The organism is Aquitalea sp. FJL05 (assembly GCF_003852595.1).
In the GTDB taxonomy this organism is placed as follows: Bacteria; Pseudomonadota; Gammaproteobacteria; order Burkholderiales; family Chromobacteriaceae; genus Aquitalea; species Aquitalea aquatilis.
The window spans coordinates 79,058-136,306 of sequence record NZ_QAJS01000016.1 but is presented as its reverse complement, the minus strand read 5'-3'; the positions used below and the strand labels follow the sequence as shown (position 1 = coordinate 136,306).

Sequence of the window (57,249 nt, the reverse complement as noted above, 5' to 3'; positions counted from 1 at the left end):
CCTTGGCATACTCGCGACACAGTTCGCGGAATTTTGCCGCCGGAATCGCTTTGCCATGCAGCTTTTCCACCATCAGCTCGATGGGCAGGCCATGACAATCCCAGCCCGGCACATAGGGGGCATCAAAGCCGGCCAGCGTCTTGGAGCGGACGATAATATCCTTCAGCACCTTGTTGACGGCATGGCCGATATGGATGTCGCCGTTAGCATAGGGCGGGCCATCGTGCAGAATGAATTTGGGACGGCCAGCTGACAGTTTGCGTACCTTGTCGTAGCGCTTCTGTTCCTGCCAGCGCTTGACCCAGGCAGGTTCGCGCTTGGCCAGATCCCCTCGCATAGCGAACGGGGTATCCAGCAGGTTGACGGTTTTACGGTAATCGATGCTCATGCCTGCTCTCGCTGCAAACTGGTCAAATAGGTATGGGCACTGGCAGCATCGCGTTCGATCTGCGCCACCAATGCCGGCAAATTGTCATAGCGCTCTTCATCGCGCAGTTTCTTCAGGAAGCGCACCGTGACGCGCTGGCCATACAGATCGCCAGAGAAATCAAACAGATGTGCTTCCAGCTTGTAGTCGCTACTGGTGCTGACCGTGGGGTTCAGCCCCAGACTGGCCACACCACCCTTGCGACCAAGGGGAGTCTCTACTTCTACCACAAACACGCCCTGCAAGGCCGGCTTCAAATGTGGAAGATGGACATTGATGGTGGGAAAACCGATAGTTCTCCCCAGTTTCTTCCCATGCATCACCTTGCCGGATATCTGATAGCAACGTCCCAACAAGGCATTGGCTGCATCCAGGTCACCCAGTGCCAGCCGCTCCCGCACCAGCGTGCTGGAGGCGCGCTCTCCCTGGACCAGTACCGACGGCATGGCCTCGGTAACAAAATCCGGACAGGCAGATAGCAAGTCGAAATTACCCTTGCGGGCAGCACCAAACTGGAAATCATCACCGATCAGCAAATAGCGGGTTTTCAGATCGCGCACCAGCACATCACGGATGAAAGCGTCTGCGCTCATCCCGGAAAAACGCTGGTTGAAACGAAAGACAAACACATAATCCAGCAAGCCCAGTTCGCGCAGAAAGGCAAACTTGTCGCGCAAGGTGGACAGCCTGGCCGGCGGATTGCTACGGGTGAAAAACTCGCGCGGGTGTGGTTCGAACGTCAGTAGCGCAGTGGGCAAGGAACGGGCCTTGGCCTCTTCCTTGAGTCGCTGCAGCATGTGCTGGTGGCCCAGATGCACACCATCGAAATTACCGATGGTCAATGCGCAGCCAGCGAGCCCAAAGCGTCGCGGGTCTCCTAGAAATACCTGCATGTGCTGCCTAGTCCTGAAAACCTACGATTGTAGCCGTGGGCACCGCGCAGCGTCCAGCCAAGTGCAAAAGACGAGCAAAACAAAAAAGCCCCACGTCTGTGGGGCTTTTCAGGTCTACCGGAGCAGATTACTGCTGGGTGGTAACCTTAACAGCGTCGATGACTACGTCAACACGACGATCCGGCTCGATGCAGGCCTTGATTTCAGCATTTTGCTTCTTGTTCTTGGCATACTTCGGGAACTTGGACTTGCACTCGTCGCTCATCTTGGCATCAGCTTTGCCCTTGCCAACTGCAGCAACCTTCTCAGCCGGTACGCCGGCATTTACGAAGTATTCCTTAACAGCATCAGCACGCTTCTGGGACAGAGCGTTGTTGTACTTGTCGCTACCCATGAAGTCGGTGTAGCCGTCAATTTCAACACCGTTCAGAACGCCTTGACCAGCGTGAGCCTTCAGCTTGGCAACCAGCGGATCCAGTTCGTTCTTGGCATCAGCACGCAGGGTAGCCTTGTCGAAGTTGAACAGAACCTTGGCGGACAGGGTTACATGTTCCTTCACGGAAACCGGAGCAGCCTTCGGAGCTTGCGCTACCGGGGCAGCCGGCTTAGCAGCTTCGCGATCGCCACACTCAACCAGGCCATCCTTGGCCTTGTCGAAGTAGGTGGTGTGCCAGCATTCGCCGTAGTTGTTACGGGAAACGGCATCAGTGGTTTGATCTACGGTGTAGCCCGGCTTAGCTGCGAACGCGCTAGCAGAAACCAGCAGAGCAGCAACCAGGGCGCTCAGTTTCAGCTGTTTAGTCATATTATTCCCTCTTTTATCTATGAATCGGTATTGATGCGGTTGACGCAAACACCACGCGGACAATTCTACTGCAAACAACAGGGTAAGCGCCAAACTGTGTTTATGCAGTTAACGGGCACTATAGAAATGCGTCCACCCGGTGTCAACACAGCGCGACGGCTGTCACTGCCAAAATGTTGCAAAAAAGCATCAGAATTCAGGCCGAGCTCAGCACTTCTGTATCATTCACACGACACTATCACAACGATGTTACACGACGACGAAACAAGGGAACCGGTTCTCGATGGGTAGACTGGTAGCGTTCCGTGAAGGTGTCATATCCGGACAGTGCAGTATCAATCGCTTTGCCATCCTTGATTTCAAAGGCATTGAAGCCAACCTGCCAGAGATAGTGCAGCAAATCCACCCACACGTCGCCCAGAGCTCTTAACTCACCGGCATAGCTGTATCGTTCGCGCAACAGTCGTCCCAGACTGTATCCGCGACCATCGGTAAATGCCGGGAAATCCACCGCTACCAGCGGCAATGCAGCCAAGTCCGCAGCCAGCAGCTGCGGATCATCCGCCGGAGCCAGCCAGACAGCAGTTTTACCTGGACGAGCTTGCCAGACAGCCTTGTCAGCCAGCCATTGCGATAGTGGAACAATCACGTCGACGTCGGCTGCCACTGCCGGGTACTGCCCTTCGGCATCCGCTCGCAGGATTTGCCAGCCATCCTGAACAATCTGGCCGTCTTTAATGATGCTTTGCATAAACGCGTTCCTTGAAGGGGTCGAGGCCAATGCGGCGTACGGTTTCGATAAAGCGCTCGCCGACTGCGCGCTGCTCCAGATACACGGTCATGATTTTTTCGAAGGCCAAGGGCACATCCGCCTGGGCAAACGAAGGGCCAATCACCTTACCGATGGTGGTGTGACTACCCTGGCTGCCGCCGAGGGTGATCTGGTACCACTCCTCGCCGTTCTTGTCGACGCCCAGAATGCCGATATTGCCAATGTGATGATGACCACAGGCATTCATGCAACCGGAGAAGTTGCAGTCGATTTCACCCAGATCGAACAGGTAATCCAGGTCCTCGAAACGTGTCTGGATGGCTTCCGCGACGGGAATGGAGCGTGCATTGGCCAGGCTGCAGAAGTCACCACCGGGGCAGCAGATGATATCGGTAAGAAGGCCGATGTTCGGTGTGGCAAATCCCTGGCTCTTGGCCAGTTGCCAGACTTCGTACAGATCGCGCTCACGCACATCCGGCAGAATCAGGTTTTGTTCATGTGCCACGCGCAGTTCGCCATAAGCGAAGCGGTCTGCCCAGTCGGCGGCGGCGTCCATTTGCTCGGCACTGATATCACCCGGAGGCACGCCGGTTTTTTTCAGTGACAGTACCACCGAGCGATAACCGGCACGCTTGTGCAGGCGCGTATTGCGCTCAACCCAGCGGGCAAAGGCCGGCTCTGCGGCTAGCTTGCTGCTGAACTCGGGCGGATTGGCTTGCAGTTGCTCATAAGCAGGATCGATGAAAAAGCTGGCGTAGTGCGCAACATCACTGTCACGCAGGGTCGATGGGCCATCTTTGAGGTGGAGCCACTCATCTTCCACCTTGGCAGCAAAAGCTTCGACGGTCATGGCCTTGACCAGGATTTTGATGCGCGCCTTGTATTTGTTGTCGCGCCGGCCAAAGCGGTTGTACACGCGCAGCACGGCATCCAGATAGGTCAGCAAGTGGCGGGTGGGCAGGAAGGACTTGACCACTTCGCCGACTATCGGCGTACGCCCCAGACCACCGCCGACAATCACTTTGAAGCCGACTTCGCCAGCCTCGTTGCGCACGACATGCAGGCCGATATCGTGCACCTGGGTGGCCGCACGGTCTTCCTCGCTGCCAGAAACGGCAATCTTGAACTTGCGTGGCAGGAAAGCGAATTCCGGATGCAAGGTGCTCCACTGGCGGATGATTTCGCAATAGGCACGCGGATCGAGCAATTCGTCCTGAGCCACGCCGGCGAAGGCATCGGTGGTGGTATTGCGCACGCAGTTGCCGGAGGTCTGGATGGCATGCATTTCCACTTCGGCCAGTTCGGCCAGAATATCCGGTACCTGCGCCAGTTCCGGCCAGTTGAACTGGATGTTCTGCCGCGTGGTCAGGTGGGCATAGCTTTTGTCGTACTGGCGGGCAATGTGCGCCAGCTTGCGCAATTGGCGGCTCGCCAGATGTCCATAGGGAATGGCCACCCGCAGCATGGGGGCGTGGCGCTGTACATAAAGGCCATTCATCAGCCGCAGCGGGCGGAATTCATCTTCGGACAACTGACCCGCCAGAAAGCGCTGAGTCTGATCACGAAACTGCTCGACACGCTCGCGCACAATGCGGTGGTCGACTTCATCATAACGGTACATGGTTGGATGTCCTTGGGTAAGGTTGGCCTGTGCTGGCCGGCCAGCCTTATGCTGGGCGCTTGAGCGGGCTTGCCTTGATGTGCAGGCCACACTCCTTGGATTCCGGGTTTTCCCACCACCAGCGGCCAGCACGCACGTCCTCACCGACCGTGATCGAACGGGTACAGGGTGCACAGCCAATGGAGGGGTAACGCTGATCGTGCAGGGCGTTATAAGGAACATCGTTACTGCGGATGTATTCCCATACTTCGGCCTCGGTCCACTCGATCAGCGGATTGAATTTCATCAGGCCATTGTCGGCATCGAATTCCTGATTGCCCAGGTCCTGGCGCGTCGGCGACTGTTCGCGACGCAGGCCGGTAATCCAGGCTGACTTGCCCGCCAGCGCACGTTTCAGCGGCTCGATCTTGCGAATCTGGCAACAGGATTTACGCAGTTCCACACTCTGATAGAAACCATTGATGCCATGGGTATTGACGTAGGCTTCAGTCGCATCGGTCTGCGGGAAGTACACCTTGACCGGTACGGCGGGATAGTGCTCGGCGACCTGCTGCATCAGGGTATAGGTTTCCACCGGCAGGCGTCCGGTGTCCAGGCTGAACACCTGCAGCGGCAGGGCCAGGCGGGCGATCAGATCGGTCAGCACCATGTCTTCGGCGCCATAGCTGTTGGCCAGCACCGCATCCGGGTGCTTGGCGGCAATATCCGTCAGCAAGGCTTGGGTTGCGGCAAGTTTCACATCCAGGCTCATCGAGCGCTCCACATAGGTATAGTCTGGCTAGGGCATCATCCTACCCAAGCCCCATATAAACCTAAAAGAATATTGTGTTAGTATTTAATGCCTACAGGTTTTATGGAATATGCCCGTCTTATGAAACTGCAACAGCTGCGCTATCTGGTCGAAGTGGCCAAACAGGGCCTGAATGTCTCCGAAGCAGCGGAAAAGCTGCATACTTCTCAGCCCGGCATTTCCAAACAGATTCGCCTGCTGGAAGACGAGCTGGGCATTCAGGTATTCATCCGCAACGGCAAGCGCGTGGTGTCGGTTTCCGAGCCAGGCAAGGAAGTGCTGCGCATTTCCGAGCGCATTCTACGTGAAGCACAGAACCTGAAACGGGTAGGTGACGAATTTTCGCGTGAATCGGAAGGTGCGCTGACCATCGCCACCACCCATACCCAGGCCCGCTACGCCTTGCCGCCCACGATTGCGGCCTTTGTGCAACGCTATCCCAAGGTCAGGCTCTCCATCAAACAAGGCAGCCCGACCCAGATCTGCGAAATGGTGGTGTCCGGTGAGGCCGATCTGGCGGTAGCAACCGAAGGCATTGCGCTCTACAAAGAGCTCGCGATGCTACCCTGCTACGAATGGAACCGCTCGATTGTGGTGCCGCAGGATCACCCGCTATTGCAGCTGGAACGCCCCATTACGCTGGCCGATATCGCCAGTTATCCGATTGTCACTTACGACTTTGCCTTTGCTGGCCGCTCCAAAATCAACAAGGCATTTGCTGATCAGGGGCTGAGTCCGAATGTGGTGCTCACGGCTATCGATACCGATGTGATCAAGACCTATGTTTCGCTCGGTCTGGGTATCGGCATCATCGCCAGCATGGCCTTCGAGCCGAACCGCGATGCCGGTTTGCGCATCATCGATGCCGGTCACCTGTTCGAGCCGTCCACCACCAAGATCGGTATTCGCAAGGATGCCTATCTGCGTGGCTTTGCCTACACTTTTGTCGAACTGTTTGCTCCCCACCTGCACCGACGCGAAGTGGATGCGGCCTTGCTGGCCCACGACAGCGATCTGGACGACTGAGACAAGGCAGCAGACAGACAAACGCCCCGGCATGCCGGGGCGTTTGTACTGATGACAGACCGCAATTACAGCGTCAGGCCACCGGTCACTTCGATCGCCGCGCCATTGATGTAGCTGGCTTCGTCGGATGCCAGGAAGGCATAGACATTGGCGATTTCGGCCGGATCGGCCATGCGCTTCATCGGTACCTTGTCTTCCATGGCCTGGATCACTTTTTCCGGCATGGATTTCAGGATAGGCGTAGCCACAAAGCCCGGGCATACGGCGTTGGCACGGATACCCTTCTTGCCCAATTCCTTGGCCCAGGTCTTGACGAAGCCGATCACGCCGAACTTGGTGGCGGCGTAGTTGGTCTGACCAAAGTTGCCATACACACCGACTACCGAAGATGCGTTCAGGATGACGCCGCTACCCTGCTCCACCATGGTATCCACCACGGCACGGGCACAGTTGTATACGCCCTTCAGGTTGATGTCGATCACCTTGTCGAACTGATCGTCGGTCATCTTGATCAGCTGGGCGTCCATCACGATGCCCGCATTGTTCACCAGTACGTCGATGCGGCCAAAGCGTGCTTTCAGATCACCAACCATATCGGCGATCTGCGCCTTGTCCGTCACGTTGACCTGGTAGCCGACAGCCTCCCCGCCCAGAGCCTTCAGTTCTTCCACCACCGCATTGACAACGTCAAGGTTCAGGTCACAGACGGCAACGATAGCGCCTTCCTTGACGAACTTTTCCGCAGTAGCCTTGCCGATGCCGCTGGCACCGCCAGTGATGATGGAGACTTTCCCTTTCAATCGCATGGTTCTTCCTTCATTAACTTGAGGTTGCAGGCAACCCGATCACGGGTCGACTTTCGGGCTCCACCATCGACCCATTCGAGATCAGGTTCCTGTTCTTGTCTTGTAATTATTATGTGGGCACTACGTAAAAACGGGAGCATCGTGCGCTGTCGTTATTGCAGCGCAACACAATGTCGCACTGCAATATAGCGCACCTGCTCCCGTCGGTAAAGCAATCGCTCTAGCCGGTCTGCCCCGATGACAAAGGCAAGGCCGGCAGCGTGTCTTCCGGCTTACTCCAGGCCCTTGCTGGCCAGATAATCCTCGTAATTGCCGGTGTAGTAGTCATAGCCACCCTTGCCATCCAGTTCCAGCACATGAGTTGCCAGCGAGCTGACGAACTGACGGTCGTGCGACACGAAAATCAGTGTTCCCTTGTACTTTTCCAGCGCCATGTTCAGCGCCTCGATGGATTCCATATCCATGTGGTTGGTCGGTTCGTCCATGATCATCACGTTCGGCTTTTGCAGCAGCAGCTTGCCGTACAACATGCGACCCTTCTCACCACCGGACAGTACGCGCACCGGCTTGGTCACCTCGTCGCCACCAAACAACAGCCGCCCCAGCGTGCCACGGATAACCTGCTCGTCATCGCCTTCCTGGCCCCACTCGCGCATCCATTCGGTCAGCGTCATGTCGCTGTCGAACTCGGCTTCGTGGTCCTGGGCAAAATAGCCAATCTGCGCCTTTTCCGCCCACTTGATATTGCCGTAGTCGGCAGTCAGGCCTTCGGCGAGACGTGCTTCAAAGGCGCCAGCGAGCAACTTGACCAGCGAGGTCTTACCGGCACCGTTCGGGCCGATCACCGCCAGGCGGGCACCAGCCTCCAGGATGAAACTCATATCCTTGAACAGCACTTTGTTGTCGTAGGCCTTGTTCAGGCTTTCCACTTCTACTGCCTGACGATGCAGCTTGAAGCGGTCGTCGGTTTCAAAGCGGATAAACGGGCTCTGGCGGCTGGAGGGCTTCACATCCACCATCTCGGACTTCAGCTTGTCCACCTGCTTCAGTCGGGAAGTAGCCTGCCGCGCCTTGGACTTGTTGGCCGAGAAACGCGCCACGAACTCCTGCAGCTCCTGGATACGTTCCTTGGCCTTGCTGTTGGACGACAACTGGCGTTCGCGCGCCTGGGTCGAGGCGATCATGTAATCGTCATAGTTACCCGGATAAATGCGAATGGTGTTGTAGTCCAGATCCGCCATGTGAGTACACACGGAGTTCAGGAAGTGACGGTCATGCGAAATGATGATCATGGTGGAATTGCGCTCGTTCAGCACATTTTCCAGCCAGCGAATGGTGTTGATGTCCAGGTTGTTGGTCGGTTCGTCCAGCAACAGGATGTCCGGGTTGGAGAACAGCGCCTGTGCCAGCAAAACACGCAGCTTCCAGCCCGGTGCCACTTCGCTCATCGGGCCAAAATGCTGTTCGACCGGAATGCCCACACCCATCAACAGCTCGCCAGCGCGAGCCTCGGCGGTATAGCCATCGTACTCGGCGAACTTGGCTTCCAGTTCAGCCGCGTGCATGTAGTCATCTTCAGTGGCTTCGAGATTGGCATAAATGGCGTCGCGTTCGCTCATTGCCGACCACATTTCAGTGTGGCCCATCAGCACGACATCAATGACGCGCTGCTCTTCGTAGCCAAACTGATCCTGACGCAGCTTACCCAGGCGCAGACCGTTTTCAATGGCTACTTCGCCACTGGTCTGCTCCAGGTCACCGCCCAGAATTTTCATGAATGTCGATTTGCCGGAACCGTTGGCACCAATCAGGCCATAACGGTTGCCTTCGCCAAACTTGACGGAAACCTTTTCAAACAAAGGCTTCACGCCAAACTGCATGGTAATGTTGCTAGTGGTAATCACGCTTGAGATCCTTCAGCCAGTCCAGCCGTAAGTATCGGAAAAACCGTGGATTCTATCACATCAGCTGGACAATCCGGCGCTCGACGCCAAATGCGATGACATGCTTTTGACCCGTAGGGGAATTCCGCTACAATCGAAGACTTTGAATCTTCATCCCTAGATATAGGCAGAACTATGCTTACCGGTAGCTTGGTTGCCCTGGTCACCCCGATGACCACAGATGGTCGGGTCGACTTCGAATCGCTCTCCCGCCTCGTTGATTTCCACATCGATAACGGAACCAGCGGCATTGTCGCTGTCGGCACCACTGGCGAATCCGCCACGCTGGCCGTTGCTGAACACATGCAGGTAGTCGAAGCCGTCATCAAACAAGCCAAGGGACGCGTCAAGGTGATCGCCGGCACCGGGGCGAACTCCACCGCCGAAGCCATCGAACTGGCCGCACATGCCAAACAGGCCGGCGCCGACATGACCCTGTCGGTTGTGCCCTACTACAATAAGCCGACCCAGGAAGGCATGTACCGCCACTTCCGCGCCATTGCAGAAAGTGTCGACATTCCGGTGATCCTGTATAACGTACCGGGACGTACCGTTGCCGACATGAATAACGACACGGTGCTGCGCCTGACCCAGGTGCCCGGCATCATCGGCCTCAAAGACGCGACTGGCGATATCGGCCGCGCTTGCGACCTGATCAGCCGCGTACCAGCCAACTTCGCGCTGTACTCCGGCGATGACGCCACCGGCATGGCTTTCATGCTGTGCGGCGGCAATGGTGTGATTTCGGTTACTTCTAATGTCGCACCGAAACTGATGAGCCAGATGTGTGCTGCCGCCATCGCCGGTAACGCTGCCCTGGCTCGCGAACTGAATGACAAGTTGCAGGGTCTGCACAAGCAGCTGTTTGCTGAACCCAATCCGATTCCGGCCAAATGGGTGCTGCAAGAGCTGGGCCTGATCCCTGACGGCATCCGCCTGCCCCTTCATGTGATGTCGGAAAGCCTGCGTCCGCAGCTGACCGCCGCCATGAAGCAGGCTGAACTCATCTAACCCCCTGACAACAAGGGAGTCCGCATGAAACGAAGCGCGCCCGCCGCGATTCTGCTGGCAACCGGCATCCTCGCCGGTTGCAGCACCTCCAATCCGCTGGAAAAGAAACTGGACTACAAGTCCGCTGAGCCGCCGAAACTGGGCAACTCGCTGGAAGTACCGCCAGACCTGACCGCACCGCAAATCCAGAACAAATACGTGATCCCGGCCACTGGTAGCGCATCGGCGCTGGCCAGTAGCAACAATGCAGCCGCGGCACAGCAAGCAGCCGCACAGCCCGTAACGACTGAAACGGTTGCCATCAAGAGTATCGACAACATCAGCATGGAGCGCGCTGGCACCCAGCGCTGGCTCGCCGTGAAGGGCAAGTCACCTGCGGAACTGTGGCCGGTACTGAAAGCCTTCTGGCAGGAAAACGGTTTTGTCATCAAGACTGAAGAGCCTGACCTCGGCATCATGGAAACCGACTGGGCCGAAAATCGCGCCAAGCTGCCAGCTGACGGCATTCGCAAGCTGATGGAAACCGTTGGACTGGGCGGCGCAATGTCGACTCCGGAACGCGACAAATTCCGCATCCGCCTGGAAAAAACTGCCAACGGTACCGAAATCTACTTCTCGCACCGCGGCATGTACGAAACCTTCATCAATGAAGGCAAATCGGACACCATGTGGCAACCCCGTCCGGTAGACCCGAACCTGGAAGCCGAATTGCTGGGTCGCTTCATGATCCGCATGGGCATTACCGAAGAGAAGGCCAAGGAAGCGCTCAAGCAAACGCAGACAGTCGCAGACAAGCCTAAAGAAACCATTGTGGATGGCAAGCTGAACATCAACGACAGCTTCGACCGCGCCTGGCGTCGCGTAGGCCTGGCTCTGGATCGTATCGGCCTGGTCGTCAACGACCGCGACCGCTCGCAAGGCATTTACTATGTGAAGCCTGCCAAGGGCGAACTGGACAAGAACGACAACACCTCCAGTGGTGGTGGTTTCTGGTCCAGCCTGGCCTTCTGGAAGAGCAAGGATGCCGAAGACAAGACCAGCCCCACCGGGCCGGAATACCGCATCCTGGTCAAGGATGTCGGCAATGGCCTGAGCACCCTTGCGGTACAGGACAAACAAGGCAAGCAGCTGTCCGACAGCTTTGCCAAATCCGTTCTGTCCAAGCTTCAGACCGAACTACAGTAAGGCCAGCACCTTCCTAGGCAAAAAGCCCGCACAAGCGGGCTTTTTTCTTGCCAGCACCGGAACAGATACAAGACTTCCGGAGCATGGACGTAAAAAAACCGGCCGAAGCCGGTTTTTGGTGCTTTCGCGCTGAATTACTGAGCAGCGGAAGCAGCCGGAGCGGAAGCAGCAGCAGCGGAAGCGTCAGCAGCCGGAGCGGAAGCGTCAGCAGCCGGAGCGGAAGCATCAGCAGCCGGAGCGGAAGCTTCAACAGCAGGAGCGGAAGCTTCAGCCGGAGCATCAGCTTTCTTACCGCAAGCGGACAGAGCAACGGCCAGCAGGGCAGCAACGAGGAGCGACTGTTTCATTTTTTCTTGACCTTTAAAGATAAGTTAACAAGACGTCAATTTAATCGCCCAAGCTGTTTTGGATATGACTGGGCGACTGAAAATCTTTCAGTGCGCAAATTGTATCACGAAAAAAATTGCTGTGTAGGGGGGCAAGCCAGCAAAAACGCCACCAACCCTACTGCAACCTCCCGCAATGCAGCATTCCCGGCAAAATAGGCGTTTGAACGCCAATCCATGCAGGGTAGCAGCCTTGCTATGTGTACATTTGAACATCTGATGTGGTTATTTTGCTACAGACTGCGGAAAATGCCAATAACCAGTTAGATATCCTTGGTACAGCTGATCCAATAACGACGGCCTGATGTCCGTAGCCGACAAGCGGCGCTGGTTGGCAAACTGTTGCCACACAGCAACATCATCCGGTTCGATTTCGAGAAGCTCACCATTGCAATAGAACATTTCATTGCGGAACAGGATAAGGCTCTTGCGATCCAGTTCAATGCCAGCCTTGGCCAATTCAGTGGCAAATTCCTCTTCGTCCAGTTCATCGTCAGGCGCATCGTAGAATACATGCGGCTTGGGCTCGGTAAGGTAATGACCGAGAAAGTCGCTGACAATCTGTTTGTCCCAGCTAATCTGGCTCAGCATCTGGCTGACCTTGTCCACCATCTCGTCGCTGATGCGCGCCGGATCCGGTTGGCGTTGCAATTCCGGGTCGGCGTAACGCCCTTCCAGGCAGATGCGATCCTGCATATATACCAGGAACTGGGTGGCCAGTTCCTGTGTCGGCGCTGCACGGAAGCCGATGGAATAAGTCATGCCCGGCTCCAGCGCCACGCCGTAGTGTGCGCACTTGGGCGGCAGATAGAGCATATCGCCATGCTCCAGCACGAACTCCTCTTCCACACGGAAATCCTGCAATACCCTGATGGGCGCATCCGGAATGAAATCATCATCGGCCTGCGAAGAAATCTGCCAGCGCTTGCGCCCTCCCACTTGCAGCAGGAAAACATCGTAGGAGTCGAAATGCGGACCAACCGTGCCACCCGGCGGGGCATAGCTGATCATCAGGTCGTCCAGCCTGGAGAAGGGGATGAAATCGAATTGCCACAGGATGTTGTCGATATGCGGCAAGTGGTGATTGACGTTCTGCACCAGAATGGTCCAGTCAGTTTCACCGAGCTTGCGGAAGCGGGCGGGACGGAAGGGGCCACGCTCCAGATGCCATTTACCGTTACGATTTTCGATCAGGCGGGATTCAACATCCTCCTGCATCGCCAGTTCGGACAGGCATTTGAAATCAACATGCGGCCCCACATCGGTCAGTGCACCGCGAATCAGCAAAGGTTTTTTTTGCCAGTAATCTTGAAGAAACTCTTCAGGGGTGAGTCCACCCAGCAATGTCATCGGTTTCATGGCAGTTTCACGGGCTTGCAGGCCCTTCTATGGTTTACAATACGTTCAAGCGGCTGTTCCGCACCATTCCTTGCAGGAGAATGGAAGACTCGCGCTCCCTGCCCTGTCAAGATTTTTCATTTCATCCCGGACAATTTCTGATGCAAATCGCCAAAGATACCGTCGTTACCCTCCACTACGAGATGTTCGACGCGGAGAATACTCTCCTCGACAAAACCGAAGAACCGATTGCCTACCTGCACGGTGGCTATGATGGCATCTTCCCGCTGGTGGAAGAGGCTCTGCACGGCAAGGCAGTTGGCGACTCCGTGGACGTCAAGCTGACCCCGGACGATGCCTTCGGCGACCCGGAAGAAGAGCTGGTCCGCGTCGAAGATCTGGACGTATTCCCGGCCGACGTTGAAGTTGGCATGATGTTCGAAGCCGACGATCCGGAAACCGGCGACGTGCTGCTGTTCCGTGTCACCGACATCGCTGACGGCAAGGCCATTGTTGATGCCAACCACCCGCTGGCTGGCCAGACCATCCGTTTTGTTGCCAAGGTAACCGAAGTACGCGCAGCCACCGCTGAAGAACTCAGCCACGGCCACGTACACGGTGCCCACGGCCACCACCACTAAGCCGTGACGACCGGCCTATGCCGGTCTGATCTGTGCTCGAAATAGGCGCAGTCTGAGTCCTCTTGCGGGACAAGGGCTACGCCTGTTTTCATTTCAGGCCTACGGCGACCATGGCAGCTTAAGCGGACATGTGTGCCCGGCACACCATCCCCGTCACTACACTCAGTCAAAGACCGCAACACACCCTGCTCTGCCCGCCTCACCATCAGCCTCCGGCATGATCAGCAGGCCAGACAATTCAGCGATCACCATCGGAATAATCCGCCAAGGATACGGCAGGTGCCAGCATGCCGTTGTAATCAAACCATCCCTTTGATGCAAGGCAAGCAAGTGCGATTGATTCGCCAGCGGGCAGCCGATCAGCCGCACGCGAGGGCAATGCAGCCTATAACAAGCAAGCCCCTGCTTATATGCCAGCCATCTGCCCTATGCTTACCCGGTCCAGCCCGGCAAGGTCGGGTAGCGTCGCCACATTCTGCAAGCCGGCAGACTGCAGCAACTGCCGCACGGCGTCTCCCTGATCGAAACCATGCTCCAGCATCAGCCAGCCTCCCGCCTTCAAACGCGCCGGTGCGCCCGCAATAATCTCGCGCAGGCAACTCAAACCGTCATCCTCGTCGGTCAGGGCCATGCGTGGCTCGAAGCGCACATCGCCTTCGGCCAGATGGTGGTCGTGCTGTTCGATATACGGCGGATTGGAAATAATCAGGTCAAAGCCAGCAGACTCGCCCAGCGGCTGATACCAGCTGCCCTGATGAAAACGGATGCTTGCTCCCAGCTGCTGCGCATTGCCCATGGCTACTTGCAAGGCAGCGGCCGACAGATCCACTGCCGACACCTGCCAGTTGGCCGCTTCCAGCGTCAGGGTAATGGCAATGGCACCGCTGCCACAGCCCAGATCAACCACTTGCGCCGGAGCCTGTCCCAGCCTCGCCAATGCAGCTTCGACCAGATGTTCGGTTTCCGGGCGCGGAATCAGCACCGCAGGGCTGACATTGAAATTGCGGCCATAGAATTCGCGCTCGCCCAGCAGATAAGCCATCGGCTCACCCTGTAGCCGGCGCAGGGCCAGTTGCTCGAACTGGCTGGCCTCCACCTCGCTCAGCGGCAGATCGGGATCGGCAATCAGCCGGGCATGGGTCAGGCCGGGACGCACATGCTGCAATAGCATGCGTGCTTCCAGCCGGGGCAAGGGATGACGCCGCAGCGCCTGTTGCAGTGTCAGCATGTCTAGAGCAGGAAAAGAGTGGCCAGGCCGAGAAAGATGAAGAAACCACCGGAGTCGGTACAAGCGGTGATCAGCACGCTGGAGCCCAGCGCCGGGTCGCGCCCCAGCTTTTGCATCAGCGAGGGAATCAGCACGCCCATGGTGGCTGCCAGCATCAGGTTGAGTGTCATGGCGGCCAGCATGACCAGTCCCAGCGATAGCCGTCCGTACAGGGCCCAGGCAACCAGGCCGATGGCACCACCCCATACCAGACCATTGATGATGCTGACCCCCAGCTCTTTGCGCCACAGCCGCCAAGCCTGACCGACCTGCATCTGCCCTATGGCCAGCGCTCGCACAATCATGGTGATGGTCTGATTGCCCGCGTTGCCGCCGATACCCGCCACAATCGGCATAAGCGCAGCCAGTGCCACCAACTGGTTGATGGAATGCTCGAAAGCACCAATCACCCGCGAGGCGACAAAAGCGGTACACAGATTGATGGCCAGCCATGCCCAGCGGTTCTTTACCGAATCAACCACCGGAGCGAACAGGTCTTCTTCTTCTTTCAAACCTGCCAGATTCAGCACTTCGCTGTCCGACTCCTCACGCATGACGTCGACCATCTCATCCACGGTGAGCCGGCCAATTAGCGCACCACGCTCGTCGACCACCGGTGCCGATACCAGATCGTAGCGCTCGAAAGCCAGCGCGGCATCGCGTGCCTCGTCTTCCGGCCGGAAGGACACGACCTCGGTCGCCATCACCTCGGACACCATTTGCTCCGGGTCCGCCACCAGCAGGCTACGCAAGGGCAGTACACCACACAGCACTTCTTCGGCATCCAATACGAAAATCTTGTCGGTCTGGTGTGGCAGCTCATCGAAGCGCCGCAAGTAGCGCAATACCACTTCGCAGCTGACATCGGCACGGATTTTCACCAGTTCGAAGTCCATCAGCGCACCGATAGAGCCTTCCGGGTAGGACAGCGCAGATTGCAATTGCTCGCGTTCGGCTTCGTCCAGTTCGCCCATCACTTCGTAGACAACCTGCCGTGGCAAGTCGCCAGCCAGTTCGGCCAGCTCGTCGGTATCCAATTGGCGCACAGCGGCAACCAGCTCGTCCGGCTCCATGGATTCGATCAGCGTTTCGCGCACCGCATCGGAAACTTCCAGCAGGATGTCGCCATCCTGCTGAGACTTGACGCGCTCCCACACCAGCAAGCGCTCGTCCAGCGGCAAAGCCTCCAGGATGTAGGCAATGTCCGCCGGGTGCAGGCTTTGCAGTCTTTGCTCCAGCTCTTGCAGGACATGGGGGGCCGGCAGGCGCTCATCGCGCTCGTGATGCAGCTCAATCAGCCTTTGCACCTCGGCAAGGCTTTCACTCAATCGTTCAGCAGTTTGTTTTTTTTCGACAACCGTCAAGCACAACTCCTTCCGCCGGGGCGACAGAAGCTGGACAGCACAGTCGGAACGGCGGGAATCAACTACGGGAAAGGGGGTAGCCAGCGGCTATGGGGTAACTGGGTAAGTCCATGTGCAATACCGCGCTTTACAGCGCGGCAGAACGGATAAACAAGGCGGGAATTGTAACACGAGCACTCCCCGGCCTTCCAGCCGGGGGATGTACGGTGCAATGGCTTAAGGCAGGTCGGCGTACTGCATGCGCCGCTGGATGATGCGGGTCTTGCGTGCCAGGCCGGGCGCACCACGATGCTCGTCGTAGTAGCGCGGATTAGGGACCATGGCCGCCAGCTTTGCGGCCTGGCCGGCAGACAGGCGCGCGGCACTGGTGTGGAAGTAATAACGGGCCGCTGCTTCGGCACCGAATACACCATTACCCCACTCGATCACATTCAGATAGATCTCGAAGATGCGCCGCTTGTCGAGCACGTTCTCCAGCATCACGGTGATCACGGCCTCTTCCAGCTTGCGCCACGGGGTTTTCTTGCTGGACAGGAACAGGTTCTTCGCCAATTGCTGGCTGATGGTGGAACCGCCCGCCACGATATGGCCCTGCTTCAGGTTTTTCTCGAAAGCCGCCTCGATGCCATCCCAGTCGAACCCTTCGTGATCGGCAAACTTGGCGTCCTCGGCAGCAATCAGCGCCCGTTTGAGATTGGCAGAAATCTGGCTGTAGGGCACCCACTTCTGCCGCAACTCGGCATTGGGGTCGTCTTCCTGCAGCTTGGCCAGTTGCTCGTTCATGAAGGCACTGGCTGCGGGATTATGGTTTCGCCAGTACACCACGTGCGCCAGAATCCACAGGTTGTACAACACAATGGCGGCCACCAGGACCGCCATGATTTTCAGAAAGAGACGCATCGGATCAGGCCAGCACTTCCCTCAGCATATTGGTGACCTTGCGGGTGTCCGGCTGCACACCGCGCCAGATATGGAAGGACTCGGCAGCCTGCTCTACCAGCATGCCCAGGCCATCGGCCAGCATGCCGGCGTTTTCGCTCTGGGCACGCTTGAGGAAGGGGGTCAGACCCTTGCTGTACACCATGTCGTATGCCAGGGTGCGGGCGGTAAAAATATTGGCCGGCAAGGGCGGAATCTCATTGTGCAGGCTGGTCGAGGTGCCATTGATGATGATGTCGAAGGTTTTGCCTTCCAGCGCCTCGTAGCCACTGGCCACCACCTCGCCCCAAGGGGAGAAATGATGGGCAATGGATTCGGCCTTGATCAGGGTACGATTGGCGATGGTCACCTTGGCCGGCTTCTGCTCCAGAATCGGTTCCAGCACACCGCGCACGGCACCGCCGGCACCCAGGATCAGGATGCTCTTGCCCGCCATGGGGAAATCCAGATTGTCCACGATGTCGCGCACCAGTCCAACGCCATCGGTATTGTCGCCAAACACCTTGCCATCACGGAAAGTCAGGGTATTCACCGCTTCGGCAGCGCGGGCGCGCTCGGTGACCTCCTGGGCAAAGCGGAAGGCATCCCCCTTGAACGGCAGGGTGACATTCAGCCCCAGGCCGCCGGCCCGGACAAATTCACTGACTACTTCGTTGAACTTGCCCAGCTCGGCAAACAGCTTTTCGTACTGGATGGACTCACCGGTGGCACTGGCGAATTCATTGTGGATAAACGGCGACTGGCTATGGGAAACGGGGTTACCGATGACGGCGTAACGGTTGATCATGATCAGCTTTCTTGGATTCCTGTGGTGCTTCCGCGTCGTGCGGTTCATCTGCTGAGGTAGCACTTTGCCGTGTAACGTCATAAACATCAACCGGTCAATACCCCTGTCCCAACAATAAGGTCGTGCTCAGCCCTGCACCCAGGGCAGGCCATGCGCCTTCCAGCCTGTCAGCAGGCCACGATGCTCATGCTCGTCCTTGTCACCCTCGAAACCCTCCAGCACGTTGTAAACCCGGGTATAACCAGCTGCACGGGCTTGCGTGGCGGCCTCGTGTGAGCGCACGCCGCTGCGGCACATCAGCAACAGCACAGCCTGCTTGTCGACTGCACCTTGCAGCTGCTCGACAAACTGCACATTGACTTGCATGCCGGGGAAGCTGCGCAGCTCGATACGCAAGGCACCGGGCACCACGCCGACAAACTGCCATTCGGCCGCACTGCGCACATCCACCAGTACCGCGCCGGGCAGATGCTGAGCCAGATAATGCGCTTCGGGTGGAGTGAGCGCGCCCTGATAGGGCAGTTGCTGGGCAGCTGCACGCTCGGCAGCCGTTTGCAGGATCAAATCGGTCTGGTCCATTGCTTTCCTCTCTTTGTAATAGGGGCATGCCACGATGCCGTCAGGGCATCTACCATCACCCGCCGGCGTTATGCACAGATATAGTGCACTCGCACCACGGAATGCATTATTTTGGTGCATTCATAAGCGCTAGCCGTGTACCAAGCCCTGTGACACAATGATTACATTAGTGTTCGTACCCTGGCACGCTTCATGCTTCCAGTGAGGCGTACCATCTTTATCAAGCAATATTGCTTTCGATGCACGTTGCCTTTAGGAGAACATTCATGGCGGTTGCAGACGTAGTCAAGCTGATTCAAGAAAACGACGTCAAGTTCGTAGACCTGCGCTTTACTGATACCCGTGGTAAAGAACAACACGTTACCATCCCGGCACACGTTCTGCTGGAAGATGCTGATGAATGGTTCGAGCACGGCCACGCCTTCGACGGCTCCTCCATCGCAGGCTGGAAAGGCATTCAGGCCTCCGACATGCTGCTGATGGCTGACCCGGCTACCGCCAAGATTGACCCCTTCTTCGACGAAGCGACCGTATTCATGTCGTGTGACGTGATCGACCCGGCCGACGGCAAGGGTTACGACCGCGATCCGCGCTCCATCGCCAAGCGCGCCGAAGCCTACCTGAAGGCATCCGGCATGGGCGACACCGCCTACTTTGGCCCGGAACCGGAATTCTTCGTCTTCGACAGCATCACCTGGGGCACCGACATGTCCGGCTGCTTCGTGAAGATCAAGTCCGAAGAAGCTGCCTGGGCCTCCGCTGAAGAATTCGAAGGTGGCAACACCGGTCACCGTCCGGGTGTCAAGGGTGGTTACTTCCCGGTTCCGCCGGTTGACTCCGCGCAAGACCTGCGTTCCGCCATGGTTCTGCTGCTGGAAGAACTGGGTGTGCCGGTTGAAGTGCATCACCACGAAGTGGCCACCGCCGGCCAGATGGAAATCGGTACCAAGTTCAGCACCCTGACCCAGCGTGCCGACTGGACCCAGATCCTGAAATACGTGGTACAGAACGTGGCACACAGCTACGGCAAGACCGCTACCTTCATGCCCAAGCCCATCGTTGGCGACAACGGTTCCGGCATGCACGTACACCAGTCCATCTGGAAAGACGGCAAGAACCTGTTTGCCGGTGACGGCTACGCTGGCCTGTCCGAAACCGCCCTGTACTATATCGGCGGTATCATCAAGCACGCCAAGGCACTGAACGCCATCACCAACCCGGGCACCAACTCCTACAAGCGTCTGGTACCGCATTACGAAGCCCCGGTAAAACTGGCTTACTCCGCCAAGAACCGTTCCGCTTCCATCCGTATCCCGCACGTAGCCAATCCGAAGGGCCGTCGTATCGAAGCCCGCTTCCCGGATCCGCTGGCTAACCCGTACCTGTGCTTCTCCGCTCTGCTGATGGCCGGTCTGGATGGTATCCAGAACAAGATCCACCCGGGCGATGCTGCTGACAAGAACCTGTACGACCTGCCGCCGGAAGAAGACAAGCTGATCCCGACCGTATGCGCCAGCCTGGACGAAGCCCTGGCCGCGCTGGACGCAGACCGCGACTTCCTGACCCGTGGCGGTGTGTTCTCCAACGAGTGGATCGACGCCTACATCGAACTGAAGATGCAGGAAGTGAACCTGACTCGCATGACGACCCACCCGGTCGAATTCGCGATGTACTACTCGCTGTAATGGCAAGCCGCCGCCGGAGCATTCCGGCGGCTATGGCAAAACCCGCATGGCTCATGGCCATGCGGGTTTTTTCATGTCATCCGGCCAAGCACAAGCCGAGCGAGGCCGACCGGCAGCCTTTCCTGATCATGTAGCACCAGACGGCAGAACAAGAAGGCAGGGGACCAACGCACCCTTGCCCCCAGCCAAACGACAGGCCGATGTGACGCGGGCCGGGCTTTTGCTTATCATATCGCCACTACCATCCTGTATTTCCTTGCTGATGCGGACTCCCATGAAAACGCTTGCCTTTTGTCTGCTGCTCAGTTGCAGCCTCGCCCAGGCCGAGGTGTACAAATACATAGACGCCAACGGCAATGTCACCTTCACCAATGTGCCGATCAAGGGTGCCAAGCCCATGCATCTGGCACCACTGTCCACCTATGGCAACAGCAGCAAGAGCAAGCCGGCGGCTAATGCAGGCAGCAAATCGGCCTCCACCCCGGATGGCTACCCCAATGTCGACAATGGCACCCAGAACAAGCGCGACCAAGGCCGACGCAAGATTCTGGAAAACGAGCTGGCCAATGAGCAGAAAGCGCTGGCTGACGCCCAGAAGGCTTACACCGACGGTGCCGCCACCCGTAATGGCGATGAAACCCGCAACTACCAGAAATACCTCGACCGGGTGCAGAAGCTGAAAGACGCGGTGACCGAGCGGCAGAAGAATGTTGATGCACTGCGCCGCGAATTGGGGCAGGCCACATCCTCTGCACAATAATGGTGCATAATTAACTCCGTAATCGTGCATTCGCTGTGCTCTGGCTTGGCGTGCTTATTGCTAACAGCACCAGGCACAGCCCTCTTCGATCCGGAGCACCATGAACTCTCCCAGCTTTGCCGGCCTGGAATTACTCGACACCCCGGTTCTGATCACCAGAGCCGACGGCGTACTGGAATTCGCCAATCCCGCGTGTGAAAACCTGTTGGCCATCGGCCGGCGCGAGCTGTTGCGCCACACCCTGTTCGAGCTGTTTCAGGACAGCCCGGCCCTGCGCCAGGCACTGAGCACCGCCCTGCAGCACAACGCTGGCTACATCGAGCACGATCTGGAGCTGCGCACCCCGCATGGCGAGCAGCCGCTGCATATCGCCCTGTCGGTGACGCCGGTGGATGCCGAAAGCCGGCTGGCGCTGGTGGAATTGCGGCCACTCGACCAGCAGCTGAAAATCGCCAACGAAGAGCGCCTGTTGCTGCAACAGCAGGCCAATCGCGAGCTAATCCGCAATCTGGCCCATGAAATCAAGAATCCGCTGGGCGGTATTCGCGGTGCGGCACAGCTGCTGGAACACGAGCTGTCCGACCGGCCGGAGCTGAAGGAATACACCGAAGTCATCCAGGAAGAAGCGCTGCGCCTGCAGTCGCTGGTTGACCGCCTGCTGGCCCCGCATCGCCGCCATGTCCGCAGCGAAATCAATATCCACGAAGTGCTGGAACGGGTGCGCAGCATTGCCCTGGCCGAGTATCCACAAGGCCTGTCCATCCGTCGCGACTACGACACCAGCCTGCCGCACATGGTGGCGGACAAGGAGCAGCTGATCCAGGTGGTGTTGAATATCGTCAAGAACGCCATCCAGGCCATGAAGGCCAGCGGCGAGGTGATTTTGCGCACCCGCGTGGCCCGTCAGGTGACGCTGGCGCGCAAGCGTCACGGGCTGGCATTAAAATTGCAGATTGTCGACAACGGCCCCGGCATTCCGGAGGAAATCAGGGATCACATTTTCTATCCGCTGGTGACCGGACGCGCCGAAGGCACCGGTCTGGGGCTGACACTGGCCCAGGCCTATGTGCACCAGCATGGCGGCAGCATCGAATTCGAATCCCGCCCCGGCCAGACCTGCTTTACCGTAATGCTGCCTTTCAGCAATACGGATTGAACCCAAATAACAGAAACGAGGGCTGCTATGAATAACCCGGTGTGGATCATCGATGACGACAAGGCCATCCGCTGGGTACTGGAAAAGGCACTCGGCCGCAGCGGCATCGGCTTTGACAGCTTTTCCAGTGCAGACGACGCACTCAATGCCCTGTATGACAACACCCCGCGCGTCATCATTTCCGATATCCGCATGCCCGGCACGGATGGTCTGAAGTTCCTGTCGCGGGTCAAGGCCGACCACCCGCAGCTGCCGGTCATCATCATGACCGCGCACTCCGACCTGGATTCGGCCGTGGCCGCCTTTCAGGGCGGGGCCTTCGAATACCTGCCCAAGCCCTTTGATGTCGACCAGGCAGTACAGCTGATCGAACGCGCGCTGGCTGAGAGCAATAGCCAGATCGAAGCCAGCGGCGGCGTGGAAGCCATGCCGGTGCTGCTAGGCCAGGCCCCGGCCATGCAAGACGTATTCCGCGCCATCGGCCGGCTGTCGCAATCACATGTCACCGTGCTGATTACCGGTGAATCCGGTACCGGCAAGGAAAGAGTGGCCGAGGCGCTGCACCGTCACTCGGTACGGGCGAGCAAGCCCTTCATCGCCCTGAACACCGCCGCCATCCCGAAAGACCTGCTGGAATCGGAGCTGTTCGGCCATGAGAAAGGCGCGTTTACCGGCGCACTGGCCACCCGTCGTGGCCGCTTCGAAGAAGCCGAAGGCGGCACACTGTTTCTGGATGAAATCGGCGACATGCCCACCGAGCTGCAAACCCGCCTGCTGCGCGTGCTGTCCGATGGTCATTTCTACCGCGTGGGCGGCCATGTGCCGATCAAGGCCAATGTGCGGGTGATTGCCGCCACCCATCAGCATCTGGAAGACCGGGTCAAGCGCGGCCTGTTTCGCGAAGACCTGTTCCACCGCCTGAACGTGATCCGTCTGCGTCTGCCACCGCTGCGCGAACGCCGCGAAGACATTCCGCTACTGACCCGCCATTTCCTGGCCAAGAGTGCCAGCAGCCTGGGCGTGGAGCCGAAACGGCTGACCGATGCCGCGATGGAGGTGATCAAGTTCCACAGTTTCACCGGCAATGTGCGCGAGCTGGAAAACCTGTGCCAATGGATCACTGTGATGGCACCGGGCCAGCAAGTAGAGGTGGGCGACCTGCCGGCTGAACTGCGCGAACCGGAAGCCGCCAGCCCGGTAACGGACGGCGAAGGCAGCCCGGTGGCCAGCAGCAGCGTGCATGTGGTCGACTGGACGCTGGGCCTGGCCGAAGAAGTGGCACGCCGCCTGCGTGCCGGCGAGGTGGGCATCATCGACGACCTGTGCCGGCGCTTTGAGGAAAGCTGCATCCGCACCGGCCTGGCCCACACTGGCGGACGCAAGGTGGAAGCCGCGCATCTGCTGGGCTGGGGCCGCAACACCCTCACCCGCAAGATTCAGGAACTGGGCATGGAAGCCCATGACGAGCAGGCCTGAAGCCCACAATCGTGCGTCAGCCCTCCAGCACGGTCAGCCCGGGGAGCGTGGCAAAGCTGCGCTCCCGCACCGTGCTGAGAAAATCCTGCATATAGGCTAGCCCGGCATCCTCGCTGCGTAAGGCAGCGTACAGCTCGCTGCTCAGCCCCTGCTCGCCAATCCGCCGCGCCACCACATAGCCGCGCTCCAGATAGGGCTTGACCGCCCAGAACGGCAGCGCCGCCACGCCGCGCCGGCTGGCCACCAGCTGGATAATGGCCACCGTCAGCTCGCTGGTACGGCGCAATGGGCTGACCCCGGCGGGCAGCAGCACCTTGCGCCATAAATCCAGCATCTCGTCCGGTACCGGATAGTGGATCAGCGTTTCATTGGCAAAGTCCTGCGCCTGCCACACCTTCTTTTCCGCCAGCGGATGATCACGCGCCACAATCCCCACCATCTCATAGGCAAACAAGGGCTGGTGGACGATGCCGGCCTGCGGCTCGGCTTCCGACACGATGGCCAAATCGGCGCGCCGAGTCAGCAACAGCCCCACCGGATCGGCATGAAAACCGGAAACAATGTCCAGCTCCACCGCCGGCCAGTGCTGGCGAAAGCTGTCCATCGCCGGCATCAGCCAGTCGAAACAGGTGTGGCACTCCACCGCCACCCGTAGCTCCCCCGCCTCGCCCTGGCGGATGCGCGCCACCTCACGCTCGGCAGATGCCACCTTGTCCAGTACCTCACGTGCCAGCGCCAGCAGGCGCTCGCCCGCCAGGGTAAAGCGCAGCGGCTGGCTTTTACGCTCGAACAGCGGCTGCTGGTAATAAGCCTCCAGCTGCTTGAGCTGATGCGACAGGGCCGACTGGGTGAGAAACACCCGCTCAGCCGCCAGCGACACACTGCCGGTTTCCTGCAGGGCAATCAGCGTGCGCAGATGACGTAGTTCCAGCATGGCATGGGCTTTCCGATAATCATGAATTAAATTAATTCAAAACAACAAAAAAATGAGTTTGAATCATACAGCAGATTCACCGATGCTGGGGACACTGACAGACAAGGACCCCACCATGACCACACTGCACCTGGCCGGCTTTCCCCGCATCGGCGCCAAACGCGAACTCAAACTCCTGCTGGAAAACTTCTGGCAAGGCCAGATTGACGAACAAGCCCTGCGCCAGGGCGCACGCTCACTGCGCCAGCGCCATTGGCTGCTACAAAAGGGCGCGGGCATCCAGCTGTCGCCCGTGGGCGATTTCTCACTGTACGACCACGTGCTGGACGCACAGATTCTGGTTGGCGCCATTCCGACCCGCTTCGGCTTTGACCCGGCCCGGCTGGACAGCGCGCAATACTTCCAGCTGGCACGCGGCAATAGCCGCCAGCCGGCACTGGAAATGACCAAATGGTTCGATACCAACTACCACTATCTGGTGCCGGAATGGCAGGCCGATACCAGCTTCAGCGCCAACCCGGCACCGCTGCTGGCCCAACTGGCCGAAGCACGCGCGCTGGGCATCCAGGCCAAACCGGTGCTGATCGGCCCCCTCACCCTGCTGTGGCTGGGCAAATGCAAGGGCGGCGAGTTTGACCGTCTGCAATTGCTGCCAGCCTTGCTGAACTGCTACCAGAGCCTGCTGCAGGCGCTACAACAGCAGGGCGTGTCCTGGGTACAGCTGGATGAACCCATTCTGGCGCTGGACCTGCCCGCCGACTGGCTGGCCGCCTTCGCCCCGGCCTATCAGCAACTGGCGGCCAGCAGCCCGCTCAAGCTATTGCTGGCCACTTACTTTGGTAGCGTTGCCCAGCATGCCCCGCTATTGCACAGCCTGCCGCTAGCCGGCCTGCATCTGGACCTGGTCCGCGCACCGGAACAGCTGGCCAGCTTCCTGCAGCACTGGCCGGATGACAGGGTGCTGTCTGCCGGGGTGGTGGATGGGCGCAATGTCTGGCGCAGCGATCTGAGCACCGTGCTGGCACAACTGGAGCCGGTGGCGGCACAACTGGGCGAGCGGCTGTGGCTGGCACCCAGCTGCTCGCTGCTGCACAGCCCCTTCGATGTGGCCGCCGAAACCGAAATGGACGCCGATATCCGCAGCTGGCTGGCCTTTGCCGTGCAAAGACTGAACGAACTGAAGCTGCTGCAGCGCGGGCTGGAGCAGGGCCGTGCCAGCATCAGCAACGAACTGCAGTCCAGCGACCATGTGCAGGCGCAGCGCCGCAGCAGCCCGCTGATTCACCGGCCTGCCGTGCAGCAGCGTCTGGCGGCACTGCCAGCAGGTGCCGATCAGCGCCCCCTACCCTTTGCCCAGCGCATTGCCCGGCAACAGGCCTGGCTCAAGCTGCCCCTGCTACCCACCACCACCATCGGCTCTTTCCCGCAAACCGCCAGCATCCGCAGCGCACGGGCAGCCTTCAAGCGCGGCGAACTGGATGCGGCCAGTTACGAGCAGGCCATGCAGGAAGAAATCGCGCTGGCCATACGCCGTCAGGAAGAACTGGGGCTGGATGTACTGGTACACGGCGAAGCCGAACGCAACGACATGGTGGAATACTTCGGCGAACAGCTGGATGGCTTTGCGTTTACCCGGCTGGGCTGGGTGCAGAGCTATGGCAGCCGCTGCGTCAAGCCGCCCATCATCGTCGGCGACGTGGCCCGGCCGCAGCCGATGACCGTGCGCTGGGCTGTCTATGCGCAAAGCCTGAGCAGCAAACCGGTGAAAGGCATGCTCACCGGCCCGGTCACCATGCTGCAGTGGAGCTTTGTCCGCAACGATCTGCCGCGCAGCACGGTCTGCCGGCAGATTGCCTTGGCACTGAACGAAGAAGTGCTGGATCTGGAAAACGCCGGCATCCGCATCATCCAGATCGACGAACCGGCCATCCGCGAAGGCCTGCCCCTGCAGCAGGCACAGCAACAGACTTACCTGCAGTGGGCCGGCGAGGCCTTCCGCCTGTGCAACTGGCGCATTGATGACAGCACCCAGATTCACACCCATATGTGCTATTCGGAATTTGGCGACATCCTGCCGCAGATCGCCGCGCTGGACGCCGATGTGATCACCATCGAAACCTCGCGCTCCGACATGGCCCTGCTGCAAGACTTTGCCCAGTTCCGCTACCCCAATGACATCGGCCCCGGCGTCTATGACATCCACAGCCCGCGCGTCCCCGCCGCCAGCGAGATGGCAGCCTTGCTGGACAAGGCCTTGCAGGTGATTCCGGCCGAGCGCTTGTGGGTCAACCCCGATTGCGGACTGAAAACCCGTAGCTGGCCGGAGGTAGAAGCCGCGCTGGGCAATATGGTGAGTGTGGCGAAAAGGCTGCGCCAGCAGCTGACGGCACGGCTTAGCTAACCGTCATTCATTGCATTTATTGAAAAGTATTTTTAATATTTATTTACCAAGACTCTCTCTCAGGGCCTTCGCGGCCCGCTTGGTACCCGCTGATCAAGGGCTCCTTCGGGAGCCCTCTTTTTTTGTCCTGGCAAGCACCTGCCGGCACTCGCCCGACAATCGGCAACAGCGAACGGCTACCGTCGAAACAGGCCAAAGCCTGCAGTAAACCACGCTGCAGAATACACACTGGCGGCGCTGTCGCGGGCATTCAAGGCACAGTGCGGGCTAAGCCCCCGAGAGTGGCGGCAGCTGCGCGAGCAGGATTCAGCCCGCTAAAGCCACCACGCCGGCCGGGCGGTGAGGCAGCACTGGCCATGCGATCAGACAGCAAAAAGCCCCTCGCAAGGGGCTAGCACTGACAGACACATCCCTGACACTCAAGGCTTGAGCATGCTGGGGGTCATCATCACTTTCAGGCGCACCTGTTCCAGATCGTGACGCACCCGGTGATTCAGCCACCACACCGAGCCTTTTTTCACGCTCCACAGCAGCGGCTGCTCGCCCAGCAACAGGGCCGACAGGCGGCCGATATACGGCTGATGGCCTACCAGCACGATGGTCTTGCCCGCTTCCGGCCAGTTGACTGCTTTCAATACCTGCTCGATGGATGCATCCGGATTCAGCTCCGGCAACACGGTAAAACGCTTGCTCAGCAGCGCAGCCGTCTGCTGCGAACGTTTGGCTTCCGATGCCAGCAGGAGAAAATCCTCCGGCAGGCGGTCGCGCAGCCACTGGGCCATCTGGCTGGCTTGTTGCTGGCCATTGCGGGTCAGCGCCCGCGCCAGATCATCAGAACCGTCTTCTGCTTCGGCATGACGCCACAGGATCAGATCCATTTTTCACCTCCGTTATTGTTGTTGGCGCTTGTTCGCGCAGCGGCGAGCGACAGGGTCACAAGCCATGGCGCGATCAAACGCAGTGTACTGCGCCTGCCGCCGCGTGCGGCACGCTTTTCGTGCGACACCCACCTGCGGCAAGACTAAGCGCGCAGCCTACACCAGGCTTGTGTCAGCCACATGTCGGACAAACACTTATACCGCCACCTTGGCGCTAATGCAGCAGCGGTGCCAGCAAGGGCACCAGAATGGCGGTGACCACGCCATTCAGCCCCATTGCCAGTCCGGCGAAAGCACCGGCAGTCTCGGACAACTGAAAGACCCGTGCTGTTCCGATACCGTGCGCCGAAATACCGGTGGCCGTGCCCAGCACCATGTCGTCGCCCATGCCCAGCAAGGAAAACAGCGGCTTGACGATGACCGCGCCGAAAATACCAGACAGGATGACGAACATGGCCGACAGCTCGGGAATACCACCCACGCCCTGCGATACGCTCATGGCAATGGGCGTGGTCACCGCGCGCGTGGTCAGCGACAGCAATACCTGCTGCGGCAATTGCAGCAGCCAGCCTATGCCCACCGCACTGATAATACCAAGCAGACCGCCAAATACGATGGTGATGGCCAAGGGGCCGGCCGCACGCTTCAGCCGCGACAGATTGCCGTACAGCGGCACCGCCAGCGCCACGGTAGCCGGGCCCAGCAGCATCTGCACCATCACCCCGCCCTTCATGTAATCACGGTAGCTGGTGCCGGTGGCCAGCAGCCAGCCCAGCAACAGCAACACGCCGATCAGCACCGGGTTGGACAGCGGATGTCCCTTGCAACGGCGGTTGAACAATACGGCCAGCTTGTAGGCCAGCAAGGTGACAAATACGCCGCTCAAGGGCGAAGTACGCATGACCTCCACGGCCGCCATGAGATTCATGCCTCCTCCTTGTGCCGGTGGCGCGCCAGCAGCAACTTCAGCAACAGGCCGGGCAGCAACAGCGTCAAGGTCGTGGAAGCAGCCAGCACCACCAGCAATTGCCAGCCGAAACCAGCCAGCAAATCACGATAGGCCAGCACGGCAGCACCGGCAGGAATGAACAGCAGCGACAGATGGGACAGAAAGCGCGGCACATTCAGCTTCATGCTGTCCGGCACCGATTTGCGCGCCGCCAGCGTGCAAAACAGCAGCAGCATGCCCAGCACCGGGCCGGGCAAGGGCAGGGAAAAGCTGCGGCTGATCAGCTCGCCAGCCAGCTGGTAACCCACCAGCCACAACAGGGTTTCTATCATGATCATCATTCCGCCTGTGGCAGCACGCCGCCACAAGCCAGGCCATCGGCCAAAATCGGGCTTTCATCATACCTGTGGCTGCTGCAGTGCGGTATAAACAGACAAGGCCATTGTCGTATTACTGTCAACAAACAGGACAAGCCTTAGCCGGCTTTGGCATAATGCGCGCCATGATTCAGGATACGCACTGGCTGCCGCAGCCCCCCGACCTTGCCCCCGCCCTGCTGGCTTGCGTCACCGAAGCCGGCTCGCTCACCGAGCGACTAATGGCCACCAGCCACCGCTTCGGTGTGCAGGTATTATCCCAAGGCGCAAGCAAGGCCCACCCGGACGAGATCGCCCTGCTTTCCCTGCCGGCAGACAGCATGCTGTATGCCCGCCATGTGCTGCTGACCCTGGACGACACCCCGGTGGTCTACGCCCGCAGCATCGCCCGGCTGGACTGCCCGGTATGGCAGCCCATCCTGGACCGTGGCAGCCGCTCGCTCGGACTCACCTTGTTTGGCGGCCTGCCGCAGCTGCAACGCGGCCCGCTGCACTATCAGCAACTGGATTCGGCCCACCCCTTGCACCAGGCCTGCCACAGCATGGCGGCCCACCTGCCGGCGCGCCGTTGCCGCTTTGCACTGGAACAGGCCCCGCTGGTGGTATGCGAGCTATTCCTGCCCGCCCTGGAGGATTTCATCCGATGAACACCGCCCTGCTCAAGGACCGCTACACCGTCTACAAGCAACTGATGCGCATGGACAAGCCCATCGGCACCCTGCTCTTGCTCTGGCCCACGCTGTGGGGGCTGTGGATTGCCGGTGACGGCAAGCCTGATCCCATGGTGGTGCTGATTTTCGTACTGGGTACTTTCCTGATGCGTTCGGCCGGCTGCGTCATCAACGACTATGCCGACCGCCACTACGACATGCACGTGGCACGCACCAGCCAACGCCCGTTTGCCCGTGGCGCGGTGACCGAGCGCGAAGCGCTGTGGCTGGCGCTGGCACTGGCCATCATCTCTTTCCTGCTGATCCTGCCGCTCAACAGCCTGACCTGGCTGATGAGTGTACCGGCAGTATTCGTGGCCGCCAGCTACCCCTTCACCAAACGCTTCTTCCCCATGCCGCAGGCCTATCTGGGCATCGCCTTCTCCTTCGGCATTCCCATGGCCTTTGCCGCGCTCACCAATCAGGTGCCGCTGCTGGCCTGGCTGCTGCTGCTGGCCAATGCCTTCTGGACCGTGGCCTACGACACCGCCTACGCAATGGCGGACAAGCCGGACGATCTGAAGATCGGCATCAAGACCTCGGCCATCACTTTTGGCGAGCACGACGTCACCGGCATCATGCTGTGCCACACGGTATTCGTGCTGATGATGGGCGGCATCGGCTGGCAGCTGGCACTGGGCTGGCCTTTCTTTGCCGCACTGGCCATCTGCCTGCTGCTGATCGGCAAACAGTACCGGGAAATCCGCACCCGCGACCGTGGCCTGTGTTTCAAGGCCTTTCTGGACAACAACCAAGTGGGTGCCGTGCTGATGGGCGGCATCGTGTTGAGTTATCTGTTGAAGTGATGGTGTAGCCGCCAGCCTACTTTTCCCGGCGCAGTGGCATCCGCTCCCGCGGATGATGGTTTGCATTGCCGCTTCCGTGCGGCGAACGGGAAAGAGGGCTTGCCTGGCCAAGCCCTCTTTCACCTCCAAGGCCACCCCACAAGCATGGCCTGCGGCTGCCCTCCGGGGCCTGACACTGCTGCGGCACGGCTGGAACTCGCGATTGGCTAACGTCCAATCGCTCAAACAGCCAGCCGCTTAAAACCGCAGCAGCGTCATCCGTCGGCATGCTTGACAGGGCCCATGGGTGGCGTCGGTGCTGTGGGAATATTTCGACAAAATGGAAGGCCGGATTTGCCATGAAAGGTGGTGGGGCTGAATTCACATCTGCTTGAGCGATAGCCCTAACAAATTCGGCGAGACCGAATCCCGTCAGCGCGAGCCGACGCAGACGTGCCGCACAGGGTGTTAAGCGGTCGGCTGTCCGCAGCGGCGCGACGTTAGCGCGCCGCAAGTTCCGGCCGCGCCCTGGGCGGGATGGCTGTGGCGGGATTTCGAAGCGCTGCGGGTCGCCTTTTCTTTGGGTCGGCGGTTTCAAACACCAAGTGCAACGGTGGTTGGAATCCTGATATCCAGATTGAAGCAACATTCCCAGAATGCTTCGCTTGGTTTCTTAAACCCGAGTGATTTGCGCGGCCGGTTATTCAGGCTCCAAGCGATCTGATCCAGTTCCTGTTGGGTAAACTGGCTTAAATCGGCTCCCTTGGGCAGGTACTCCCGCAACAGACCGTTGGTATTCTCATTGATCCCACGTTGCCAAGGACTGTGAGGATCGGCGAAGTAAATCTTCAATCCCGTCCGCTCTTCCAGCCTTTGGTGGTATGCCATCTCTTTACCCTGATCGTACGTCAGGGTCTTGCATAGCTCTTCATCGAATGGCGCGAAAGCGCGGGCAAAGCCCTCCAAGGCAGCCGCTGCAGTACAGCCCTCCATCTTCGCCAGTACAACCAGTAAGGTTTTGCGGCACACCAGGGTACCTACCGCGGAGCGGTTCCCAGCTCCCACCAGGAAATCACCTTCCCAGTGGCCAGGCAACAAGCGCTCATTAGCCTCCGGAGGTCGAACATGAATGCTGGCTACGTCCTGAAGCTGACCACGCCGATCTGTACCTCGCGTACGAGGCCGGCGAGCTCCTCGTCCCTGGCGCAAGAGCGCAACGAGTTCTCGACGCAAAGCCCCTTTGGGGGCAGCATAGATCGCGGATAAATGGTTTCGTGCGAGGCGTGCAAAGTCTGTTGTCCTGGGTAGTCCTGTTTTAGTCTGCCAGCGATTTGCTCGGGCGACCACCGATCCTCCAGCAGTGCACGAACCTTGGTCCATAACGGTCCCGCCGGATCCAGCTTTTTCACGCGTCGAACTTTGTATTTCAAGCGGCGAGCACGCTTTCCCGCTCGTAGTGCATCGTACCCGCCAGCTACGCGAGGGCGTCCGATTGGACCGATCTCATACGGTGGCTTATATCCATTACGACGCAGTTCTCGACAAATTGTGCTGGGTGCCCGGTGCAATGCCTTTGCAATAGCCCTGGCACTCTCTCCCTGCTGCTTCATTGCCATGATGAACCCGCGTTCTTCGGCACTTAGGTGCTCATAAGTTCTTTGCATGCAACAACTTAACCTTTAATCGGTTCGTGTTGCACTTAGCCCTTGAAACCGCCGTACTTTCTTTTTGGCGAAGCAAAAGAAAGTACCTCGCCAGCGGGGCGAGACCCGCGAAGTTGTTTTTTGTTTTGATCTTGGCAGCGATAACCCAGTGTGGGAATCCGCTCCCGCGGATGATGATTTGCATTGCCGCGTCCGTGCGACGTACGGGAAAGGGGCCTTTGTGTGGCCAAAGGCCCCTTTCATCCCCAAAGACCACCCCACAAGCATGGCCTGCGGCTGCCCGACAGGTCCCGACCGGTGCGAGGCACGCCTGAACTCGCGATTGTCTAACGTCCAATCGCTCAAACAGCCAGCCGCTTAAAACCGCAGCAGCGTCACCCGTCGGCATGCTTGACGGGGCCCATGGGTGGCCTTGGTTCGGTGGAGAAGAATGGATATTTGGCTGGGTCGTTGCGGTGGAAATTAATCGCCATCTGGTGCAGCCCATCACTGGGCACATATTCAGCAATTCATTTCCAGCATTGCTACCAAAACAGCCCCATCCACACACGGTCAACAAAAAAGGCCCCTTCCGGAGCCTTGTTGCGTTGACCAGCAACCGCGCTACTGCGTCTGGAAGGGCAGGCTGTAAGCCTTGTCACCCAGATGCAGGGTGGCCGTCCAGTGGCGGCTACCGGTGGCACAGACCGGCAGGGTGATGCGCGCCTGCCAGTCCGAGCCATCGGCCACAAAGCGATAGCGGTTGAAACCCATGTCCATGTCAGCCATGGCGAATTCCACCGCGGGCTGCTCTACCTGTACCCCTTCCAGCCGTAGCGTAAAGGGCTTGCCGTTTTCCGGCGGGCTGACAAAGTACAAGCTGCCGCCATCCGGCAGCGCGCAGCGCCCCTGGCCAATATTGCAGGCCAGCAGTTGCGGCACCACGGGCTGATTCTTGTGCTGCACATACCACCACACCAGCCCGCCCTTGATGGCAGCCAGCAGCAGCAGGGCGCTGCCGATCAGCAGCAGTTTTTTCTGTTGGGCGTTCATTTGCATTGCCAGGCTCCCCGCATCAGTGCCACTCCATGCGCACCATGCTGACGCGCGGTTTCAATCACCCCGGCCTGCAAGCCGCCCAGCGCATAGACCGGCAGCGGAATGCCACCAGCCAGTACGCTGGCAAAGCCGTCCCAGCCCAGCGGCGTGACGCCAGGGTGGCTGGCCGTCGGCTGAACATGCCCCAGCAGGGCGTAATCCAGCGCCAGTTCTCCGGCGCGGTGCAATTCGGCAGCCGTGTGCACCGAGGCACCCACCCAGGCGAAATCGGGCCGTTGTGTCAGATGAGCCAGCCGGCCGGCATTCAGGTGCACGCCGTCCACCGGCCAGCCCTGCAGCCAGTCCGGGTCGGCATTCACCACTACCTTGCCACCACGCTCATGCACGATGGCGGCCACTTCGCTGGCAAACGCCTGCAGTTGCTGGCGGTCCATGTCCGGCTCACGCACCTGTACCAGACCATGGGCCGGGCCGCTGGCCAGTGCTTGCAACTGGGCGGCCACACCCAGTTCATGGGCGCAAGTGATGGCATAGACGGCAGGCAGTTGCAGGGATTTGAGAATGGGGCCATTGGCCGGCAGCATGGGCGCTACGCTGGTCTGGCCCGGCTGCTGCCAGGCAAACTGCTGGCTCTCTTGCGGCTGTGGCTCGCCCTGCCAGTCCCATACGCGGAAAAAGCGCAAATGTACCGAGGCATGCTCGTAGTGATGCACCCGTGTCAGCCAGGGTGTGGCCTGGGTCACGGTGATGGCCATTTCCTCCTGCAGCTCGCGCACCAGCGCCTCTACCGCGTTTTCGCCCGGTTCTACCTTGCCGCCGGGGAACTCCCAGTAGCCGGCATAAGGCTTGCCCTGCGGCCGGCTGCCCAGCATGAAACTGCCATCCGGGCGCATCAGCACGCCGGCCACCACTTCGATGATCTTGTTATCAGAATGCATGATTTGTCTTGTCAGCCATTGTCCTAGTCGGCCTTTAGTGCTTCGCCCTGGCCACCACCACACCGCTGGCGATAATCAAGGCCCCGCCCAGCCAGGTGCTCATACCCGGCATTTCGGCAAAGAAAAAATACCCCAGCGCCGCCGCCCACAGCAGGATGCTGTACTCCAGCGGTGCCACCGCCGATAGCGGCACATCGCGCAGCGACAGGGCATTGACGAAGTTGGCCAGACCACCGCTCAAGCCCAGCAACAGCAGTACCAGCCAGTCGGCCAGCCCCGGCCACTGCCAGTCACCGCCCATACTCATGCCGCTGAACAACAGCATGATCAGCGTACCCAGCATGGCAATGGTGGCCGGGCTGTCGGTGGCCGACAGCTGACGGGTCAGCAGCGTAGCCAGGGCATAGGACAAAGCCGATGCCACCGCCAGCAGGCTGTAGGCATTGAACTGCAGGCCGGACAGGCCACACACCACCATCACCCCGATCAGCCCCAGGCCTACCGCCAGCCATTGCTGCCGCCCCACCTGCTCACCCAGCCAGAACAAGCCCAGCAGCAGCATGAATATCGGGTTGGCCAGGGTAATCACCGTCACCGTAGCCAGCGGCAAATGGCGCAAGGCCATGAAGAAAGTCACGATGGTCACCATCACCACCACCCCGCGCAGCAGGTGCCGCCACGGGTGGGCGGTAGCCAGCAGGCGCGCTGGCGCACTGCTGTGGCGCAGCCCCAGCACCAGCAAAATGGGCAGGGCAAACAACGAGCGGAAAAAGATGATCTCCCCCACCGGATAGCCATGGGTCAACCACTTGGCACTGGCATCCATTACCGCCAGCAGAAAAATGGCCAGGCTGTACAGCAGGATGCCGCGTGTCCGGTGCGGCGGCGTGGCCGCCACGCTGGCTACACTCACTTGCCCAGCTCCGCCTTGCGCTCGCGCGCGCTGCGGCCGGCCCAGTCATTGGCAAACTGCCAGGCCACCCGGCCAGAACGGCTGGCACGCAGCTGGCTCCATTGCAGGGCGGCACGTTCGGTCTCTTTATCCATGGGCAGGGCAAAGTGCTCCAGCCAGGTTTTGACGGCGGCGAGGTAAGCGTCCTGATCAAAGGGATAAAACGATAGCCACAGGCCGAAGCGGTCGGACAGCGACACCTTTTCCTCGATGGCTTCACCCGGATGGATTTCGCCATCGCTGACCCAGCCTTCGCGGTTTTCGCTGTGTTTTTCCGGCATCAGGTGGCGGCGGTTGGAGGTGGCATACACCAGCATGTTTTCCGCCCGGCGCGCCAGGCCGCCATCCAGCGCCGTTTTCAGTGCCTTGTAGGCATCATCACCATCCTCGAAGGACAGATCATCGCAAAACAGGATGTAGCGTTCCTTGCGCCCGGCCACCAGTGTCATGATCTGGGCCAGATCGGACAGATGATCCTTGTCCACCTCGATGATGCGCAGGCCCTTGTCGGCGAACTCCGGCAGCAAGGCCTTCACCAGCGAAGACTTGCCGGTGCCGCGCGCGCCGGTCAGCAGCACATTGTTGGCAGGACGGCCCTTGACGAACTGGCGGGTATTGCGCACCAGCAACTTGAGCTGATTGTCGATATGGGTCAGCCGGGCCAGCGGCAGGGTGTGCGGCTCGTTGACGCCCTCCAGCCAGCCGGCCATGCCCTGACGCCGCCAGCGATAGGCCGGCGCAGTCCAGTCCGGCTCGGGCCGGGCCGGCGGCAACAAGGGTTCGAGACGGGCCAGCAGGGCTTCGGCGCGGGCAAGAAAGGCTTCCAGTTGCTGCATGTCGTTCTCCGGGCAAAAAAACAGGCTGGCACTGCGGCCAACCTGTGCGGACGGGATGATGGCAGGCTCAGCCGCGCAGGCTGATCACCGGCCAGCCCTGCTCTTTGGCATGCTGGCGCAGGGTGTCGTCCGGGTCTACCGCCACCGGATTGCTGACGATGGACAACAGCGGCAGGTCGTTGTGCGAATCGCTGTAGAAAAAGCTGCGAGCAAAGCTGGCCATGGACAGGCCACGCTCGGCCAGCCACATTTCCAGCCGGGTGATCTTGCCAGCCTGAAAGCTGGGCACGCCGGTGTGCTTGCCGGTGTAGCGGCCATCGGCAGTCTGTTCCAGCTCAATGGCAATCAGGTGTTCCGCATCAACGCCCAGCTCGGCCGCGATGGGGCCGGTAATGAAACGGTTGGTGGCGGTGATGATCAGGACTTCATCGCCCTGTTGGCGGTGCAGGTTGAGCAGGTCGCGCGCCGCCTGCGGAATGATGGGGCGGATGTGCTCATCCATATAAGCGGCATGCAGGGCAGCCAGCTCGGTATTGTCGTAACGGGTCAGCGGTTCCAGCGCAAATTCCAGGTATTCGCCGATATTCAGCGTGCCGGACTTGTACTGTTCGTAAAAATGATTGTTGCGGTGGTCGTAGTAGGCCTGGTCGACAATGCCGCGCTTGATCAGGAAACGCGGCCATTCGAAATCGGAGTCGCCGATCAGCAGGGTATTGTCCAGATCAAACAGGGCCAGATTGCGTGCTTGGGTCATGTGTCGGAAGAACTCGCGGTTTGCAAAACGTTTTTCACCAGCGGCACGGTGATGGGGCGGCGCAGCGCCAGCGAATAGCGGTCCAGCATGTCCAGCATGCCGATCAGGCTGGACAGGTCGCGCCGCCAGTGGGTAAGCAGGTAACGGAAGACATCGTCGGCAATCGCCAGCTGGCGGTTGGCGGCATGGGTGCGCAGCGCGGCCAGCTTGTCGTCGTCGGACAGGGCTTTTACTTCCAGCACCAGTCCCCAGCCCAGCCGGGTACGCAGATCGTCGCGCACGGCAGCGGCCATCGGCGGCTTGCGCCCGGCCATCAGCAGCCGGCCCTCGCCACTTTCCTTCAGCGAGTTATAAAAGGAGAACAGGGTGATCTGGTCGTCCGGGGCCAGGTCGTCGACATGGTCCACCGCGATGAAGCTGGCTTCGCGGGCGAAATCGGGCAGATGCTCGTTCTGGCCATCCAGATAGATGGAGGCGCGCCCCAGCCGCTCGGCGTGGGCGATCCAGGCTTGCAACAGGTGGGTTTTGCCACTGCCGGGTTCGCCCCACAGATAGATGAAGCGCTCGCCATCCTCCGCCGTGAGGGCGGTAATCACCTCGCGGTTGCGCTGAGCCAGAAAATTGTCGAAGGCCGGCAGCGGAGTGGGGGTCAGGTCTAGTACTAGCTGGTCCAAGAGTAAGGTCGTGTGGGCCGATTGAAGTCAGAGCGTGATTTTACGCCGAGATGGCCTGTTGGCGAAACCGCTGCATGCCATTAGTTTGCCGATTCCAGGCGGATAAAAGCGTGTCACAGCAGCCCGGCACAGCATGGCAGGCCCTGCACCGGGGCAGGCCCGGGCAGCCGCCACGACGCTTTCTGCTGCGGCATTGCAAATTAAGCGCGGCTTTCTGACAGAAATTCAGTTAAAATACAGTGCTTTCGCATCAGCGAAAGCTTGACGTGAAAATACTTCAAGTTAGCAGAAAGCGAGTTTACCTTGAGCACCCAGTCCCTCAGTTACCGTGATGCAGGCGTGGATATCGACGCCGGCGACGCGCTCGTCGAAAACATCAAGCCCTATGCCAAGCGCACCATGCGCCCGGAAGTTCTCGGTGGTATCGGCGGTTTCGGCGCACTGGTGGAAATTTCCAAAAAGTACAAAGAGCCCGTCCTGGTATCCGGCACCGATGGCGTGGGCACCAAGCTGAAACTCGCCTTTGACTGGAATCGCCACGACACCGTCGGTATCGATCTGGTGGCCATGAGCGTGAACGACATCCTGGTTCAGGGTGCCGAGCCGCTGTTCTTTCTGGATTACTTCGCCTGCGGCAAGCTGGACGTACCGCAAGCCACCGACGTCATCAAGGGCATTGCCGCTGGCTGCGAACAAGCCGGTTGTGCACTGATCGGCGGCGAAACCGCCGAAATGCCGGGCATGTACCCGGTGGGCGAATATGATCTGGCCGGCTTTGCTGTCGGCGTGGTGGAAAAGAGCCAGGTGATCACCGGCCGTACCATCGTCCCGGGCGACGTGGTGCTGGGTCTGGGTTCCAACGGTGTGCATTCCAACGGTTACAGCCTAGTACGCAAGATCATCGACCGTGCCCAGCCGGACCTGGACGCCGCCTTTGATGGCGACAAGAGCCTGCGCGATGCGGTGATTGCCCCCACCCGCATCTACGTGAAGCCCCTGCTCAAGCTGATGCAGACCCTGCCGGTAAAAGGCATGGCCCACATCACCGGCGGCGGCATCACCGAAAACACCCCGCGCGTGCTGCCGGACAATGTCGTGGCCCAACTGGACGCAGGCAGCTGGGAGCTGCCCAAGCTGTTCCAGTGGCTGCAAAAAGAAGGCAATGTCGACAGCCAGGAAATGTACCGTACGTTTAACTGCGGCATCGGCATGGTGGTGATCGTGGCCGAAGAGCACGTCGCAGCTGCCACCGCCCTGCTGCAGCAGGAAGGCGAAACCGTACACCGCCTGGGCAGCGTACGCGCCCGCAACGGTGACGAACACCAGACCCAGATTTCCTGAGTCAGGCAGTGACACCGAACGGCGCCGCTAGCATTGCTGGCGGCGCTTGTTTTTTTACCGGCGACATCCCGCAGCCAATAGTGCAACCATGAAAAATATCGTCATCCTGATTTCCGGTCGTGGCTCCAATATGCAGGCCATTGTCGAGGCCAATATTCCGGCCGCGCGCATCGCCGCAGTGGTAGCGAACCGCCCCGACGCCGCCGGCCTCGCCTGGGCGGCAGCGCGTGGCATCGCCACCGCCGTGGTGGATCACAAGCAGTTTGCCAGCCGCGAAGCATTTGATGCACAGCTGGCGCAAGTGATAGACGGCTATCAGCCCGATCTGGTGGTGCTGGCCGGCTTCATGCGCATCCTGACGGCAGACTTCACCCGCCGCTACGAAGGCCGCATGTTGAATATCCACCCCTCGCTCCTGCCGGCCTTTCCCGGTTTACATACCCATGCACGGGCACTGGAAATGGGCTGCAAGGTGGCGGGCTGCACCGTACACTTCGTCACCGCCGAGCTGGACCACGGCCCCATCGTGGCGCAAGGCGTGGTGACACTGCAGGACAACGACACCCCGGACAGCGTGGCCGGCCGGGTATTGCAGCTGGAACACCAGCTCTACCCGGATGCCGTACGCCGCTTCGTGGCTGGCGAGCTGAAGATTGTCGATGGCAAGGTGGCATCACCTGCCCAGCCGGCCGCCAGCCTGCTGGCACCTGCGCCCTGAGTTGTCGGTCACGGCATGAAATCATCGCTGCGGATATTCATCCTGGCCCTGCTAGCTTCCCTGCTGCTGCATGTGGCCATGCTGGGTTCCGGCCTGCTGCCGGAAACAGCGATTGAATTGCCGCCCGATCAGGCCCTGCGCAAGATCGATGTAAAAATGCAGGCGCTACAACTGGAGCAAGCCGCGCCGCCGGCCACACCGACCGCCAGACTGCTGCCCAGCGGGCCGGCAACAGCGGCGGCAGCGCACAAGACAAAACGCAAACGTGATGCCTCGGCCGCCCACGCCAAAGCCAAGCAACACCCGCCAGCCGCGGCAGAGCAAGCGGCCGAGACGGAAGACGCCAGCCAGCCGGTGGCCGAACAGGCCAATCATCACCAGCCAGTGGCTGCCAGTGAGCCGGCAGCGGCCCATGCCGAGAAGACGGACAAGGCTGAACAGCATGAACGCGCAGTCGAAGCCAGCACGCCGGCCGCCAACGTAGCAGACAGGCCGGCTGGTTACCTGTCGCCGGCAACCGCCCTGCACCGCTTCCCGGCGCAGGCCAAGCTGGGCTACCAGACCTTCTATAACGGAGCGATAGTCGGCACCGGAAGCCTGAACTGGCAACATGGCCCGAACAGTTATACGCTGGAGATTCGCTTCAACCCGGTTATCGGCGGGAATCGGCGCTATCTTTCACAAGGGCAGTTAAACCAGCACGGCCTGCAGCCCGATAGCCTGCAAGCCTGGGTAGGTCAGGAAGCCAAGGAGTCCGCCCGCTTTGACTGGGCAGGCGGCACACTGCACTTTGGTGATCAGGGCGACAAGGAAATCGCCCTGCGCGCCGGTGCACAAGATGTATTCAGCCTGGCTTTCCAGCTGGGGCTGAAGGGCGGCCAGCTTGGCTCCGCCCCGTTACAGATCACCACCGGGAAAAAGGTCTACGACTATCCGATGACCCCCAGTGGAGAAACCGATTACGACACCGGCTCCGGCAAGATCCGGGTGATAGTGTTCCGCGCCAAGGGCGAGGATGACATCACCGAATTCTGGCTGGCTCCGGATTTCGCCAACCTGCCGGTGCGCATTTCGCGCACCGACAAGAGCAAACGGGTAGAACTGCGCGCCGTGCTGATCAATATTGACGGCACCGAGCAATGGCGCCTGCCCGCTCGCCCCATGACCCGGAATAATCATTAATGAATATCAGCCATAGCCAACTGAAACATATCGAAAACGTCATCGGCCAGATGATCCGCTTTGACCGTCCGGCCGACGCCGTGCTGTCGGCCTACTTCCGTGAAAACGTGAAGCTGGGTTCCAACGACCGCCACCTGATCGCCGAAACTGCCTTTGGCTGCCTGCGCCGCCTGATCCAGTTCCGCGCGCTGATCGCCCCGGAAAAGGCCAGCCCGCGCCGGCTGGCCATGGTGGCACTGATGCGCCTGCAAAAACTCAATATCAAGGAACTGGCCGACTCCACCAGCGCCGGTGAGCGCGAATGGCTGGGCAGCGTCAAGGGCAAGCAACTGGACGACAACCTGTCCATCGCCGCCGAACTGCCGGAATGGGTGATCGAACGTCTGGCAGAACAAGACCCCAAGGACGTGCTGGCACTGGGCCTGGGCCTGATGGAGCCGGCCCCGCTGGATCTGCGCGTCAACACCATGAAGATGAAGCGCGACGAAGTGATGGACCGCCTGCGCGCCGACGGCATGCCCTGCGAAGCGACGCCCTACTCGCCCATCGGCATCCGCCTGCAAGACAAACCGGCACTGTCCAAGTATGAGCTGTTCAAATCCGGCGTCATCGAAGTACAGGACGAAGGCAGCCAGCTGCTGGGCCTGATTACCGGTGCCCGCCGTGGCGAAATGGTGGTGGATTTCTGCGCCGGAGCCGGTGGCAAGACCCTGCTGCTGGGCAACCAGATGGCCTCCAGCGGCCGTCTGTACGCCTTCGACGTGTCGGAAAAGCGCCTGGCCAACCTCAAGCCGCGCCTGGCCCGCTCCGGCCTGTCCAATGTGCACCCGCAACTGCTGGCACATGAAAACGACAGCAAGGTAAAACGCCTGGCTGGCAAGGCCGACCGCGTGTTGGTGGATGCCCCCTGCTCCGGCCTGGGCACCCTGCGCCGCAACCCCGACCTGAAATTCCGCCAGAGCCCGGAAAGCGTGGCCGAACTGAACGTGAAGCAGACGGCCATTCTCGCTTCTGCGGCCCGGCTGGTGAAAGTGGGCGGCCGCCTGGTGTACGCCACCTGCAGCCTGCTGCCGCAGGAAAACCGCGACATCGTCGAAGCCTTCCTGACCGCCCACCCGGATTTTGTCCTGCTGCCGATGGATGAAGCGCTGGCCGAACAGAAGATTCCGCTGCAAATTGGCGACTATCTGGAATTGAAGCCGCACCTGCATAATTCCGATGGTTTCTTCGCTGCGGTTCTGGTCAGGAAAGGTAATTGACCTTATCATCGAGTATTAGCAAAGTCGAAAATACCGTTTCATCTCGAATGATTCGCCACACGGCTTTGCTGCTCTCTCGATAAACCGCCACGGAGTTTCCTCCCCCATGCCCGACTCCCGAGTCGCCCGGCGCCTGGGCCAGCACGGCCTGCGCGCCAGCCGCCGCCTGAGATATCTGTACTTGTCCATGGCACTGTGGCGACGTCGGGCTCCGATCTGGATTGCCGCCATTCTCATCGGTCTGGTGGCGGCGGTGTTTGCCAATGGCAGCCATCTGTCACACGAGCTGTTCTACCAGATATACGACCAGTCGCCCTTGTGGGCGCTGCTGATCACCCCGGCCGGGCTGGGCTTGTCGGTATGGCTGCTGCGCACCTTCTTCGATGGTGCCGGTGGGGGTGGCATTCCGCAAACCATCATCGCCATGCAGCCGGGCATGCACGCCTTGCGTGCGCGCATTCTCACCATGCGTGCTGCCGTGGGCAAGATGATCTTGACGCTGATCGGCGTGGGCTGCGGCTCGACCATGGGCTACGAAGGCCCCATCGTGCAGGTGGGGGCGGCCATCAAGTATTCGCTCAATCGCGAAGCCGCCTTGCGCCATGAGGGCGTGGCGCGCAGCTTTATCCTGGCAGGTGCAGCGGCCGGCGTGGCGGCGGCCTTCAATACGCCGCTGGCTGGCATTGTGTTCGCCATCGAGGAAATGGGCCGCACCTTCGACCAGCGCGCCAGCTCCACCATCCTGCTGTCGGTCATCCTGGCCGGTATTACCGCCATTGCGGTACTGGGCGATTACAACTATTTCGGTGTGGTGTCGGTGGCACTGGAGCTGCGCTCGGGCTGGATGGCCATTCCGGTGTGCGGCATCATCGGCGGCATCATTGGCGGGCTGACCTCGCGCGCCATTCTGGCCCTGGCCCAGCAACTACCCGGCCCGCTACACGGCTGGCGCATCAATTACCCCATTCTGTTCGCCGTCGCCTGTGGCCTGCTGCTGGCAGTCATCGGCATCGCCAGCGATGGCATCACCTTTGGCACCGGTTATTTCCGCGCCAAGGAAATCATCGAGGGCGGCGGAGCCAGCATGCAGGAATACGGCATTCTCAAGCTGGTTTCGCTGATCATCACCTATATCAGCGGCGCGCCCGGCGGCATGTTCGCCCCCTCGCTGGCCGTGGGTGCCGGCTTTGGCCTGAACATGTCCTTGCTGCTGCCGTTTCTGCCACAGGCAGCCATGGTGCTGCTTGGCATGGTGGCCTTTTTCTCCGGCATGACTCGCGCCCCGATGACCGGATTTGTCATCGTGATGGAAATGACATCCTCTTCTTCCACCATGATCATTCCGCTGATGGCCACCGCACTGATGGCGGCCAATGTGTCGCGCTTCATGAACCGCCATGCCCTGTACGACGGGCAGGCCGAAATATTCCTGCGCCAGCTGCGCGCACGCAATCAGGCAAATTGACCGGCGCAGCCGGCTTACGTACAATAACCCATCGTTTCAGTCAAGTATTGAGGGCAAACCCGCTGTTTGCCCGTTCACCGCAAGGAATTCCTCATGGATACCCAGGACATCATCAAGCAGACCGTTACCGAAAACCCGGTTGTGCTGTTCATGAAAGGCTCGGCCCAGTTCCCGCAGTGCGGCTTCTCCTCGCGCGCGGTCCAGATTCTGAAAGCCTGTGGCGTAGAAACCATCAAGACCGTTGACGTGCTGCAGGATGCCGAAATCCGCCAGGGCATCAAGGAATTCTCCAACTGGCCGACCATTCCGCAGCTGTATGTAAAAGGCGAATTCATCGGCGGCTCGGACATCATGTACGAAATGTACCAGTCCGGCGAACTGCAGGAAGTGCTGCAAGGGCTGTAAGCCACGCCCGTCCCACCCGCCATGCAAAAGAGAGCAAACCCGGCCCCGGCCGGGTTTTTCTTTGCCGGCATGGTGAATGGATGCCATTGCACAGGATGCGACACAAAGCCTGGCGCGCCTTGCCTGCAACAGACTGCACAGCCGGCCCGCTAGCACCCTTCTCCAGCACCACCCCTGTCCTGACTCTGCAAGCTGAGCGCACATCATCACGCCAGCAGCGGGCAGCGGCCTGGCTATCCATCCGTTTTTTTAACAACACCACGACAAGTTAATATCCACTGCCGCCTGCCTGTCTTACAATTCAGCAACAGCATACTGCCGGCAGCCCTCTGCCCTATCCCTACCGGATACCGCCATGACACCTTCACAAGCTCAAACCGAGCACGCCACCAGCCCAGCCACGGCTGACAATGGCGGTGCCATGCCCATCGATGAAATCTGGAAAGCGCTGGTAAACGACCAACTGGTGCCGTATTTCCAGCCCATCGTCGACATCCGCAATCGTCGCGTGCTCGGTGCCGAGGCCCTGGCGCGCTGGCGCCATCCGGCACTGGGCGTCTTGTCGCCCATCACCTTCGTGCCGGTAATGGAAGAGCGCGGCATGATTCGCGAGCTGACCGAGCTGATTCTGGAAAAATCGCTATATGCCTGCCGCGACTGGCTGGACCAGGGACAGGAATTGCAAGTATCGATCAACCTGTCCGCCCAATTGCTGGCCGACCCGCAACTGGCCAACCACCTGGCCCAGAAAACCAGGCTGGCCGGCCTGAGCCCGGCCAACCTGAGCCTGGAGTTTTCCGAGAGCACCCTGCGCCAGCACTGGGCCATGGCCGACACGCAGCTGCAAGCGCTACGCCAGGCAGGCTTTGGCGTGATGGTGGATGAATTCGGCATTGGCACCGGCCTGACCGACAAACTGCTGAGCAGCCATTTCAGCGGCCTGAAGATCGACCGCGCCTTTGTGCATGGTGCCGGTGACAACCAGCACCTGCGCGCCATTCTGGCTGAGGCGCTGGCCCTGGCCCAGGCCGGAGGTCTGAGCACGGTCGGCATGGGGGTGGAGGATGCCGCTGACCTGTCGGTACTGAGCGAACTGGGCTGCCATGCGGTACAGGGTTATATCTGTGCGGCACCATTGCCCGCTTCAGGGTTAATCCCGTGGATTTCCCAGTGGGAAAAGCGGTAGAATATCGCCCCATACCTCATTCAAAGACCGGCCATGGCAACAAGGCCGGTTTCGCATATCTGAAACAAGCTGCCTCTGCGCTCCACAAGATCGCAATCGGCAGCTTTTTCGCAAGGTTTGGGACCAAGCATGAATATCCACGTAGTCAACCATCCGCTGGTACAGCACAAACTCGGCCTGTTGCGCGAGGGCGATATCAGCACCATGAAATTCCGCCAGCTCACTCAGGAACTGGCGCGTCTGCTGGCTTATGAAGCCACCCGCGATTTTGAACTGGAAGCCACCACCATCGACGGCTGGTGCGGCAAGATCGACATCCAGCAGATCAAGGGCAAAAAAGTCACCGTGGTGCCCATTCTGCGCGCCGGCATCGGCATGCTGGACGGCGTGCTCGACCTGGTGCCCTCGGCCAAGATCAGCGTAGTGGGCCTGGCCCGCAACGAAGAAACGCTGGAGCCGGTGTCCTATTTCGAAAAATTCGTCGACAGCCTGGACGAGCGCATCGCCATCATCATCGACCCGATGCTGGCCACTGGCGGCTCCATGGTAGCCACCATCGAACTGCTCAAGCGCAAAGGCTGCAAGCAGATCAAGGCGGTGGTGATGGTTGCAGCACCGGAAGGCGTAAAAATTGTCAACGATGCCCACCCGGACGTGCAGCTGTATGCCGCCTCGCTGGACAGCCACCTGAACGAAAACGGCTACATCATTCCTGGTCTGGGTGATGCCGGTGACAAGATCTTCGGCACCAAGCACGCCTGAGTTTGCCGAATACCCTGTCAGCACGCCGCTCATCCGTACCGGAAGGGCGGCGTTTTTGCAGCCCGCGGCCAAAAGAAAAAAGGGAAAGAGATGAACGCCCATCAACAGATCGATAACGACTTTCTGCTGCGCTTTCCCGATGGCCTGCAGGATGCCGCGTGGCAGGCACTGGCAAAGAAACACCGCAGCGTGGATAGCGTCATCCTGCTGTGCCAGCAAGGGCTGACGGCGGAGCGGCTGCAGCAGGCCATCGCCAGCCAGCGCTATGCCGACATCACCGAAACCTGCCGCCAGATCATTGGCCGCAGCACTACGGTGAGCACCTTCGAAAAGATGGCCTTTCGCAATTACCTGGGCTTTCGCGATGTGCATGCGGCTTTTGTGCAGGCGCTCTATCGCTTGCTGCACCAGTTTGGCCCGGACAGTTTTGCCGATTTTGTCGAAGTGCTGCAGCTGTGTCGCAACGATGGCAATGCCAACCCGGCCAAGTGGCCGGTGGTGAGCTGTTTTCTGGCCTATAGCGACCCCGAGCGCCATGTCTGCCTCAAGCCCACCACCATCAAGAAAGTGGCGGCGCGGCTGGACGTGGACATTGCTTATCGGCCGCTGCCCAACTTTGACACCTATCAGCGGGTGCAGGCCATGGTGCAGGACTTCCGCCAGCACAGCCTGCTGGCTCGTCAGCAGAACAACATCATTGCCCAGGCCATCATGTATTGCACGGTCTGAGTCAGCGTCAGGCCGTATTTGCTTTTAACAAAAACAGGGAAACCCCATTATGTTCCAACACGTGAAGGTGGCCATCTCCGGCGCCCAGATCCTGTTCGTCGCTTTCGGCGCACTGGTTCTGGTTCCGCTCTTGACCGGCCTCAACCCCGCCATGGCCCTGCTCGGTGCCGGCATCGGCACCCTGCTGTTCCAGCTGTGTACCGGCCGCCAGGTGCCCATTTTCCTGGGCAGCTCGTTTGCCTTTATCGGCCCCATCATCTACTCCATGCATACCTGGGGTCAGGCCGCCACCATGTTCGGCCTGTTTGCCGCCGGTTTCATGTACTTCGTGTTTGCCGCCATCGTGCGCTGGCGCGGCATGGCGCTGGTCAACAAGCTGCTGCCACCGGTGGTGATCGGCCCGGTGATCATGATCATCGGCCTGTCCGTGGCCACGGCGGCTTCCGGCATGGCCATGGGCCAGGCGGGTGGCAAGCAGATCATGCCCTATGAAACCTCGATGCTGCTGGCGGCCATTTCGCTGGCAACCACGGTCATCGTTTCCATCTACGCCCGTGGCATGTTCAAGCTGGTGCCGATTCTGGCCGGTGTGACCGTTGGCTACATCGCGGCGGCTTTCCTGGGCGTGGTGGACTTTGCCAAGCTGGCCAATGCGCCGTGGTTTGCCGCTCCGGTATTCCACAGCCCGGAAGTGAACTGGTCTGCCGCGTTGTTCATGCTGCCGGTGGCCATTGCCCCGTCCATCGAGCATATCGGTGGCGTGATGGCTATCGGTGGCGTGACCGGCAAGGACTTCACCAAGACTCCCGGTCTGCACCGCACCCTGATGGGTGATGGCCTGGGCGTGTGCGTGGCCGGCCTGATCGGCGGCCCACCGGTCACCACCTATGCCGAAGTAACCGGCGCGGTGATGATCACCCGCAACTTCAACCCGGTCACCATGACCTGGGCGGCGGTGTTTGCCATCTGCATGGCCTTCTTTGGCAAGTTCAACGCCTTGCTGCAATCCATCCCCATGCCGGTGATGGGCGGCATCATGGTGCTGCTGTTCGGCACCATTGCTTCCATCGGCCTGAAAACCCTGATTGAAGCCAAGGTTGACCTGATGCAGCCGCGTAATCTGGTGATCATTTCGGTGGTCCTGACCGCCGGTATTGGCGGCCTGACGCTGAAACTGGGCGGTCTGGAACTGGCCGGCGTTGGCCTGTGCTCCATCCTGGCCATGGCGCTGAACCTGATCCTGCCGAAATCCGCGCCGCATCACGATGGCATCGTCGAAGGCCAGGATATCTAGCACCAAGCCTGCTTGCTCCTGCTTGATCCAGTTGACTGGAAATAGAAAAAGCGCGGTTCAACCGCGCTTTTTCTTTATATAAATCAGCAAGGTCGCATTATTACCATTGGATGTCCGGATCATGAACGACCGCTGGCCGGCCATATTGGATAATGTCGACACTTTGTTGAAGTTTTTTCAGGGCTTGTTGTGCATCATCAGGCCTCTGCCGTCAGGGCAGACAGCAAACTCCTTTGTTGTGTTGTGATTGAAAACGCCATCTTGCGATGGCGTTATTTTTTTGCCCTCAGCTCAAGCCGCCCCAGCAGGCGGACAGGCCCGCAGCCTGGCCATCTTCAACACATCCTCATAGCGGCCATGCCGCAGCGCATAAGCACGCAGACGGGCTTCTTCGACAAAACCGTATTTGCGGTACAGTGCCAGCGCCGCCGCATTATCGTCAAACACCGTCAGTTCCACCCGATGCAGCCCCAGCCAGTTGTCCGCCAGTTCAAGCAGAGCCTGCAGCAGGGCGGAACCCACGCCCTGCCCCTGCCATTCGCGCTGCACAGCCATGCCGAGGCTGGCACCATGCGCCAGCCGTGGTGAACTTTCCCGCCACAGCGAACCATGGGCAATCACCTGACCGTCAGCCGTTTCCAGCAGCAGGTGGTGTTGCAGCGGCTCATTGCGCTCCAGCCGCTGTTGCCACAGCTGCAGCGAGGGATAAGGTAGCTGCAAGGTATTGCCATAGCAGAGCGGATCGCTCATCAGGGCGCGCAGCGCCGCAGCGTCAGCCGGCCCGGGTTTGCGAATGTGATACCGGTTCATGCCTGTCCTCCCGCCGGCCAGTGCAGCCGCGCCATCACCACGCTGTCCACATAGCGGCCATCCTGCAGGATGTCCTGCCGCACCACGCCCTCATGCTGGAAGCCAAAGCGTTCGTAGAGCGCGATGGCACGCTGGTTGTCCTGCTGCGCCATCAGCTCCAGCCGGATCAGCCCCAGCCAGTTGTCGGATAGCTCCAGCAGTGCTTGCAGCAATGCCCGGCCCACACCCTTGCCCTGCCATTCATCACGCACCACCAGGAAAATGTCCGCCACGTGGCGACAGCGCGCCTGCGGCAGGATGTTGAGCCCGGCGCTGGCCATGACCTCGCCATCTGCGCTACAGGCCACCAGCCAGTGACTGTCTGATGGCAGCTGCTGTAGCCGGTGCTGCCAGTCGGCTACCGACTGGTAAGGCTGTTGCGAGGTATGGCGCACCACACCCGGAGCGGATTGCAGCCGCGCCATGGCGGCGGCGTCGTCCGGCTCGATGCGGCGAATATGAAATGACATGCGGCAATGCTCCTGTAAGCAGGTCCCGACCGGATAGCATGACATCATTACAAATAGAATGGCTGTTTAACAAGCGGATTCGCCAGACAACAGCCCCGTTTCATCGCTGAAAACGGGGCTGGTGCTGTTGATACCGCCTGGTTGCGCTTAGCGGCTGCGGCAGGCGCGGTCCACCAGGTACATCAGGTTCTGGTAAGGAATACCGGCGTTGGCCGACAGGCCGATCTCGCAAGTGACACTATTGGAGAAGCCACTACCGCAATCCTTGACCTGGGCTTTCAGGCCGGTCAAGGCACTGGTATTCAGCTCAGGATGGCTGAAGCCCTTGTCACCGGCAAAACCACAGCAGGTAATGCCTTGCGGCTCGATCACCGTGCTGGCGCAGCGCTTGGCCAGCGCATTGAGCATGACCGCCTGGCCGGTCTTGCGCATGGAGCACACCACATGCAAGGCCACGGACTCTGGCTGCGGCGTGAAGGCCAGATGATCGGCGGCGACTTCCTGCACAAAACGGGTGACGTCATACACCTGCAGCCGCTGGTCCTGCAGCCCTTCCAGCATGCTGGCGGTACACACGCCATTGTCCACGATCACCGGCCAGCGGCCGTTGTCACTGGCGGCCAGCAAGGCGGCTTCCAGCTCGGCCAGCTTGCTGGCGGCGGCATCCACCGCGCCCTTGGACTTGAACGGTGTACCGCAGCACAGGCCATCCATCTGCTGCGGATAGATCAGCTGGTAACCCGCCTTGCCCAGTACCGAGGCGACAACCTCGTTGAGCGGACGCTGGTCGGGCAGTGCTGCTGCCGGGGCAAAGGTGCGGGTGAGACAGGATGGCAGATACACCACCTTGCGCGCGCTGCCCCTGCCTTCATCCAGCCGCAGTTTGCTGGCCGCACGCGGGAAATACGGTGTCCAGTAGGGAATGCGCCGCCCCACCACCCGGCGCAGGCTGCGCATCAACAGGCCGGTGGCGGCATTACCGGCCACGCTCTGTACCGTTTGCAGGGCACGCAAGCCCAGCCGTGCGCCGGCGGTCGCCGTACCGTAGTGGCCGGCCAGGGTGTTGGCCAGGGCCTGGCCGCTATCGCTCAGCTGCTGCTGACGCAGCTGGCTGGTGAGGGCTCCGGTATTGATGCCCACCGGACAGGCGCTCTCGCACAGGCCACAGGTGGTACAGGTTTCGTCACCGGCATACTGGTAGCGGGCGCGCAAATCTTCCAGCCGCGCCGCGTCCTGGCCGCTCTGGCTGAGGGCAGCCATTTCCCGATTGGCCACAATGCGCTGGCGCGGGCTCAGGGTAATGGCACGACTGGGGCACATCACCTCGCAGAAGCCGCACTCGATGCACTTGTCGATCAGCGTATTGGCCGTAGGAATCGGCTTCAGGTTGCGGATGTGCAGCAGCTTGTCGTGGGTGATGATCACATCCGGATTGAGAATCCCGGCCGGATCAAACAGCGCCTTGATCTCCTGCATGATGCGATAAGCCGCCGGGCCCCACTCCATTTCCACAAACGGCGCCATATTACGGCCGGTACCATGCTCGGCCTTGACTGCACCTTCGTACTCAACGGCCACCAGCCGGCACACGTCCTCGATAAAGGCTTCGTAACGCTTGATCTCGGCTTCGCCGGAGAAGTTGGGCGTGAACACGAAGTGCAGGTTCCCTTCCAGCGCATGGCCGAAGATGATGGCTTCGTCGTAGTGGTATTGGCGGAACAGTGCCTGCAGCTTGAGCGTGCCTTCGGCAAGGTGCTCGATGGGGAAGACCACGTCTTCGATGATGACGGTGGTTTCCGCCGCCCGCATCGCGCCCACGCTGGGGAACATGCCCTTGCGGATATTCCACAAGCGGGTGTACTGCTCGGCCACATCGGTGAAATGGATGCCGGACAGATTGGGAATGGCGGCGATATAGCCGCAGATGGCATGGATCTGCCCGGTCAACGCCACGGCATCACGGGCACGGGTTTCGATCAGGATGGCGGCCGCTGCATCGCCCAGGGTTTTCAGCTCGGCCGGCACCCCGGCCTTGTTCTCCACAGAACGCAGGCTGGCACGGTCCAGCAGCTCGGCCGAGGACACCACATCCTTGTGCTGCGCCAACAGCTGGATGGCATCGCAAGCGTCCTTGATGGTGGGAAACAGTACCAGTGCCGAAGCCTTGTGCGGCAGCTCTTCCACCGTGTGGTAGGTCACTTCCGACACAAAAGCCAGCGTGCCCTCACTCCCCACGATCAGGTGCAGCAGCATGTCTAGCGGATCAGCAAAATCCACCAGCGCATTCAGGCTGTAGCCGGTGGTGTTCTTCATCTTGTATTTGCGACGGATGCGCGCTTCCAGCTCGCCATCAGCCCGAATGCGCGCTGCCAATGCGGCAATGCCGTCCAGCAGGCTGGCATGCGACTGGCGGAAGGCCGCCACACTGGCCGCATCAGCGGTATCCAGCACCGCGCCGTCGGCCAGCACCAGCCGCAGGCTCTTGATGGTCTGGTAGGTATTCTGCGCGGTACCGCAGCACATGCCACTGGAGTTATTGCTGACGATGCCGCCAATCATGGCGGAATTGATGGTGGCCGGATCGGGGCCGATCTTGCGGCCGAACGACAGCAGGGCGGCATTGGCCGTGGCACCGATCACCCCCGGCTGCAGCCGGATGGCCAGGCCATCGTCCAGTACTTGTAGCGCTTTCCAGCCATGGCTGGCCACCACCAGGATGGAATCGCTCACCGCCTGGCCGGACAAGGAAGTACCAGCGGCGCGGAAGGTCACTGGCAGGCTATGCGCAGCAGCCTGGGCCAGCACCACCTGCACCTCGGCTTCGTCATGGGTCTGGATAACGATCTTCGGCACCAGCCGGTAACAGGAAGCATCCGTCCCGTAAGCCAGGGTGGATAGCGGATCAGTGAACACCCGTTTGGCGTCAATCACTTCGACAATGGCTTGATGAAACAGCCGGTAAGCACCTTGCAGCATGAAGTCTCTCCACGGCGCAGACAGCGGTTCTGTGTCGGCTTGCCACGCCAGTTGCACCATCCCTGCCTGCGCTGAACTGCAGCACAGCCCGGATGGTCCCAAGAATGTTGAAGCGGCATAGTGCCACATCTGGCTTTTTCGCCCATCAAGGGATTACCCTGTCAGCCAGACAATTTATGCATAGTGAGAGCCACTAACACCTGGAGCAGTATTGCGCCTGCTGGCCGTACACCTTGTACTGTCTGCGCCGGCGAACCTTGCCCCAGCGACGCTACGCTATTTTGTTGGCGGTTCTCAATAACAGAGAGGGGACACAGACATGCTGATGCAGATCGATCAGGCCACCCTGCTGGTGGTGGATATCCAGGACAAACTGCTACCGGCAGTAGACCAGGCCGACGCCATGCTGGCTGCCAGCCTGTGGCTGGTGGGGGTGGCCCACGATACCGGCCTGCCGGTGGTGTTTTCCGAACAATACCCGCGCGGACTGGGTCATACCGAGGCCAGCCTGCTGGCCACCGCGCCACAGGCCACCGTGGTGGAGAAGCTGCACTTTTCCTGCGTGGCGGCAGAATGTCTGCCCGACAGCCTGCTGGCGCGCAAGCAGGTGATTGTCTGCGGCATGGAAACCCATGTCTGCGTACTGCAGACCGTGCTGCAACTGCTGGCCCTGGGCAAGCAGGTGTTCGTGGTAGCCGATGCCGTAGCCAGCCGCCGCAACAGCGACAAGCAACTGGGGCTGCAACGTATGCAGGCAGCCGGGGCGGTATTGGTCAGCCGGGAGATGGTGCTGTTCGAAATGCTGGGAGTGGCCGGCAGCGAACTGTTCAAGGCCATGAGCAGGAAATACCTGATGGGGGTGCAGCCCGCCTGATGGGGCGGCACAAGGTTGGTCGTCTGGCCGAAGGGTGGTCCCTTCGGCCAGACCGGCCGGTGGCGGCTATGCCGCTCTGTTTTCTCCTTTGCAGACTGGCGCAGGACGGTGATGGAGGGTCGAAACAGCCATCACCCGTCGCCAGCTACTGCCATCCCTATAGCAAACAGCGTGCCATATTTCCTAAAGCACTGATATGGCAGACATTAGCTGACACCCATTCCGCACATCTTCGGTTAGCGATGACTGGCAGCAGGGAAAATGCACCAATACAGTGCCTTATTGCACCAGCAACATCCCACTCATGGACAATGCGCAAGCACAGGCCGCAGCATCACTCCTGTGCTAGCATCTGCGGCTATCCTCCACCTTTTGCCAGCACCACGCAGGAACACAAACCCATGACCACACCCACCTTCAAGGACATTCTGGACACCCTCCCCGCTACTACCGGCATTGCCGCCATCGTGCTGCTGGACGCTGCGGGTGAGCCGGTCACCCGCCTGGAAAACCAGCCGGGCACCGCCGGCTCGGTACGGGTCTATCACGCCCTGATCAAGCAGCACGGCCATCTCGACCGTGCCGCGGCACAGGAAGGCCTGGCGCTTTATGCCGAACATACGGCCGATGCCCGTCAGCATCCGGGCAAGCACCCCAATATCGACCGCCTGCTGGCCATTGCCGAAGCAGATGCGCCCGGTTTGCGTGCCCGCATCGTGTTGCAGGACGACTAAACGGCACTCAGCGCGAGCCGGCCCTGCACTTGGCCGGCTATCGCCCCCCAGCCTTACCAGCTCTCCGGCAACACGCCAAACAGTGATACCACCGCATACACCCCGCTGAGAAAAAAGGTGGCCATGATCAGCCACTGCACACTGCGGTGGGCATACCAGCCACAGACAAACTCACTGCTGACATCGCCCCGCTGCCGCGCCGCATTCAGCAGCAAGACCGGGATGATGCCCATCAGCACGCCACCGAAAGTCCCGGCGAAATACAGCGCATTGACGAAGCTGGCAATGCCCGAGTACGCCAGCAGGAAGGGCGGCAGTGCCACCACCGCCAGTACTATCAGCCGTTTTGACTTCTGGGTTTCGCTACCCAGGCGGAAGTGGTCGAAAATATTGGTGAACAGACAGCCACCCAGCCCCCAGTAGGAAGTCAGCATGGCCAGCAGGGCAAAAATGTTAGCGGTGTAATAAGCCCACTGCCCCAGTGCCCTGCCCCAGCTCAGCGTGGCCACCTGGGTGAGGTTGTCGCTGCCCACCAGCGCAATGACCGAAGCAGGAATCAGCGCCACAAAGACAAAGGTCAGCGCCATGCCGCTCATGATCAGCCGGGGCAGTTTACGCGGGGCGGACAGATTGCCACGCACCAGCTCGGGTACCAGAAACTGGGCACCAAACACAAATACCGCCAGATTGAACACCGGCACCACATACTGCCAACGGCTGAGCCACAGATTGCTCAGGCGCGCATCCTGACTGGCGATGGAGGCGAGAATCAGCGCCAGGATGATGACAATCATGCTGATGCTGATCACCTTATTACCGGCACCCAGCACCTTCAAGCCCAGATACAGCACGGCCACCGACGGCACGATGAACAGGATGCTGCCCAGCTCCTTGCTCATGCCATAGCCACCCAGCAAATCCAGCAAGATGCTGCCACTACCCGCCATATAGGCGGTCAGTGCGCCAAAGCTGTTGGCCGCCACCGCCAAAAACAACAGCCAGCCCCCCAAGCCGCCCAGACAGCGGCTCGCCAGGCCGCTAAGCTGACGGTTGCCACGGGTGCGCAGCGCCACCTCGGTCAGGTAGAGCATGGTAATGGTGCACAGCACACAGGTAATGGCCAGACAGAGCAAAAGCGGGATATAGCCGGTCTTGCGTGCGGCAAAGGCCATGCCCAGCACGCCAGCCCCGATATTGGTACCAAAAATGATGCCTATGGTTTCCAGCCCGCTGATGGGCAGGACCTGCAGGCCGGAGTCTTCATGAGACGGTGCCGCTGGCGCAACTTCGCTTGAATGCATTGGAGTACTCCGGAAATTGGACAACAAGACTGGAGCAGCCGACCCGCGCAGCGGCACGGATGGCTACAGATTTCACTGCGGATGCGAGTACAGCTTGAAAGCGATGCGCCAGCGCCCCTGGCGCTTGAACAGCGAGACATAATCGGTAAATACCCGCCCAGCCAGTGGCGTTTGCAATTCGGCCATGGCGGCATTGCCGCAGAGACGGATCTCACCTATCTGCAATCCGTAGGGTGCACCTTGTGCATGCGGCGAGGGCCGGCTTTGCAGCAGGCTGCGGTATTGCGCCTGATCCAGCCGTGACTCGGCCCCTTCGACATCACCCAGTAGCAGGGCATCGGGGCGGAAAGCTTCTTCCAGTTTTTCCGGTCGGCCGTAATACAGGGCCTCGTAATAGGCGGTCAGTGCCTGGCGGATCTGTTCCAGATCGGATGAGCAGGACATGCAGTTCTCCAGATGGGGTCTAGCGGGAATGGGCAGCAGTAGTCTTGGTGGGCGACAGGCCGGAAGGAGCCAGCTTGCACAACTGCTGCATCAGCCAGGACGGCTGGCGGTTTTCATCCGCAGCCAAGTCAACCTGCCCTACCGCATGGCGTACCAGCCGGCCGCCCAGATAGCGGAAGGGTTCGGGCGGAAAATCGCGCTGCAGACCATGTACCACACCACAGCGCGCCCATTCGTTGTCCAGCTGCAAGGCCAGCGCGGCCAGAATCTTGCCGCCCAGCATGGAGGGGCCGACGCCATTGCCGGAGTAGCCGATGGCATAGAAAACATTAGCCTGACCGGGCAAGGCGCCAAAATGCGGCAGGCCGTTACGGGTACGATCGATCGGCCCGGTCCAGTTGCTGACGATGTCCGCTGCCTGCACGCCCGGATAGGCGCGACGCAAATGGACAGCCACTGTGGCGGCGATGCCGGATGCGCCATCCAGCTTGTCGGCCAGCCTGGCGCCGTACACCAGTTGCTCACTGCCACCGCCCTTGCCGAAGACGATGCGGCCATCCGGTGTGGTGCGGTAGTAGTGCACCAGCATGCGGCTATCGGAAATGGTCATGCCATTTGTCCAGCCGATAGACTGCAACAAGTCAGGCAAGGGCCGTGTCATCACCACATCACTGGACACCACCACAAAGGCCTTGCGGATGTCGGCAAACTGCGCGGCCCAGGCATTCATCGCCAGAATCACCTTGTCCGCACGCACGCTGCCATGGGTACATTGCACCCGCGCCGGTACGCCACCGTCCAGCCGCTCCATTGGTGAAGACTCGTATACCTTGACCCCAAGCCGACGGGCATGGCGCAACAGACCACGCGCCAGCATGGCGGGCTGAATGGAGGCCGATACCGGCTCGAACACCCCGTCCAGATGCAGGCTGGAACCACTCAGCTGCGCCGCCTGCCCTGCTGCCAGCCGCTGGTAGGGATGCTGGCCCAGCTGCTCCAGCCGGCTGACCGTACTGTCCCAGGTGCCAAGCAGGGCCGTAGTCGTGGCTGCCCACAGCCAGCCATCCAGCCGCAGCTGGGCATCGATGTCATGTTGCTGGCAGAAAGCCTGCAGATCGACAATGGCCTGCGAAGATGCCCGGCACAGGCGCAGGGCTTCGGCTTCGCCGCACATCTTGGCCAGCGACTGAAACTTGGCCCACAGGCTGAGCACAAAGCCGCCATTGCGGCCGCTTGCCCCGCTGCCGCACAGTTTGGCTTCGACGATGACGACCTCGGTATCGGGGTTGGCCTGCTTGATTTCGATGGCACTCCACAAGCCGGTAAACCCGCCCCCCACAATGCAGACATCAGCGCGGATATCCTGCCGCAGTGGCTCGGGGGAAACCGGCCCCTCCGCTGCCAGCGCCTCGGCAAGCCAGTGACTGAAAGCACTACAGTGGGATGCGGTGGAGGACATGCCGTACTACTCCTTGTGTCAAGACAGGCAGCTACCGTTGCCAGGAAGCCACTAACAACAGGGGCTGCCTTCAGTGCAGGGCGAAGCTGTTGGAAAGATCAGCAGGGAGCTTATTTGAATTGGCCGGGCAGAATGATGGGAAAGAACTGAAACAGCAGCATGAAAGGAGTTGAGCCTTGCCAGTAAAATCCATGGCAGGAATCAGGCAGGAGAATGCAGGGAAACGCAGCGAAATACCGGGAGAGCAAGACATG

56 protein-coding genes and 1 pseudogene (1 of these 57 running past the window's edge) are annotated in these 57,249 nt (G+C 60.1%); 24 read left to right on the top strand and 33 right to left on the bottom strand.

Annotated features, from left to right (window positions below):
* The 6 genes from ileS to DBR44_RS14480 form a co-directional block, all read right to left on the bottom strand.
* On the bottom strand, positions 1-388 hold the 5' portion of the coding sequence (gene ileS, locus DBR44_RS14505) for an isoleucine--tRNA ligase (protein WP_124644734.1). The gene continues 2,399 nt to the left of window position 1, outside the view; only the first 388 of its 2,787 coding nucleotides appear in the window; its start codon is at positions 386-388; its stop codon lies beyond the left edge, outside the window.
* Positions 385-1,320, bottom strand: coding sequence for a bifunctional riboflavin kinase/FAD synthetase (locus tag DBR44_RS14500; protein WP_124644733.1), 936 nt, complete (start codon positions 1,318-1,320; stop codon positions 385-387). The genes ileS and DBR44_RS14500 overlap by 4 nt, the downstream gene beginning before the upstream one ends.
* A gap of 127 nt (positions 1,321-1,447) precedes the next feature.
* Positions 1,448-2,125 carry an OmpA family protein gene (locus DBR44_RS14495; RefSeq protein WP_124644732.1) on the bottom strand — a complete coding sequence of 226 codons (678 nt, stop codon included), beginning with the start codon at positions 2,123-2,125 and terminating at the stop codon, positions 1,448-1,450.
* Between the two features lie 238 nt (positions 2,126-2,363).
* Positions 2,364-2,876: a DUF934 domain-containing protein gene (locus DBR44_RS14490; protein ID WP_124644731.1), complete on the bottom strand. Its 513-nt coding sequence runs from the start codon at positions 2,874-2,876 to the stop codon at positions 2,364-2,366.
* A complete protein-coding gene (locus DBR44_RS14485; protein ID WP_124644730.1) occupies positions 2,860-4,518 on the bottom strand; it encodes a nitrite/sulfite reductase in 1,659 nt (552 codons plus the stop codon). Before DBR44_RS14485 ends, DBR44_RS14490 begins: the two co-directional genes overlap by 17 nt.
* A 46-nt stretch (positions 4,519-4,564) precedes the next feature.
* Positions 4,565-5,269, bottom strand: a complete 705-nt coding sequence (locus DBR44_RS14480; RefSeq protein WP_124644729.1) for a phosphoadenylyl-sulfate reductase — start codon at positions 5,267-5,269, stop codon at positions 4,565-4,567.
* 120 nt (positions 5,270-5,389) lie between these two features.
* On the opposite strand from DBR44_RS14480, the gene cysB reads away from it, so the two are divergent.
* Positions 5,390-6,334 carry an HTH-type transcriptional regulator CysB gene (cysB, locus tag DBR44_RS14475; RefSeq protein WP_124644728.1) on the top strand — a complete coding sequence of 315 codons (945 nt, stop codon included), beginning with the start codon at positions 5,390-5,392 and terminating at the stop codon, positions 6,332-6,334.
* 65 nt (positions 6,335-6,399) lie between these two features.
* Here the strand turns inward: cysB and fabG are convergent, their stop codons facing one another.
* Together fabG and DBR44_RS14465 are read right to left on the bottom strand one after the other, a co-directional pair.
* A complete protein-coding gene (fabG, locus tag DBR44_RS14470) occupies positions 6,400-7,140 on the bottom strand; it encodes a 3-oxoacyl-ACP reductase FabG (protein ID WP_103523387.1) in 741 nt (246 codons plus the stop codon).
* Positions 7,141-7,412: 272 nt separating this feature from the next.
* Entirely contained in the window at positions 7,413-9,044 is a 1,632-nt protein-coding gene (locus DBR44_RS14465; RefSeq protein WP_124644727.1) for an ABC-F family ATPase, read from the bottom strand.
* Between the two features lie 174 nt (positions 9,045-9,218).
* Between DBR44_RS14465 and dapA the strand changes: the two genes are divergently transcribed.
* The 3 genes from dapA to DBR44_RS19525 all read left to right on the top strand — a co-directional run bounded on the left by dapA (position 9,219) and on the right by DBR44_RS19525 (position 11,824).
* A complete protein-coding gene (dapA, locus tag DBR44_RS14460) occupies positions 9,219-10,094 on the top strand; it encodes a 4-hydroxy-tetrahydrodipicolinate synthase (protein WP_124644726.1) in 876 nt (291 codons plus the stop codon).
* A gap of 24 nt (positions 10,095-10,118) precedes the next feature.
* A complete protein-coding gene (bamC, locus tag DBR44_RS14455) occupies positions 10,119-11,279 on the top strand; it encodes an outer membrane protein assembly factor BamC (protein WP_124644725.1) in 1,161 nt (386 codons plus the stop codon).
* Between the two features lie 83 nt (positions 11,280-11,362).
* On the top strand, positions 11,363-11,824 hold the full coding sequence (locus DBR44_RS19525) for a hypothetical protein (RefSeq protein WP_158613624.1): 462 nt from the start codon (positions 11,363-11,365) through the stop codon (positions 11,822-11,824).
* A 66-nt stretch (positions 11,825-11,890) separates the two neighbouring features.
* Here the strand turns inward: DBR44_RS19525 and DBR44_RS14445 are convergent, their stop codons facing one another.
* Positions 11,891-13,024 carry a cupin domain-containing protein gene (locus DBR44_RS14445; RefSeq protein WP_124644724.1) on the bottom strand — a complete coding sequence of 378 codons (1,134 nt, stop codon included), beginning with the start codon at positions 13,022-13,024 and terminating at the stop codon, positions 11,891-11,893.
* 140 nt (positions 13,025-13,164) lie between these two features.
* Between DBR44_RS14445 and DBR44_RS14440 the strand changes: the two genes are divergently transcribed.
* Positions 13,165-13,644 carry a peptidylprolyl isomerase gene (locus DBR44_RS14440; protein ID WP_059287093.1) on the top strand — a complete coding sequence of 160 codons (480 nt, stop codon included), beginning with the start codon at positions 13,165-13,167 and terminating at the stop codon, positions 13,642-13,644.
* Positions 13,645-14,050: 406 nt separating this feature from the next.
* Here the strand turns inward: DBR44_RS14440 and prmC are convergent, their stop codons facing one another.
* The 5 genes from prmC to DBR44_RS14415 form a co-directional block, all read right to left on the bottom strand.
* Entirely contained in the window at positions 14,051-14,872 is an 822-nt protein-coding gene (gene prmC / locus DBR44_RS14435) for a peptide chain release factor N(5)-glutamine methyltransferase (protein WP_199731060.1), read from the bottom strand.
* Positions 14,873-14,874: 2 nt separating this feature from the next.
* Positions 14,875-16,275 carry a magnesium transporter gene (gene mgtE / locus DBR44_RS14430; RefSeq protein WP_124644723.1) on the bottom strand — a complete coding sequence of 467 codons (1,401 nt, stop codon included), beginning with the start codon at positions 16,273-16,275 and terminating at the stop codon, positions 14,875-14,877.
* Between the two features lie 216 nt (positions 16,276-16,491).
* Positions 16,492-17,175, bottom strand: a complete 684-nt coding sequence (gene mtgA, locus DBR44_RS14425) for a monofunctional biosynthetic peptidoglycan transglycosylase (RefSeq protein WP_124644722.1) — start codon at positions 17,173-17,175, stop codon at positions 16,492-16,494.
* Between the two features lie 4 nt (positions 17,176-17,179).
* On the bottom strand, positions 17,180-18,001 hold the full coding sequence (aroE, locus tag DBR44_RS14420) for a shikimate dehydrogenase (RefSeq protein WP_124644721.1): 822 nt from the start codon (positions 17,999-18,001) through the stop codon (positions 17,180-17,182).
* A 126-nt stretch (positions 18,002-18,127) separates the two neighbouring features.
* The gene (locus DBR44_RS14415) at positions 18,128-18,580 is read right to left on the bottom strand and encodes a rhodanese-like domain-containing protein (protein WP_124644720.1); all 453 of its coding nucleotides are present in this window, start codon (positions 18,578-18,580) and stop codon (positions 18,128-18,130) included.
* Positions 18,581-18,846: 266 nt separating this feature from the next.
* Between DBR44_RS14415 and glnA the strand changes: the two genes are divergently transcribed.
* The 4 genes from glnA (at position 18,847) to ntrC (ending at position 23,657) form a co-directional block, all read left to right on the top strand.
* Complete coding sequence (gene glnA, locus DBR44_RS14410) at positions 18,847-20,265, top strand: type I glutamate--ammonia ligase (RefSeq protein WP_124644719.1); 1,419 nt, start codon at positions 18,847-18,849, stop codon at positions 20,263-20,265.
* Positions 20,266-20,539: 274 nt separating this feature from the next.
* Positions 20,540-21,025 (top strand): DUF4124 domain-containing protein, encoded by a 486-nt coding sequence (locus DBR44_RS14405; RefSeq protein ID WP_124644718.1) that lies wholly within the window; start codon positions 20,540-20,542, stop codon positions 21,023-21,025.
* A gap of 100 nt (positions 21,026-21,125) precedes the next feature.
* Complete coding sequence (gene glnL, locus DBR44_RS14400; RefSeq protein WP_124644717.1) at positions 21,126-22,181, top strand: nitrogen regulation protein NR(II); 1,056 nt, start codon at positions 21,126-21,128, stop codon at positions 22,179-22,181.
* 27 nt (positions 22,182-22,208) lie between these two features.
* Positions 22,209-23,657, top strand: a complete 1,449-nt coding sequence (gene ntrC / locus DBR44_RS14395) for a nitrogen regulation protein NR(I) (RefSeq protein ID WP_124644716.1) — start codon at positions 22,209-22,211, stop codon at positions 23,655-23,657.
* 16 nt (positions 23,658-23,673) lie between these two features.
* Here the strand turns inward: ntrC and DBR44_RS14390 are convergent, their stop codons facing one another.
* Positions 23,674-24,591, bottom strand: a complete 918-nt coding sequence (locus DBR44_RS14390) for a LysR family transcriptional regulator (protein WP_124644715.1) — start codon at positions 24,589-24,591, stop codon at positions 23,674-23,676.
* Positions 24,592-24,706: 115 nt separating this feature from the next.
* Here DBR44_RS14390 and metE point away from each other — a divergent pair, with 115 nt between their 5' ends.
* Positions 24,707-26,992, top strand: a complete 2,286-nt coding sequence (gene metE / locus DBR44_RS14385; RefSeq protein ID WP_124644714.1) for a 5-methyltetrahydropteroyltriglutamate--homocysteine S-methyltransferase — start codon at positions 24,707-24,709, stop codon at positions 26,990-26,992.
* Between the two features lie 419 nt (positions 26,993-27,411).
* On the opposite strand, the gene DBR44_RS14380 is transcribed toward metE, so the two are convergent.
* The 3 genes from DBR44_RS14380 to DBR44_RS14370 form a co-directional block, all read right to left on the bottom strand.
* Positions 27,412-27,870, bottom strand: a complete 459-nt coding sequence (locus DBR44_RS14380) for a histidine phosphatase family protein (protein WP_124644713.1) — start codon at positions 27,868-27,870, stop codon at positions 27,412-27,414.
* Between the two features lie 214 nt (positions 27,871-28,084).
* Positions 28,085-28,798, bottom strand: a complete 714-nt coding sequence (locus DBR44_RS14375; RefSeq protein WP_124644712.1) for an LrgB family protein — start codon at positions 28,796-28,798, stop codon at positions 28,085-28,087.
* The gene (locus DBR44_RS14370) at positions 28,795-29,160 is read right to left on the bottom strand and encodes a CidA/LrgA family protein (RefSeq protein ID WP_233578581.1); all 366 of its coding nucleotides are present in this window, start codon (positions 29,158-29,160) and stop codon (positions 28,795-28,797) included. Before DBR44_RS14370 ends, DBR44_RS14375 begins: the two co-directional genes overlap by 4 nt.
* Before the next feature lie 161 nt (positions 29,161-29,321).
* Here DBR44_RS14370 and DBR44_RS14365 point away from each other — a divergent pair, with 161 nt between their 5' ends.
* A complete protein-coding gene (locus DBR44_RS14365) occupies positions 29,322-29,843 on the top strand; it encodes a chorismate lyase (protein WP_233578578.1) in 522 nt (173 codons plus the stop codon).
* Positions 29,840-30,712, top strand: coding sequence for a 4-hydroxybenzoate octaprenyltransferase (gene ubiA / locus DBR44_RS14360; protein WP_124644709.1), 873 nt, complete (start codon positions 29,840-29,842; stop codon positions 30,710-30,712). The genes DBR44_RS14365 and ubiA overlap by 4 nt, the downstream gene beginning before the upstream one ends.
* Positions 30,713-31,285: 573 nt before the next feature.
* Here ubiA and DBR44_RS14355 read toward each other — a convergent pair.
* The 8 genes and pseudogenes from DBR44_RS14355 to hda form a co-directional block, all read right to left on the bottom strand.
* Positions 31,286-32,355 (bottom strand): annotated as a pseudogene (locus DBR44_RS14355) (IS30 family transposase).
* A complete protein-coding gene (locus tag DBR44_RS19835; RefSeq protein ID WP_233578576.1) occupies positions 32,339-32,539 on the bottom strand; it encodes a hypothetical protein in 201 nt (66 codons plus the stop codon). The pseudogene DBR44_RS14355 and the gene DBR44_RS19835 overlap by 17 nt, the downstream one beginning before the upstream one ends.
* Before the next feature lie 419 nt (positions 32,540-32,958).
* Positions 32,959-33,393 (bottom strand): hypothetical protein, encoded by a 435-nt coding sequence (locus DBR44_RS14350; protein ID WP_124644708.1) that lies wholly within the window; start codon positions 33,391-33,393, stop codon positions 32,959-32,961.
* Positions 33,384-34,331, bottom strand: a complete 948-nt coding sequence (locus DBR44_RS14345) for a Nudix family hydrolase (protein ID WP_124644707.1) — start codon at positions 34,329-34,331, stop codon at positions 33,384-33,386. Before DBR44_RS14345 ends, DBR44_RS14350 begins: the two co-directional genes overlap by 10 nt.
* Positions 34,332-34,365: 34 nt before the next feature.
* Entirely contained in the window at positions 34,366-35,244 is an 879-nt protein-coding gene (locus DBR44_RS14340; RefSeq protein ID WP_124644706.1) for a DMT family transporter, read from the bottom strand.
* A complete protein-coding gene (locus tag DBR44_RS14335; protein WP_124644705.1) occupies positions 35,241-36,119 on the bottom strand; it encodes an ATP-binding protein in 879 nt (292 codons plus the stop codon). The genes DBR44_RS14340 and DBR44_RS14335 overlap by 4 nt, the downstream gene beginning before the upstream one ends.
* Before the next feature lie 67 nt (positions 36,120-36,186).
* Entirely contained in the window at positions 36,187-36,873 is a 687-nt protein-coding gene (locus tag DBR44_RS14330; RefSeq protein WP_124644704.1) for an HAD family phosphatase, read from the bottom strand.
* On the bottom strand, positions 36,870-37,547 hold the full coding sequence (hda, locus tag DBR44_RS14325) for a DnaA regulatory inactivator Hda (protein ID WP_103524711.1): 678 nt from the start codon (positions 37,545-37,547) through the stop codon (positions 36,870-36,872). The genes DBR44_RS14330 and hda overlap by 4 nt, the downstream gene beginning before the upstream one ends.
* Before the next feature lie 303 nt (positions 37,548-37,850).
* Here hda and purM point away from each other — a divergent pair, with 303 nt between their 5' ends.
* The 10 genes from purM (at position 37,851) to DBR44_RS14275 (ending at position 47,888) form a co-directional block, all read left to right on the top strand.
* Positions 37,851-38,888, top strand: a complete 1,038-nt coding sequence (gene purM / locus DBR44_RS14320) for a phosphoribosylformylglycinamidine cyclo-ligase (RefSeq protein ID WP_124644703.1) — start codon at positions 37,851-37,853, stop codon at positions 38,886-38,888.
* Positions 38,889-38,976: 88 nt separating this feature from the next.
* The gene (purN, locus tag DBR44_RS14315; protein WP_124644702.1) at positions 38,977-39,606 is read left to right on the top strand and encodes a phosphoribosylglycinamide formyltransferase; all 630 of its coding nucleotides are present in this window, start codon (positions 38,977-38,979) and stop codon (positions 39,604-39,606) included.
* Positions 39,607-39,621: 15 nt separating this feature from the next.
* A complete protein-coding gene (locus tag DBR44_RS14310; protein WP_124644701.1) occupies positions 39,622-40,788 on the top strand; it encodes a DUF3108 domain-containing protein in 1,167 nt (388 codons plus the stop codon).
* Positions 40,789-40,793: 5 nt separating this feature from the next.
* On the top strand, positions 40,794-42,047 hold the full coding sequence (locus DBR44_RS14305) for an RsmB/NOP family class I SAM-dependent RNA methyltransferase (protein WP_199731067.1): 1,254 nt from the start codon (positions 40,794-40,796) through the stop codon (positions 42,045-42,047).
* 106 nt (positions 42,048-42,153) lie between these two features.
* Positions 42,154-43,512, top strand: coding sequence for a chloride channel protein (locus tag DBR44_RS14300; RefSeq protein WP_124644699.1), 1,359 nt, complete (start codon positions 42,154-42,156; stop codon positions 43,510-43,512).
* A gap of 93 nt (positions 43,513-43,605) precedes the next feature.
* Positions 43,606-43,917, top strand: coding sequence for a Grx4 family monothiol glutaredoxin (grxD, locus tag DBR44_RS14295; RefSeq protein WP_103524717.1), 312 nt, complete (start codon positions 43,606-43,608; stop codon positions 43,915-43,917).
* 355 nt (positions 43,918-44,272) lie between these two features.
* The gene (locus tag DBR44_RS14290; protein ID WP_124644698.1) at positions 44,273-45,103 is read left to right on the top strand and encodes an EAL domain-containing protein; all 831 of its coding nucleotides are present in this window, start codon (positions 44,273-44,275) and stop codon (positions 45,101-45,103) included.
* 129 nt (positions 45,104-45,232) lie between these two features.
* Positions 45,233-45,865 (top strand): uracil phosphoribosyltransferase, encoded by a 633-nt coding sequence (gene upp / locus DBR44_RS14285; RefSeq protein ID WP_124644697.1) that lies wholly within the window; start codon positions 45,233-45,235, stop codon positions 45,863-45,865.
* Between the two features lie 90 nt (positions 45,866-45,955).
* Positions 45,956-46,594 carry a hypothetical protein gene (locus DBR44_RS14280; RefSeq protein WP_124644696.1) on the top strand — a complete coding sequence of 213 codons (639 nt, stop codon included), beginning with the start codon at positions 45,956-45,958 and terminating at the stop codon, positions 46,592-46,594.
* A gap of 49 nt (positions 46,595-46,643) precedes the next feature.
* A complete protein-coding gene (locus tag DBR44_RS14275; RefSeq protein WP_124644695.1) occupies positions 46,644-47,888 on the top strand; it encodes a uracil-xanthine permease family protein in 1,245 nt (414 codons plus the stop codon).
* A 291-nt stretch (positions 47,889-48,179) separates the two neighbouring features.
* Here the strand turns inward: DBR44_RS14275 and DBR44_RS14270 are convergent, their stop codons facing one another.
* From DBR44_RS14270 to DBR44_RS14260, 3 genes are all read right to left on the bottom strand, one after another.
* On the bottom strand, positions 48,180-48,698 hold the full coding sequence (locus DBR44_RS14270) for a GNAT family N-acetyltransferase (RefSeq protein ID WP_124644694.1): 519 nt from the start codon (positions 48,696-48,698) through the stop codon (positions 48,180-48,182).
* Complete coding sequence (locus DBR44_RS14265; RefSeq protein WP_124644693.1) at positions 48,695-49,207, bottom strand: GNAT family N-acetyltransferase; 513 nt, start codon at positions 49,205-49,207, stop codon at positions 48,695-48,697. Before DBR44_RS14265 ends, DBR44_RS14270 begins: the two co-directional genes overlap by 4 nt.
* Before the next feature lie 147 nt (positions 49,208-49,354).
* Entirely contained in the window at positions 49,355-52,183 is a 2,829-nt protein-coding gene (locus DBR44_RS14260) for an FAD-binding and (Fe-S)-binding domain-containing protein (RefSeq protein WP_124644692.1), read from the bottom strand.
* Between the two features lie 319 nt (positions 52,184-52,502).
* Here DBR44_RS14260 and DBR44_RS14255 point away from each other — a divergent pair, with 319 nt between their 5' ends.
* Positions 52,503-53,057, top strand: a complete 555-nt coding sequence (locus tag DBR44_RS14255) for a hydrolase (protein ID WP_124644691.1) — start codon at positions 52,503-52,505, stop codon at positions 53,055-53,057.
* Between the two features lie 401 nt (positions 53,058-53,458).
* The gene (locus DBR44_RS14250) at positions 53,459-53,791 is read left to right on the top strand and encodes a DUF2322 family protein (protein ID WP_124644690.1); all 333 of its coding nucleotides are present in this window, start codon (positions 53,459-53,461) and stop codon (positions 53,789-53,791) included.
* 53 nt (positions 53,792-53,844) lie between these two features.
* On the opposite strand, the gene DBR44_RS14245 is transcribed toward DBR44_RS14250, so the two are convergent.
* From DBR44_RS14245 to DBR44_RS19830, 4 genes are all read right to left on the bottom strand, one after another.
* Positions 53,845-55,092, bottom strand: a complete 1,248-nt coding sequence (locus tag DBR44_RS14245; RefSeq protein WP_124644689.1) for an aromatic amino acid transport family protein — start codon at positions 55,090-55,092, stop codon at positions 53,845-53,847.
* Between the two features lie 72 nt (positions 55,093-55,164).
* Entirely contained in the window at positions 55,165-55,536 is a 372-nt protein-coding gene (locus DBR44_RS14240) for a nuclear transport factor 2 family protein (RefSeq protein WP_124644688.1), read from the bottom strand.
* A 19-nt stretch (positions 55,537-55,555) separates the two neighbouring features.
* Entirely contained in the window at positions 55,556-56,995 is a 1,440-nt protein-coding gene (locus DBR44_RS14235; RefSeq protein ID WP_124644687.1) for an FAD-dependent oxidoreductase, read from the bottom strand.
* Positions 56,996-57,065: 70 nt separating this feature from the next.
* Positions 57,066-57,249, bottom strand: a 184-nt coding sequence (locus tag DBR44_RS19830) for a hypothetical protein (RefSeq protein WP_233578574.1), incomplete at its 5' end; no start/stop codon positions are given.

Coding starts and splice junctions, on each gene's coding strand:
- DBR44_RS14365 (WP_233578578.1), top strand. CDS start 29,322: ATGATTCAGGATACGCACTGGCTGCCGCAGCCCCCCGACCTTGCCCCC.
- prmC (WP_199731060.1), bottom strand. CDS start 14,872: ATGCTGACACTGCAACAGGCGCTGCGGCGTCATCCCTTGCCCCGGCTG.
- DBR44_RS14350 (WP_124644708.1), bottom strand. CDS start 33,393: ATGCAAATGAACGCCCAACAGAAAAAACTGCTGCTGATCGGCAGCGCC.
- DBR44_RS19835 (WP_233578576.1), bottom strand. CDS start 32,539: ATGCAAATCATCATCCGCGGGAGCGGATTCCCACACTGGGTTATCGCT.
- DBR44_RS14330 (WP_124644704.1), bottom strand. CDS start 36,873: ATGACCCAAGCACGCAATCTGGCCCTGTTTGATCTGGACAATACCCTG.
- fabG (WP_103523387.1), bottom strand. CDS start 7,140: ATGCGATTGAAAGGGAAAGTCTCCATCATCACTGGCGGTGCCAGCGGC.
- aroE (WP_124644721.1), bottom strand. CDS start 18,001: ATGATCAACCGTTACGCCGTCATCGGTAACCCCGTTTCCCATAGCCAG.
- DBR44_RS14265 (WP_124644693.1), bottom strand. CDS start 49,207: ATGTCATTTCATATTCGCCGCATCGAGCCGGACGACGCCGCCGCCATG.
- DBR44_RS14275 (WP_124644695.1), top strand. CDS start 46,644: ATGTTCCAACACGTGAAGGTGGCCATCTCCGGCGCCCAGATCCTGTTC.
- DBR44_RS14345 (WP_124644707.1), bottom strand. CDS start 34,331: ATGCATTCTGATAACAAGATCATCGAAGTGGTGGCCGGCGTGCTGATG.
- mtgA (WP_124644722.1), bottom strand. CDS start 17,175: ATGCGTCTCTTTCTGAAAATCATGGCGGTCCTGGTGGCCGCCATTGTG.
- DBR44_RS14235 (WP_124644687.1), bottom strand. CDS start 56,995: ATGTCCTCCACCGCATCCCACTGTAGTGCTTTCAGTCACTGGCTTGCC.
- DBR44_RS14380 (WP_124644713.1), bottom strand. CDS start 27,870: ATGGATCTGATCCTGTGGCGTCATGCCGAAGCAGAAGACGGTTCTGAT.
- DBR44_RS14310 (WP_124644701.1), top strand. CDS start 39,622: ATGAAATCATCGCTGCGGATATTCATCCTGGCCCTGCTAGCTTCCCTG.
- DBR44_RS14335 (WP_124644705.1), bottom strand. CDS start 36,119: ATGCAGCAACTGGAAGCCTTTCTTGCCCGCGCCGAAGCCCTGCTGGCC.
- DBR44_RS14440 (WP_059287093.1), top strand. CDS start 13,165: ATGCAAATCGCCAAAGATACCGTCGTTACCCTCCACTACGAGATGTTC.
- glnL (WP_124644717.1), top strand. CDS start 21,126: ATGAACTCTCCCAGCTTTGCCGGCCTGGAATTACTCGACACCCCGGTT.
- DBR44_RS14390 (WP_124644715.1), bottom strand. CDS start 24,591: ATGCTGGAACTACGTCATCTGCGCACGCTGATTGCCCTGCAGGAAACC.
- DBR44_RS14255 (WP_124644691.1), top strand. CDS start 52,503: ATGCTGATGCAGATCGATCAGGCCACCCTGCTGGTGGTGGATATCCAG.
- DBR44_RS14270 (WP_124644694.1), bottom strand. CDS start 48,698: ATGAACCGGTATCACATTCGCAAACCCGGGCCGGCTGACGCTGCGGCG.
- DBR44_RS19525 (WP_158613624.1), top strand. CDS start 11,363: ATGGACGTAAAAAAACCGGCCGAAGCCGGTTTTTGGTGCTTTCGCGCT.
- bamC (WP_124644725.1), top strand. CDS start 10,119: ATGAAACGAAGCGCGCCCGCCGCGATTCTGCTGGCAACCGGCATCCTC.
- dapA (WP_124644726.1), top strand. CDS start 9,219: ATGCTTACCGGTAGCTTGGTTGCCCTGGTCACCCCGATGACCACAGAT.
- metE (WP_124644714.1), top strand. CDS start 24,707: ATGACCACACTGCACCTGGCCGGCTTTCCCCGCATCGGCGCCAAACGC.
- DBR44_RS14495 (WP_124644732.1), bottom strand. CDS start 2,125: ATGACTAAACAGCTGAAACTGAGCGCCCTGGTTGCTGCTCTGCTGGTT.
- DBR44_RS14375 (WP_124644712.1), bottom strand. CDS start 28,798: ATGAATCTCATGGCGGCCGTGGAGGTCATGCGTACTTCGCCCTTGAGC.
- DBR44_RS14405 (WP_124644718.1), top strand. CDS start 20,540: ATGAAAACGCTTGCCTTTTGTCTGCTGCTCAGTTGCAGCCTCGCCCAG.
- grxD (WP_103524717.1), top strand. CDS start 43,606: ATGGATACCCAGGACATCATCAAGCAGACCGTTACCGAAAACCCGGTT.
- DBR44_RS14415 (WP_124644720.1), bottom strand. CDS start 18,580: ATGGACCAGACCGATTTGATCCTGCAAACGGCTGCCGAGCGTGCAGCT.
- DBR44_RS14290 (WP_124644698.1), top strand. CDS start 44,273: ATGACACCTTCACAAGCTCAAACCGAGCACGCCACCAGCCCAGCCACG.
- DBR44_RS14240 (WP_124644688.1), bottom strand. CDS start 55,536: ATGTCCTGCTCATCCGATCTGGAACAGATCCGCCAGGCACTGACCGCC.
- DBR44_RS14485 (WP_124644730.1), bottom strand. CDS start 4,518: ATGTACCGTTATGATGAAGTCGACCACCGCATTGTGCGCGAGCGTGTC.
- DBR44_RS14250 (WP_124644690.1), top strand. CDS start 53,459: ATGACCACACCCACCTTCAAGGACATTCTGGACACCCTCCCCGCTACT.
- DBR44_RS14280 (WP_124644696.1), top strand. CDS start 45,956: ATGAACGCCCATCAACAGATCGATAACGACTTTCTGCTGCGCTTTCCC.
- ubiA (WP_124644709.1), top strand. CDS start 29,840: ATGAACACCGCCCTGCTCAAGGACCGCTACACCGTCTACAAGCAACTG.
- DBR44_RS14260 (WP_124644692.1), bottom strand. CDS start 52,183: ATGCTGCAAGGTGCTTACCGGCTGTTTCATCAAGCCATTGTCGAAGTG.
- DBR44_RS14490 (WP_124644731.1), bottom strand. CDS start 2,876: ATGCAAAGCATCATTAAAGACGGCCAGATTGTTCAGGATGGCTGGCAA.
- upp (WP_124644697.1), top strand. CDS start 45,233: ATGAATATCCACGTAGTCAACCATCCGCTGGTACAGCACAAACTCGGC.
- ntrC (WP_124644716.1), top strand. CDS start 22,209: ATGAATAACCCGGTGTGGATCATCGATGACGACAAGGCCATCCGCTGG.
- DBR44_RS14300 (WP_124644699.1), top strand. CDS start 42,154: ATGCCCGACTCCCGAGTCGCCCGGCGCCTGGGCCAGCACGGCCTGCGC.
- purN (WP_124644702.1), top strand. CDS start 38,977: ATGAAAAATATCGTCATCCTGATTTCCGGTCGTGGCTCCAATATGCAG.
- DBR44_RS14245 (WP_124644689.1), bottom strand. CDS start 55,092: ATGCATTCAAGCGAAGTTGCGCCAGCGGCACCGTCTCATGAAGACTCC.
- DBR44_RS14500 (WP_124644733.1), bottom strand. CDS start 1,320: ATGCAGGTATTTCTAGGAGACCCGCGACGCTTTGGGCTCGCTGGCTGC.
- cysB (WP_124644728.1), top strand. CDS start 5,390: ATGAAACTGCAACAGCTGCGCTATCTGGTCGAAGTGGCCAAACAGGGC.
- DBR44_RS14370 (WP_233578581.1), bottom strand. CDS start 29,160: ATGATGATCATGATAGAAACCCTGTTGTGGCTGGTGGGTTACCAGCTG.
- glnA (WP_124644719.1), top strand. CDS start 18,847: ATGGCGGTTGCAGACGTAGTCAAGCTGATTCAAGAAAACGACGTCAAG.
- DBR44_RS14480 (WP_124644729.1), bottom strand. CDS start 5,269: ATGAGCCTGGATGTGAAACTTGCCGCAACCCAAGCCTTGCTGACGGAT.
- DBR44_RS14445 (WP_124644724.1), bottom strand. CDS start 13,024: ATGAAACCGATGACATTGCTGGGTGGACTCACCCCTGAAGAGTTTCTT.